A 57,671-nucleotide genomic window follows, 5' to 3' on the forward strand; every position below is an offset into this window, starting at 1 on the left:
AATAATATTATTATACCTCGGCGCAAATGATTTGAAAAGGAATTTTATGCTTTTAGGTTAAGGGTAACCGTGCCGAGTATCGTCAACTCAGCACAGAAGTCCAACAGCACAAAGCGGTTTATAGGTTACTTCATGTAGAAACCGGGAGACAGGCAGTGCGTTTTAGTTAATTAAAAGAGAGACAATTATACAATCTCCGTTACTGCCTGCCACGCTCACCATCAAACACGGATCTGCCTTAACTCAGAACTTTGACAATGCTTTTATGGTACCACCAGAGACGGACCAGCCATCTTCTTTACCATCCTGCTTCCAGCCGCGTGATTCCCAGAGCATTAATACTGCTATTCGTGTTTTTGTATCATAAATACCATCCACGGTTAACGGAATATAAGTTTCTCCGTGTAAAGCTTTGTTTAATTTATTCTGTAACCATTTAATATCTTCTTTAGAAGAAGTTCGTGTGACAGTTCTCTTAGGTTCCGGAAAATCCTCTATATAAGTGATCCCAAAAAAGTTACAGATACCCCTGCAGGTGGCTTCTGCATCCGCCTTCTGAAAATTCATATCAAGCATGGACTTTGCTTCCGTAAGGTTATCCATAAAACCGGATTCTGTAAGTATTGCAGGCATAATCGTATTATGTAAGACTGCTATATTAATACAGGACTGAAGGATATCCGTCTTAACACCCCGGTCATTCCTTTTATGGGCCTTTACTAATTCCTCTTGAACTGATTTGGCCAGTCGTTTGCTGCCAGTCCCTGCATATTGGGAGATAATGGTCTCTATTCCATTTGCACTGCCCCATTTACCCGTAGAGGCATTATAATGTTTGGAGACAAAGATATCCGCTTTAGCAGTATTAGCAGCTCTCCAACGGTTAGTCAGGGGCACATCTGTAATTCCGGGGCTGACATTAATCGTGTTAAACCCGCACCGGTTAAGTGCTTTAATTAAATATTCTGCTGTAGGCTTATTAAATTCTTTTTCATGAATGCTTTCACCTTTCTTTTTGCCAAACCAGTCCTCCGGTATGGGCGGTGTCCTCTTACCTGCTGTTTCCATACCATGTCCGCTGTCTACAGCTACCAAATACGGCATATTAAACCACCTTCTTTTCCCCTCTGTTAATCAGATTTCTCATCGCTTCATAAAGTCCTGTACTGGCAAGTCCGCTTATCATTCCACCCAGAATAATTGTAGCATTGATCTGTGGAAAATTCACGATTATATTGATGCCTGTACCAATTATCAACATAATTACTGGAATGTATTTATTACCAATAAAATCCAGGCTTGTTTTGATTACATAGCCGATACATAAGCAGATTCCTAAAACAACCACGTTAATATAGTCATTTAAAAATGTTAAATCCATATTATATTCCCTTCTTTCGTTTATTGATTCAGCTTGTGAATAATTGTTTCGTTATATTTATTGCAGTCCAATTTCAGTTGCTATAAAACCTATAAAAACAGTTATTAAACCAGCCAATGCAATCCATTTAAACTTATCCCATTTATCAGCCTCTTTATTTTCAAGTTTAGCCAATCTCTGGATCGTTTCATTTAAGTCCGCTCTCATATATTTGGTTTCTACAGCAAGTTCTTTGATAGCCCCAATTAAATTATTGTTTTCTTTCAGTATGGTATCTATTTCATCAATTCTTTTCGTATTGGATTTCGCTCGTTCTTCTACCTTGGTCAAAGAGATCTCCATACTTCTTAGTTTTTCCTCTAATGCCATCTGTAAAATCCCTCCCTAATTAAACAGGAGGGATTACTCCCTCCATGATTATTTTACTCTATGTAAGTCTCTCCGGTGATTTCATGGTATTGTTCCGGTGTAATAACTCCTTTAGCAACCGCTGTTTTAACCATTTTTAAGCTCCATAGTTTTCTGTCGTAATTTTTTTTAATCGTTTCATATGTCATAAGATTATCTCCTTTCTTTCATGGATAATAGATAGGCGTTTGCGAAACCTCCCTCCATGTTTTTTATTCTGTATATGTATCTCCGGTAATCTCTTTATACTGCTTAGGTGTTATCCATCCATTGGAAACAGCTTTTGCAAGTCCTTGTTCTGATAATTTATCCGATGTATACAGCCTTAATAATGTATTATACAATGTTATCCCTCCAAACTTGTTAAAATTAACATGTCTATGGTATCTTGTTGCTCAGCCATTTTCTTTTCTAATTCTTCTGTTTTTAGCTTTGCTAGATTTGCTTCTTCGTCAGCTGTAAGGATTTTACACACTTCTGTTTTGCCGTCCTCCTCATAAAATATATTGTTTATATGTTTACATCCGATGCTTAGCGGATATTGCGTAGTATCAACTGCATATGCATCATCCCCATACTGTACCCTTGCTATTTGATTAGCCGTTTCGTAGTTATCACAAACGATAATATTCTGTATTGTTTCTTCATTGATTAAGCTAAATATTTGATTACACCACATACTATTTTCTTCCTTTCTTTAACCTTGTGCAGCCCAACGGACAATAACAATTCCAGAACCTCCAGAGCCACCATTTCCAGAACCAGCACCGCCACCACCTGAACCAGTGTTTGCGATACCAGGTGATGCATTAGCTATCTTATTTGCACCATTTCCTCCGCCTCCAGCACCACCTATACCAGGCGTACCATCAGCGCATCCTCCTCCGCCGCCACCAGCGTAAAGCGTATTTGAACTCTCAGCAAATGCCCTCGTAGTAGTACCTTGTCCCGTACCACCATTTATAAATGTATGATAAGCAGTATCATATCCAGTTCCACCTTTCCCACCATTGGTGCCGCCAGAACCACCATAATCATAAACATCTTGACTATATCCACCATTACCTGCACCGCCGCCACCAGATCCACCATTACCTCCTGGTCCGGCGTAACTTGGGCCTCTAGCTCCTCCGGATACAGATACATTACCAAATGAGGTAGTTCCGCCATTTGTAGATGCTGTTACTGGATATGCAATCCCACCCGCACCGCCTGCGCCAATGGTTACTGTTATCTGTTGACCTGGTGTAACATTATAATTTTTTAGTGTATTGGTATATCCAGAGCCACCGCCACCACCATTGTTACTTCCACCTCCACCGCCTCCACCTACAACAAAAACGTCAATATTGGTAAGTCCGTCAGGAACAGTCCAAATTTGTGTTGATGTAAAAATTATTTGTCCGGTAGGTATGATACTTTGCCAGACTAATCTTGCTACGCCATTTATCCCTATATAAGCCTTCTTAACTTTTCTGGCTACACCACCAACACCTATATATATCTTCTTAACTTTTCTAGCTGCTCCGTTAATACCAACATAAACTCCCTTAGACATAGCAACACCCCCTATTCATACATATAATACACATTGCCCTCAGCCAATTCAGTTACACCGGGTGTCATATCATAATTACCATAGAGCGGTGTTATCGCTCTCCAACTATTCCATGTAAAACTATTTGAAGTTCTAATATACATTACGTTACCTGCGTTTAGACCAATAGCCAATTGTGCTCCAAATCCATCATTATTATAATGTCTAAAATATTGTATATAAAACCAATTCCAACTTAGCCCGATGGATGATGCTACTGATTCAGTTATTTGCGTGACATACGGATAGCCAAAATTGGGATCATTTATTATCGAACTATCGCGTGGTAGTACACGAACTGTACCCGCTATGCCATTAAGATCTGAGCCTGTAATTAATATTGGTGAAGCGCCAGATAGTTGTGTCCATGCTGACCATGCATCGGTATTTACCTTATTCCTTATGTATGACACGCCAGCATCTACATTATATGCGATTTGCCAGATCCAGTTCGAACTGCCATTATATGTATCACTATAAGGTCCAACGATAACATCACATACACCATAAGAGCAAGGTGCCCCAGTGGTACCTGTAGCAAAGCCATACCTACCTGCTTTATATGTAGTGTCTAGGTTAGACGTAGCAATGGTTGCTGCATATACAAAGTCTGTTGCATGCTTACCATCTACTGTATCTGCATTACCGCCGTTAGCTGGAAGAGAACTTGGCAATCCGGTAATCATAGATGCCGGATGCGTGCTTGGATGAACATAATTATTCGCTTTCTCAGCAATGCCAGCTAGTTTGTTTTTCTCCGTTGCCGTATAATCGTTACTGGATAAACCCTTTCCGGATACTTTCTCCACCTTGTTATCGTTTACTTTCTTAATTTCTGCATCAATGATATCCATATTTCCATTAATATCATCAATATTAACTACATCCGTCTGCTCTGGTTTATTTAAGCTATAGTTTGATGTTTGTAGCATACGTATCACTCTCCTTCATAAATTCTTAATTCTCCCCAGGATTTTTCTCTATTATCACCCCAAGTCATTTTAAGCTGATTCCATACTGTGTAAGTGTATTTAAACCTATAGGTAAGATGAGCAGGTTTGATTTCCTCCAGGGCATTTATGAGACCCGACATATTCTGTGGTATCCCTTTTACACCCACAAACTGCACTACAAATTGATAATCAGCCGGATACTCAATAATATTTACCTCTCCACCGGAAAAGGCCATGGCTACATTTTTTATCATTTCTTTTGTAGTCGTTCCGGAACCTCTAAGCTTCGCCATGAGAATCTCTCTACGGCGCTCGTAGGATTTGCTTTTATCCGTTTGCAGTCCGAATACCTTTTCCCATCGTTCTAGTCCCCAGGTTGCAGTAGTTATGAAACACTGCTCTAAAATATTCTGGACGTTATAGATCGCCCCTCCTACTTCGTAACCCAGTACTGTCTGTAAATCTTTTATTTCCTTTATGTTCTGATAAAAGTCCGGGAGGTAAGGCATGAGGTCAACGAAATGATCTTGTGATCCGGATTCGTCCTTAGGGGTATTGCCATAAATAGCCTGTCCGTATAAATCATTTCCGTACTGCATATCATTCTCCTTTCATCTGGCCCCAAGTAAGCGGGCCAACAAAAGCGTTGGCTGCTATGGCCTGTTTTACTCTGAGGGGTGTCATATATGTGGAGCCGGAAGTACCGGCTTCTGCTTCAGCCTGAGTAGCTACACCGTAATTAGCAACACTTCCTAAACCTACATCGCTTTTTGTAGTACCGTGTGGATTTGTTCCGGATCCCGGATGGACGTATTTGTTTGCCCCGTTCTCCACCCCGTCAAGCTTTGCCTTATCAGCCGCACTCATAAGCCCGTTTGTAGAAGTTGTTACTGGTAAGTAGGTAGTATTATTATCTGCTCCCCATACAGCCGTACCATCTGCACTCCATCTTAATATCTGACCGGAAGCTCCTCCGGATGGGACGTGCTTATTTCCGGAAGTCGTTGGATGAGTGTACACGGTATCCGTAAATTTTGCATTCGCCGGTACATCACTTAGTACCGTATGGCCATTTACCTTTTCCGCTGCATCCACGATTCCATCATTATCTGTATCATAGATGGATTTCAACATGTCCCCTGCTGTTTGTGCCGCCACAAGAAGAACATTGCCCGTTGATGTACCTATGTATAATTTTTGGGTATCTGTACAAAATCCTAATTCCCCGGACTTCAGAGTGCCTATGTTCATTTCAAGTCCATACATGATCTGTATTAATACTTTTCTCGCCATACGTCCTCCTTAAAATGTACCTCCGGAAATTACAGAAACGGTCAGTTTATTATCTGCATCGTATATGATACTTTCACCATCAATGTTAGCCTCAATTCCGGTACTATTTACAACGATACCCTTACCTGCTTTTGCTGATACCGTATCTGCAGCTACCATTATTCCATTACCGGCTCCGACATTTAATGTCACTGTGTCCGCCTGGCCGCCACCGGTTAGACCATTCCCAGCAGTGATTGTCTGTAAGGCACCGCCAGTACGTACCCAGGCACTACCATTCCAGCTATAAACTTTCTGTTCATCATCAACATAACACGTCCACCCGATTTGCGGAGTATAAAAAACCCATGTGGATCCATTCCACTCAGCAATTTTTCCGGTTTGACTGGCCCATGCTCCGGATGCACTGGCCGGAATAATATACCGGTCACTGTTCGCCGGTGAACCTGGGGGAGCTGCCAGATTCTGATCTTTCACCGATGCCTGTGGCTCAATATTATGCTTGGCCAATTCTATTTCATTCTGAATTTTCTGAGCGCTCCATAGGTCTGTAACAGTGGTGCCGGAATCGTTAATTAATCTGTGTTTGGATGCATCGTCAACGTGAGCCTTAATCTCAGCAGCCGTCTTCGTATTCGTGCCATCGGATACTTTATTAACATGTCCGCTTGACAGATCTGCCTTTAAAACTCTTGCATAAGTAGTACCGTCTGCCACATCGTCCAGGCTGCCGGTCATTTCGCTTAATTTCTGTGCATTTATCCGTACCCAGGCTGATCCGGAATCATAATAAAGGTATCCCATGTTATTCCCGGATGTAACATAATAAAGCCGCCCCTGGTTTCCGGCATTTGGCCTGGCCGCCTCGGTACCGCTTAAGGCTCTGCCGACAAAGTAATTATTTGTTCCATCACCGATAAAAACCTCTCTGGTATCGGTGCAAAATCCCATTTCGCCAGATTGTAAACTGACGGCACCAAGGCTGGCTTTTAAACCTTGATAGATTGTAATAAGCTGTTTTCTTGCCATATCTGCTCCTTTCTAAAATGTACCTCCATCTATGTGACCGGTTAATTGATAGGTTTCAAAATCCTCTCTCATAACCTCATTAGCTTCCTGCAGGTGATTAATATCCTCTGCCTCCACGGTATCCCCTGGCGTCTCATAGGTAATATAAATTTTATCAGCATCTGTTACTACCTTAATGTAGGTCTTCCAGGGTGTTTCCGCCGGTACAGAGGGGATCACATTTGTAATCTCATCCCCGGTGAGCCTTGAACCTGTATATACCTTAAGTGTTTCCCTGTTGACATTGTCATGTTCAAGGAAGCCCTCGTACTTACCATTATTTATAAGCTGCTCTTCCTCAATAACATAAACACTGCTATCCTGTTTTTTATTCAACTTTACTGTAAACAATCTACACCTCCGTTAACACTACATTACCGGCTATGGGCGTTTCCGTTTCTTCAATTGATATATTCGTAACGCCGTTATTAACCAGCAAATCCGAATAATCCGATACTCCCTCGGTTGTCAGCAGGATACTTCCAATTTTTGCGTAGCTAACTACATAAGCTTCAAATATGGTTCCTTTCAGATACTCCGTAAAGGATTTGGTAAAGCTATTTATTACCTCATTAAAATGCCTGGTTCCGTCCGGTTTTATATTAGCCGAAACCGTTATTTCCTTACTGACGGGGCTGGTTACGGTAACGGTTGCACCAATAGGACGAACCGTCTCAATATATTTATAAACCGGTTGTTCCAGTCCGGGATCGATTGCCATGTTGCTGTCAACAATAATGACTTTTACCGTCCCGTTCCCATTCCAGAGAGGATATACCTTGGCATCACCGACTCCCGGTACCTCAAGTGCCCATTTCTTGTAATTATCTGCGTTACCGCTGGTACTTGGGGACTGTATCTGGGTATAAAACCTGGCACGCAGATTCTCATCCGTTTCTTCCTCTTCTCCTGTCTTAAGAATGCCATCTAAAGAAGCCGTTACACCCGATATATTATCAAGGCTCTGAAGGGGTCCCGTATATTGGTTGCCGACTTCCCCAGTTTGTTCGCATTGTGCCACGTAACTGTTCCCGGACAAATCATCCGTAATACTATATGTCGTTTCCCCAAGTCCCCACCGGGAACCAACAGGAACTTCCCCGTTTGTTATTATCTTTCTGATAGCTTTTATTGCAGGTTTTCTTGTTATTCCATAATCTGCTACGATCCGGTCCAGGTAAATTCCCACTGCCGTATCCCCTGATACCAGATCAATAAAATTATTCAGGTTAAAATAATTTTGTGCCAGCTGATAAGCACAAGGTGCCAGCGCATCATAGATAACACTGCCCTCCCGCTTGTCCACGTCATTTGTAACACGACTTAACATATCATCTAAAATAGTCTCATATGTCATTTCTTCAAACACTTAGTAATTCACCTCCCTTGTAATAAGCATTTCTCCAAAGATACTGGTGACATTAAAAGTACAATAAAGTTCATCCCCAGTTTCCGTGAAATTAAAATTATTCACACCGATTATCCGTTCATCCTCCAAAAGACATTCTTTAATCCGGCGCATAAGTTCTATTTTTACATAGGTACGGTCTTTACCTATCAAGCTATTCAGTTCTATCCCATAGTTAAAGCTATAAATGGGGTATTCATATTTTTCTGTATTTAAAATTTTATAAATTGCTTGTCTTAATGCTTCTGCATCTGTAACATATCCCTGAATACTATTTTCAGACAACTGATACGTTCTGCTTTGTTCATCTTCCGTTGATAAGGTTAGAGAAGCAGGTATTCTTAATTCCGGTATCACTTTATCACCTCCAGAATGTAATACTGCTGCCCGCCATGGTTCCTGATTAACCGGACTTTATCTCCTGAGCTTACCGTAAGTTTTAAGTTGCCAATAATCAACTCATCCGGTATGGTTAGCTTATCACTGATTTGAATCCCGTCGGATGTAACTGTTCCAAGAATGATGCTGCATAATTTTGCATTATTTAAATAATTATCAACGATTCGTTTAATTTCCTGTATCATTCATTACCTCCAGACTCATAGTATGGTTTGGCAAAAAGTCATGGGAAACACTTTTTACAATTAATCTGTTATTGTAGTTAATATCCTTTATATAACAGTAAAAAGTTGACCCGGCTCTTATTCTCGTATCTCCCAGGCAATCCAGGCTTATGGTTTCTTTCTCACGGTTATAGAGCTTTAAAAGGTTATCCGCTTTTTCCTTGACCTGGGCAGCATTGTATTTTTTATCAATATCTTCATAATATTGTAATGCTCCATACTTTCCAATAGATGTATCATCTTTGATTAAGGTGACATCTGCTTTTTTTGTTTCTTCATCTTTGGAAACCAGCTTTATCATATTATAGAATTCATCATCAATAGATTTATCGAATTTATAGTCATAACATAAGCTGTAATCTCCCAATATTAAATCCGTATCCAATTCTCTGATTTCCCTTAGGGCAATGCTTCCGAATTCATCCCGCAGTACATACCATTTTCCTTTATTTAATAAAGTATCACTGATCGCAGAATAGATAATATCCAGCCAGGTCTTATCCTCCTGCACCCCGGTAGAAAGTATGTATTTTGTATCTGTTATGTGACCTTTTTGCAGTTTAAAATAATTACACATTTTATTCACTATGGTAGCAACCGTATCACCTTTTAATACAAGGGTATCTTTCGCTTTACAATATCTTAACTGGTCATAAGCAGTTACACTGATTTCATTTCCTTTACTGCGGCTTATCTTAAATACAAAACCCTGGAATATATTTGTTTCATTATAGGTAAACCTGACGTTGCTACCGTTTTTAATATCAAGGTCTTTATTAATATAAGAAAATTCCAGCTTGCTGCATCCGTCGTTTAAGTTATCTTCGTAGGATATTTTTGTTACCAGCTCACTGATTTCATAAAATTTATGATCCACATTTACCAAAAATTGCATCATGGTATCACCAGCTTCTGTCCGGGATAGATAAGGGACGGGTTTTTGATCTTATCTTTATTGGCATTAAATATTTTAGTGTATTTAGAACCATCCCCATAATATTTTTTAGCAATTGCCCATAGGCAGTCACCGGATTGAACCACATAAGTTCCTTTGCTTTTGGGGTTTTTGCCGTCTGAAGTTATTTTTTGGGTTTTACCGGTTTTAGGATTCACATCATCCGGTGTTTTCTTACTAAAATCCCGATATTCCAAAAGCTTAAAGGAAATGTACTTATCTCCCTCTTCTCCGGCCTTTTCCGTTATTGTTAAGTCCTCCATCAATACTTTTGTATTTATGCTGTCATTATATACTCTCTCGTTATCAAATACCCTGCCGGCTATAAATCGAACCGGCACCATTTTCTTCCGCCAATCTGAAAATAAGTTTATATAGAATCCGGATGTTAAAAACTTGGGGTTACTATCCCAATTACCCAATAATATCTGATTTTCTTTCTCTTCTGTATTCACTGAAGCTATTCCACTTGATTTTATTTTCTGGTTACCATCATTCATTTCTACATAACTATATTGTTTAAGAGGAAATTCGCATTCAAAACTATACTGCATTAATTCCATATGAGTAGGAACAGCAATCTGTCCAAGCTTTAAAATCTCATATTTTTGGACAGCCTGCGTAGTTGAAACTTCAATTTCCTCCGGATTGGTCGGCAGCCTGTAGGTGGTATTGCCATCATCAAAAAAAACTGCGTACATTAATATACCCCCTCACTTGCCATTGCAATTTCATTTTGTAAAATTTCACGAATTCGTCCCGCTACTTTATTGGCATCTGCATTTTCATGTACATCTCCAAACTGAACAGATATGTTTGGTGCAAGGGAATTCGTTGCAACATTAGCTATATAATCCCGTTCAGCTATTGATCTTAAATAGCCTAGATCATCATCCGGCATTTCAACATTCATCGAACCGTCAGGGCCGGTTCCTTCCACCGGCATAGGGCTGCTTGGGTTGAATGGCTGGGAGGGATCGGCTGGAAATTTTCCTTCAGGAAGTACTCCATTATCTTTGCCGGAATATGGGGTATAAGAGCCATCTGGTAAGGAACCGAAGCCATTTTTAGCTTTATCAAATATGCTTTTTGCTTTATTCGCTCCATTATCTATACCTTCTCCAACGTCTTTATAATCCTTGTTATCAATAAACTTCTTATAATCTGCTTCTGTCTTTAAATTTTTAGTCTGTTCTATTAATTTATTTTTATAATTGGCAATACCATCACTTATATTGATTTCAACTCCGGGAATTCGATTAATTAAGCTTTCAATACTGTGCACCATACCTTCAACTATATTTAATACTGCTATAGCTAGATCTAAAAATGTTTTCCTGATACCTAGTGTTGCATTATTAAATGCATTACCAAAAAAATTAACAAAGTCAGCCACTAAATTCCATATAAAAACAAATATATTATTAAATACCGTACCAAGACCTCCTATAAGGCCTCCTATAAATCCAAAGATATCTTCAAAAGATACCCCCATATTAATAGCCGCCATAACTGCCAACGCGATTAAACCTATAAATATCAATAACGGTAACGATGCAATCATCCAGGCTACCGCCTGTGCAATAACCGGCGGGACCATAGCCCATAATCCTGCTATCATCTGAATTAAGAGTACAGTTCCTATCACTGCCAGTATAGGACCAATAACACTCCATCCATTAGCAATCAAACCAATCAACCATGAAATTCCATCAACCAGCGTATCAATTCCAATGACCAACCCGTTAATAAACTGACCAAATTCCGGATTACTAATGAATTCTGTTATTTTCTCCATAATTCCGGTAAAAGCCTGCAATCCGGCATCTTGAATCCTAGTCCATATATCTTCAAAAGTCATAGGCGCTTCAGCAAAGCTGTTATTTATTTGATCACTGGCTGCAAACATGGAATTTTTTATAACATCAGCCGTAATTCCACCCTGATCAGCCAATGCTTTTAAGTCATTGCCTGTTTTGCCTGTATAACTCGATATTGCATCTACAATTGCAGGGGCTGTCTGTGCCAGAGAAGTCAAGGAATCACCTTTTAACCCATCACCGGCCATGGAATCCGTAAGCTGATCCATGGAAGCAGAACGTTCCTCATTGCTTCCTCCACCGGCTACAAATGACCTTTGTGCCAATTCTGTAAATGCTATGGTTTCATCATTAGTCTTGAATAAATCCCCAGTGGTAGATTCCAGTTTGGTAACTGATCCGGCCATGTCTGCAAAAGAACCTCGGGAGTTTCCCGCTGCTGCAAATATTTTATTTTGCAGTTCATCCGAAGACTGACCTTTATCAGTGATCAACCCAAGCTTTGTTTTTGTTTTGGCCATGTTATCAACAAATTGCATACCTTTTTGCATATTATCCAAGTTAAAAACAGAACCAAAAAGTTTACCTAAGCCACCACCTGCCGACTCAGCACTATCTTTTGAATCGTCCAACTTGCCATTGAGTTGGTCCACCGCATCACTTGCCTTAAAAAAGTTTTCTGTAGCAATTTTGGTATTATCACTTGCTTTTTCCAATTTATCGCCTGTTTTACCTATTGAACTTGCCGCTCCCTGGATCTTATTCACTATTTTCCCTGTTGCTGCTCCTGCAGTTTGTAACTTATCGGTTATTTTTTCAGTTGATGTCCCAACTTTGGTCATTTTATTTACCATATTATTTAAACCATTTGTTGACTTTTGCATTTTAGCAGCTGCCTTATCTGCGATAAGACTGGCCGTTTTCATATTATCAACTGCTTTTTTAGTGTTACCGGTAACCTTAATCAACTTATCAACAGCTTCATCTGTTTTCTTAATTAATTTATCCAAAGTACTGGAATACATATTAATTGATACAAAAACCGCACTTATATCTGCCATTATCTTCTCCTGCCTCCTTTCGTCTTTAATTTATCAGCCTGCCTTTTCTCCTCCTCAACCCGCACCGAGATGCTGGCGTAGATGAATGCTTTTTCTCTTTGGCTCATGGCATCCAGTACGGAGGGTAGGATATGCAGTTTTTGGAGTGCAAAGTGCGCAAGATTAAACTCTGCATCACCCTGCTTTATTCGTTTTTTGCTTCTTCAATATCCTCGTTAACATCCGTATCAAGACCGCTTAAAGACTGTACTGCCTGGGCTAAGGTTGCATATTCTCCTACAAGAAGCATATTTTTAAGAGTTTCCGTTTCGCCAAGTCCGTATTTATCCTGAAGTTTTACATCAGAAAGATTGGGAAATACTACGGCACTGGCTGTCAGAGCTTGTACATATTCGGTACGGTTAAAGGTTTCTGTACCTTTTTTATCTTTTTTGGTATATTTCTTAATGAGCTGCTCATTTTCTTTTTGGGTAATGGGGCGGATAATAAAGGGAACAGCTTTTCCCTCCTCCATAAAACGGTTAGAAATAACGATCTCCTGATTTTCTACTTGAACCGGGTTTAAAAATGCTTTTAATGAACTCATAATAGTTCTCCTTTCAATTTAGTTATTATTAGGTAATTGCAAACGAAACTTTTCTGAATTTGTATATACCATTCAAATGCCTTTGTATGTTACTGGTCTGATAAGGAACTGTTGATGTCTTAAGCTCCCTATCAGACCTATTAATTTAACCTGCATCTAAACAGTATTAAGGCTTCCTTATCTATATCTATAATTTTCCGGTAATTTAAAGCTGCTTAAACCGGTTATATCATCAAAAGTAAAGTCCGTATCAATGGTAATCGGATCATCAGATTGATCGTCCAGAGTAGTAACCGGTATGGTTTTTAACACTACATTACTCAAGGTGACTTCCTGTTTACCAATGGAAGACTGAGGATCTTCATTTTTTACCGTTATGGTAATATTGCTGAAATCCCCTCCCTTAAGATAATTAAAGGCAACCTGTAACATTTCGGAATTCATAAAATACATGGTCATACTTCCGGTTCCCTCAGCTCCCACTACCTTGTGCTGGGTCATACGGTGTCCTAACATTCTTCTGGCCTGTACGGTTAAATCAATCTGTGCCTTTAAAGTGGATATCTCAAATAACTCTCTGTACTTTCCGTCAATGGTAATAAAGGCGGTTCCCTCTTTTGAAGAAATGGTATCCGCTAATTTCAAATAGTTGTCTGACATATTTTATCTGCCTCCTTAGGATAATTTTACTGTAATGTACATTTTTTCTATGCTGTCAACGGGTTTAATATAACAGTCAATCACTACGGCATCCGAATCGATACCCTGAGAAATGGTGACATCTTCTGCCGTAAAATCCTTAATAGCACCCATTCTCTGAAGTTCATTAAAATATTCAACAATCGTTGCCCTTAACTGGGATCTTCCCTCTTCATTGTTACTTAACTGACCGACAAAGTTGGATTCAAATATTTCCGTAATATCATTATTGATGCCGTAAAGGGTTCTGATCACTCTGTTTTTGGTAAATGGCTTACCTTTTGTATCAGATATGGTAGTCAGGGAATTAATATCATAGACGGCTGTAACATTTTGTGCACTGTCCACCTTGAAAATAAATTCACCCGCTGTAATAGCTGCTTCCATTTCCGCTTTTGTTTTACGGGGTACAATATCAATGGCACTCTGATATTTTTTTCCTGTATTGGATTTGTTAATATTGGCCCCTGCTGTAATCCCTGCTACCCATGCTGTAGTTTTTGCCGGAGTCAGCACTTTACCATCGGATAATTTAACTCCCTGGGTAACATTAATTACTCCTTCATAATCTCCTTTATAGTTAGCAAATACACCCTGGATTCCTTTGCCCTCTGTATCAGTCATAACTTTGATCCAGTTTGCAATCAAAGCTTTATTGGTTTCATAACCTGTCCCGTCATAGGGATATACCAATACGTCAAATTCGACGGTTTTAATCGCTGTTAAGGCAGCTTCAACCGTATCTGCATCATGGTCTTTTCCCAGGTTATATACTTTTACGGTTTGTGCACCTTTTAAAGCCTCCCCTGCCAGAAATGTATCCTCAGCCGTTACCCCCTCCGGATATGTATTATCTCCTACGGTAACCGTATATAAGTCACCGGCTGTTCCTACACTCAACTCCTGTAATAAAAGTACAATCCCTCTGTCCCCCGGTGTGATGGATAAGGGCGCATTGGTTAAAAAATTAATATATGCACCCGGTAATATTTTGTTTTGATTGTTCCATATTCCTGCCATAATAATCCTCCTCTATAAATTAGTGTTTAATTCCTGCTTCTGCATCTTGATAGCAGCTTCTTCTTTCCGCACGGTGTATTGGATCTCGAAAGTAAAATGCAGCACGTTATCAATGGTTTCTGCTCTCTTATTTTTTATCCGGTAATTATTAAGATCAAAGCCGGTAAGCAAAGCCTGTCCGATATTCAGGCAATCCCCTTTCACTGTATCAGATAAATTGCTGTAATAAGTAATATCAAAGTTAATCTGGTTCTTAAAGTTACCCTGAAGCAAACTCGTATAATTCAGACTTTTAACATTGATTAATAATGCCGGTTTCGGGTAATCTGCCGGCAGGTCTTCATCATATACAATTATATCCGGATAAAGTTCTGATAACCTGTTTACAATTGCTTCTTTTATCCTATCAATCATTGTTTGCCTGCCCCCTTCTTTCTATTTAAACTATCTTTTAGATCATTAAATCTTAATCTGTTATAAATAAAATAACCCCTCATACGAACGTTTTATTTCCTCCAATTGCTCTTCAATACCTGCTACGGTACCATCCGGAGTGATAGTCAGTTTGGATTTGTCAAACTTACCGATTAATAGATCTGCATACTTTACCTGAGTCAGTTTTGAACGAATCGCAAGCTGAATTAAGATATCCTTTATGATAGCTTCCTGTTCTGCTCGAATGGCTGCATTGGTATTCCATAAGTCTTTCATGATTATCTCAAGTTCTGTATTGGTAAATTTACTGGTATTTAATTCAGCAATTTGAATTTCTAAAATAGCCAGCTTCTTTTCCAACTCTTTCTTAACCGTATTAATTTGATCGAATCTGGACTTTGGAATAAATCCTTTTAACTCTTCCTTTAAAATGTCCATTGCTTTTTGAGCCATCTCTTCCGTAAAACCCAGTTTTATGAATTGTTCTTTATTCATATAAACTCCCATCTGTGCGTCTTGCACACGTATAACTAAGGATGTCAAAACTTTTTTTCAACTTATCCTCACTTTCAAATACATTTTTTACATGGTTTTGTCCAAGTTATTTGTCTTTATAGTTAACGTCAGAAATACCAAAATGACGATTTATATTTATTACATTATCTTAACGTTATACCGTAAGCTTAATGTAACCGATGTTTTTACAGTCTATTGCCCACCCCTTAAATTTCATTGACCGTTTATCCCCTATGCCAGATAATGGCATTATCACTTGTTCTTACCTTTTACGTAAGTATCGAAGTAAAAAAAAATTAGTCTCTGCTTAAATTTCAAATCAAATATCATTATATATTTAAGCTCAACACCAAATTCTTGCACATAATACATGTGTCTTCAATCTTTTTTGCATATCTGTTTTACTTACAAATAATTATAAATCGAATAGTAATTTTGATTTCTTACGTATCGTGTAAGTCAATAATAACACCGTCTTGTAAATTTGTCAATACGTATTACGTAAGTTTTTTAAATTATTTTTTAAAATATTGCATTTCGCGAAAGTTAGTGTTATATTTTACTTATGTAAATGTAGTTATAAGCACTCAAGCTATGAGTCAAACATATTGGTCATGGGGTCTGGATTATGTGTTTACTAGGCTTTCATTCTATAATATTATTTTAAATGAGCAGGTTCATAGGTTATCCGGATAAAACCTAAATAAATAGAAACAGGAGCTGGTGATTATGTCGGTATTACAAGAGCGGATAAAGGAGAGAAGATTAACATTAGGAATGACTTTACTGGAAGTAGCTAACCAATTGGGCGTAAAGGAAGCAACGATGCAACGCTATGAAAGCGGAGAAATAAAAAATGTGAAACATGAAACCATAACAAAATTAGCAGAAGTCTTTCAATGCTCCCCCTCCTATCTTATGGGATGGGAAGAAATCCAGCCTGTACCCACCATTGCAGCTCACAAAGAGGATAACGAAAACTGGACGGCTGAGGAGCTTTCCAAAATAGAAGAATATAAACAGCTGCTACTGGCAGCAAGAAATAATAAACATTAAGTTAAAAGGGGAGATGTAAATGACATACGAAGACTTACAGAAGCAGCACGATAATCTGTTTGTTAAAGAGATGGATTTATATGAAGTTGAGGGACTAAAAGGGTTATATATCGACGGTTGTATTGCAATCGATAAGCATTTATCAGCAAAAGAAAAAAGTTGTGTCCTGGCGGAAGAAATCGGACACCATTTAACCTCAGCCGGCAATATTTTAGATCAAACAATTGAAAATAATAGAAAACAGGAATACCGGGCCCGTTTGGTCTCTTATGATATTCAGGTTGGCCTAGAGGGAATTATTAAGTGTTATGAAGCAGGCTGTACCAGTTTATATACCATGGCCGAATTTCTGGATATTACGGAAGATTATTTAAAAGATGCTTTGGATGCATATAAAAACAAATACGGAACTTTCGTGGAATATAAGAATTATATCATCTATTTTACTCCCTGTCTCGGAGTATTGAAACGGTTGGAATAACGAATATATTCTGAATAAATCATAATATAAATCTGCTTAGGCGGACAGATAAGGAGTTCCTATGAAGATATTAATCGCACAGCCGGTACATGAAAATGGAATCTCACAACTTGAAGCTGAAATAAAAAGAAATCCGGATATTGATTTGCTGCTCTTCCCGGAGGGTTACTTATGCAATGAAGATGAACTGGTCGAAACCCGTACCCTGGCAAAAAAGAATAATAAACAAATCATTACATCATATAGAAAAGCGAATAAAGACCGTGCAGTTATCATTGATCACAAAGGTAATATAATATTAGACAGAGCCAAAACACCCCCCGATGAAAAGATAGAATTAATTACCCCGTTATCGGTTCTCTGTGATAGTATTGAAATCGGCTACCTGCTTTGTATGGAAATTCTTAAAGGAGCCCGGGATCTAAAAAAAGTTAACAAAGTACTAGACTTGATAGTTCATCCTATAGGCGTTGGTATGTTCAGCGAAGAACAATTTGATCTGTGGATAGAGGAAGCCAAAACTATAGCCAGGACCTATAAGACAATTATTATGGGGACAAGCCATGCAGATGGCTCCTATCAGAATTGCGGCATATCCATCCCAATCTCTTATTGTATTGACTCTGACGGTGAACCTGTTTATATTGCAAAATCTGATACCAGGACAAGAATTCTTGATCTTGTCGCAAAAAAGGTACAGATTATCTAGATTTGATTATCCTTCGATACTGTCATTCATTTGCCTTAAGCTAAATAAATTACACTTATATTTTATAACTTATATTATTGTATTGTAGTTTAAGAATATTGAAATAGGTTGATTTATGCCAGTTGTTTTGATAATATGAGAAGAAATAATATTTTATACCATAATATGGTGATTCAATGATTATATAACCGGGTGATATACCATGTAGATTTAACAATTACTAATATATGAATCGAAGGGGACGAAATAATGAATACTTTTATATTTGATTTAGATGGCACATTATTACCCATGCCAAGCCAGGAACTATTTTTAGATGCTTATTTTAAGGCACTGTCAGGGAAATTGATTCCTTACGGCATAGATATTAAAAAACTGGTAAAAGCTGTTTGGACCGGAACAAATGCAATGATTCAGAATGATGGAACCATGACAAATGACCAGCGTTTCTGGAATACTTTCAGTGAATTATTAGGGGAAGAGATAAGACAACTGGAACCTGTATTTGAGGAGTTTTACAAGAATGAGTTTAACAGCGCTAAAATCACTACCGGAACAAACCCGATTGCCAAGGATTGTATTCAGCTCTTAAAAAAGAAAGGATACACTGTTGTACTTGCAACCAATCCAATTTTTCCGCAGATCGCAACTTATTCCCGTATTGGCTGGGCAGGTCTTGACGTAAAAGATTTTGCACACATAACCACGTATGAGAATTCTAAATTCTGCAAGCCGAACTTGAATTATTATAAGGAAATACTTACGATTATTGATAAATCACCGAAAGAATGTATTATGGTAGGCAACGATGTAAAAGAGGATATGTGCGCTGCTAATCTTGGTATGGATACTTTCCTGCTTAAAGATTGTTTAATCTGTACCGATAAGGAGGATATCTCCCAGTTTAAACAGGGCGGTTTTGAGGATTTACTGGAACTGATTAAGGGCGTACCTGCCTTACGGTAACCCATTATAAAAAGAGGAGATTTATATGTTATGTCATTTAGTGATAGATTTGAATGCTTTTCTCTGTGCAAGGTCTAATGAAAGGACGAAACCTGTACAGAGTATTAAATAAATTATCGTCCTCATTGGGTTTTGCACTTTTTAGTTAATCTAATAACTTTAAAGGAGAAAACCAATGAAAGATAAAAACATAAATTCATATACCATTTTTTGGCTCAGTGGTGCCCTATCCCAACTAGGAAGTTCCATGACAGGTTATGCCCTGATCATATGGGCGTATAAACAGACGAATTCTGCTGTTTCGGTATCATTAATGTCATTTTTTTCGTATTTACCATATGTCACCGTAAGTATATTTGCAGGAGCTTTTATAGATAACCATAAGAAAAAATCGATTATGGTAATATCAGATTTCATAGCTGCCATCTGTTCCCTGGTTGTTTTGGTACTTGCAGTTTTGAATCGTCTTGAAATATGGCACATTTACCTTGTAAACAGTGTGATTGGAACTATGAATTCCATTGAATCACCTGCTCAGGCAATTGCGGTTGGAATGATAGTTCCAAAGGAAAAATACGTTAAGGTCAGCGGCATGAATTCTTTTTCAGATTCCCTGCTTACGGTATTTACCCCTGTATTTGCTGCATTTATTTATTCTTTTTTGGGATTAATTGGAATCATATTCATCGATTTGCTTACGTTTCTAATTGCATTTGTCACCTTAATGCTGTTGATACCGTTACCCGAAGAACTGGGAAAATCAAAAGATAAACATTCTAATATTATACTGGATTGTAAAGAGGGTCTGTTATTTCTTATTAATCACAAAGGGATATGGTATATCATTATAAGTATGGCTTTTTTAAACTTTTTCTCACGTCTGACCTATGAAAATATTTTAACTCCTATGATTCTGGCCAGAAGCGGCGGTGATGAAAAAGTACTTGGATTTGTTAACGGGATATTAGGCACCGGCGGAATAATCGGAGGACTTATTATTACTTTTAAGAAATTTCATTGGGATAATATAAAACTGATTTATTATTCAGCTGCCCTTTCCTTTCTTTTCGGTGACTTATTAATGGGTTTAGGGCAGAATGTATTCGTCTGGTGTATTGCAGCCTTTGCAGCTAGTGTACCCATTTCATTCATCAGTGCAGGGCAGAGTCTTATTATGTATCATACCATTCCGAAAGAAATACAGGGACGCGTATTTGCTGCTAAGAACGCAATCCAATATTGCACCATACCGATTGGGATTTTATTGGGAGGTTATCTGGCCGATTATGTATTCGAACCATTTATGCATTCTGATCATAAACTTGTTTTATTATTACATAAATTAGTAGGTTATGGGCAGGGAAGCGGAATGGCGGTTATGTTTTTAATCACCGGTGTTTCCGGTTTTATTACAAGCATACTTATGTACCGTAATAGAGAAATAAGAAAAATATTTATTTAAGGAACTATTAAACAACCCTTTATCTTCTAAAGTAACAAAACTTGATATACCTTGTTATTTTGTTATGGGCAAATACGATTATATGACTTCAAATAAAGCGGCTAAAAATTATTTTGATCTTATTCAGGCTGATAAAAAAGAATTTGTTCCTTTTGAACAATCCGCCCATTATCCCCAGCTTGAAGAGAAAGATAAATTTTATAAGTGGATGTGTGCTACCTTTAAATAATAACGGTTTGACACAGTTAAAGAAAGCCGGAGAAATCATCCTAAGATCATCTCCGGTTTTTCAGGTTTTCCTTGTGTTTATCCAGGCATTGGCCTTGATAATTTTTAATCTATTAATTAAATTTTTATATATATTCGAATATCAATTTATTTTTTCAATCAATTTCATTCAGTTTCCTTTCATCAAGTTTCAATCTACTCTTGATTTTTCTCCAATAATAACTTTACTCGAAAGGATGAAAGGTTATAGGTATAACCCGGATTGTTATGATAGAAATCTATTAGCCAATCCAATCTATCATTTATATCTATTTTTTCTTTCAGTACATAAACCAATGCATCGTCCGATAAATTGCAAAGTGCATCCACATCAAGTTCCTTAAGATAACCTGCCTGATACATCTTTATATTATATCTTGCAATATTACCGTCTACATTAGAAAAGCACAGTACACCAAACAGAAATACGAAAACTAACACCGCATATTTTGCAAAGTTAAAATTTGCCCGAAACTGTTTCATTATAATCAGCACATTCACAATTGCCAGAAGCAGCATAAACCATGATGTATATACTCTTAACTGAGTAAGTCCGTAATTACTAATATACAATATCATCTTACTAAGAGCCGTCGTTAAAAGTAAAATAGTAAATACTGATATAAGTACGTTGTAAACTTTAAGCAGCACAGGTTTATTTTCACCGCTCTGTTTCGAAAGGAAATTAATAAATATAAGTATCATAAGATTAATAACAGCTGTAAAACATAATTCAAAAAAACCTCTTCTCGCATATTCTGCATAACTATAGGCCTCCGGTAAAATTCCTGTGAAAGCGGATATAAAATACCGTATCTGTAAAATAAAAAACAGGATATATAAAATACAGACAGGCGTTACGGCCGAATACATAACCAGGTTTGGGAATATTTTAATGCTTTCCAGTTTATGAGCCGTTTGTTCTTCGGTAAGAACATTTGCTTTGACTTTATTCACATTGGAATAAAGCATTCCAAAGAGATACAAAGCAACCGGTATACCCATGGTAAACTGAACAATTGTTATAAAACTGTACTGAAAGACATTACCAAATACCGCATTTAATACCGCCTCAACTCCGCTGTCAGCACTTATTAATAACAATGCGACCACCATAGTTAAGGGAATCGTCACCACAAGTCCTAATAACACAAGCTTTATAGTATTACCGGCTTTTGATCTGCTTGTTGAGGATACTATCACCTGCAATGTCTTTCCAAAGCTTAAGAAAGGCATTACCATAACAGCTTTTAACATATCAAAGAAGAAAAATCGTTCAATATCCTTATTTTCTTTGCATACGGCATAAACCCAATAGCTTCCCAGCATTAATAAAAATACTATATCTAGAGATTTAATAAAGCTGTTTGCAGTAATGGAAAAAACTAAACTGAATATCATTATTAATCCAAATATTATTTTATGAATATTATAAAACTTATAATTGTTCTTTTTAAGATAATACAAGCAGACAAATGCCGTTCCTATAAAAAATATAGTTGTAAATATCCCGGTAACATTCCATAATACAAAACGCATAAAACAAAAACCGATTGCAAACATTAGATACGCATAAATACATTCCAGTCTGCTAAAAGATACCTTTTCCTTTGTATTTGATATACCCTGTATAATACCACAATCCAGAGCTTTTTGATTTTCTTCCATTTTTCTATCCTTTCCTGCACACGTTTGTGCGCACCTCATATTTGTGCCGAGAATCAGGCTGACACAAATTTCTGATGTTGAAAATAAAACTTCTTTCAACGCTCCAGTCATAATGCCGCTTAGGCGGCATCTCAAATAACAGAGGAAGTAGTCTGGAATGAGCATCCTCCGTGCTCATTTCGGAGTTCTTCCAGTGTGAAGATATTTTTCTTTGCACTTCTTCCTCTATCAGCTTTCTTCCTCTTTCCACTCAAGAATATCTCCCGGCTGACACTTAAGGGCATTACAAATTTTATCCAAAGTATCCAGCTTTATGGCTTTCGCTTTCCCATTTTTTAATATGGAGATATTAGCCATTGTAATTCCCACCTTTTCCGATAATTCCGTTACACTCATTTTTCTTTTTGCTAGCATTACATCGATGTTAATTATTATCGCCATATCATTCACCTCAGATCGTAAGTTCATTCTCTTTTTTCAACTCATATGCTTTTAAGATGAGTCTGGAAAGCGCAGCTGCCAGAACAGTAATTATAATCCCTATAAAAATAACACCAATCATAAGGAACATTACACCTGGGTTCAACCATTTATTTATCCCCAGATAAACCATTCCCAGGAAGCAGATAGCAGATATTACAACTCCTAATTTACTAATTATGACAAAGGATCTTGAATTCTCAAGGGAGAACGAATTATCCTTACCAATCTGTATACAAACTTTCCAGAACTGGTATAGAATTGCATAACTTAAGGCCCCAATTACCCATACATAGATTAGACCTGGCCAGAATAAAAAGGCCACTTCCGGATATTGCTTCCTGCTCTCAACTGCAAGCTCTGGAATAAGCAGTCCAAAGAAAATAAGACCCATAACCGTAATACCAATACAGATTCCTTTTAACCAATTTGTCATCTCCTGCTGTTTCATAACAATATCTCCTTTATTTTACATAAATGAATTCTTTTATTTCTTAAATTTAAATATATTATACAATAGGATAGTTAATTACGCAATATATTTTTATCGTTATACGATATATTTTTATCATCATACCCAAAATTCACTTTTATACTGCAGTCAATAGTAATGCAAGATGCCACTTTGTAAATTCAGATTCAATATTTGTAACTGAAAATTGAATATTTGTAAACGAAACGCCATTTTCTAACCGAAATGCAGTTGATTTTTAGCTTTTATTGAATTACAATTTGAGTTCCTTTTTATTTTAAAAATATTAACAACGGCTTGCTATATCGGATATATCTAGTGTATAATTATATTGTAAATAATTAATCCAATCTAATAATTTTGACTGTATTTAAAAGGGGTTTAAGAATTTTTGAAGAATTCTAGATCGGAAGGAGAATATCAAGATGAAAGTGATGAATATTACTAATGTGAATGGTTTATTTAAGATTATTGATTCATGCTCCGGTAAAGTTGAATTGGTTACAAACGAAGGAGACCGTTTAAATTTAAAGTCAAAGCTGTCGCAATATGTTGCATTGGCCAATGTTTTTACAGAAGGTAAAATCGATGAGATCGAACTTATTGCATACGAACCGGAAGATATTAAAAAATTACTTGCTTTTATGTATAACGGCGAATAAACATTTTTAAGGACATAAAGACTTTTTCCTATAATATGCACAGCCTTTTATCGTAAGTATAAAAAAATTTTTAACACGTTATATATCAGATAACCTAATAACTTTTCAGATTCAGTATAAAATCTAAAACATATATAACTCCCTGCCGAATTGACAGGGAGTCTTTCTTTTATGATCGTGTTTTATTGTTTTATTCTTCTTTTGTCACTTAGGTAAAAGTATTAAATAGAATTAAGATCTTATTCGGTAAAATGTTTCTCTTCTTTTGTTTCCTGGATTATATTATTTCTTTGTTCCAGCTTGCTGTTAATCCATATTTCATCTTCTTTACTGATTTTGGCATTATGAATAGTCAGACCTGCGGTAATAACAATATATATAATTGTAAATATAATGATATTTGAAATTCTGAAACCAAACCAGTTAAGAAAATAAGCCATTGTCAAAAATATACCATAGATCAAACAATATACAATTCCATCCTGAAGGTGTTCATTCTTAAAATCTACCTTGTTAATTAGATAAATTACTGCACGTGTTACAACTAAAAGTGCCACAAACTGTAATACAAAAACATGATATCCCGTCGGATCGTTGTTATTAATAAGATTGTTAATGGACGTAAATACAATTATTAATGTAAATGTCATACATATATTAGGTATATGATACTTTCTTATCTCTTTCATGTGATATCTCCCTATTCTTCTAATTTTTTCTTTAAATTATCAATATAATTTCTTGATACAATAAGTTTTTCGCCATTTTTCATTGTTGCTTCCATTCGGTGATTTAAATAGGACCGAACACTTTTTAATTCATTCAGATTCATCATGCAGTTTTTACTGATACGTACAAAAGAAGTATATAAAAGCATCTGCTCTAAAGAAGATAATGTATCCTTATATTCATATACTTCTTTGCTGCAATAAAGAAAGGTTTTACCATCCACAGAATCTATGAAGATAATATCTTCCAGTGGGATTGTATAACTCCCGGTACCCTTGATTCCCTGCAGTGAAAAGTAGTGCTGCCTTATGATGTTAATCAGCTTTTTTAATCTGTCATCCATAACAGTACAATTAATAATAATTTCATTCTCTTTAATATCCAGACTTTGATTTACTGACAGTTTCAAAAGAACTTTCCTCCTTCCCTTAATCTAAATTAAACTTACCTAAATTATATAAATTTATTTTATACATATCAACCGCGGTGGAATCAAATACCTAAATCGAGGTATCAGATACCACTACATTAACCCTAAGTTTCGTTAAAAATTGAATCTGAAAAAGAGGACTGTTTCCAGCCCTCTTTTAGGCAACACATGTATATCAGGTAATTCAGGCATGTCACAAAATCCTTATACAGCAGAATTAAACGTTTAGAAGACTTTGTTTTAAATATAAATGATCATTTATGCCGCACCTCATTTTCTAAAAAACCGAGAACTTTCCTACAGTATTCCTCATCTTTTGCAACATTTTTAAAATCACAGTCTTTCACGATAAAATGCTCCCAAGAATTACGCAGCCAAACTTCCGCGTCCGGATATGCTTTTTTTAACCTATGCATACTAACGGCAGGCACTTCGGTATCCCCTTTACTCGCAATTAGAAATACAGGTCTTCCATCGGCATTTTTAATCTGCTCCACAGGTTTAATATGGTCTACTTTATTACTGCCATATACCAGTTTTAAAGAGGATTTGAAAAGCGGTTTTTCTATAGACCGAAGAAAAACCGGTACCCCAAGTCCCGCAAGCTCGTCCAGCACAACATCTTCAAAGCTGGAATATGCCGACATAGCGATCAAAGCATCAATATCCTTTATCTGTCCAAATGCATTTACCGCAATCGCACCGCCCATAGAAGCTCCCTGCACCACAATCGGTACATCTTTATACTTTTCTTCGTGCTTAATGTAATCTACAACAGCTTTCACATCATTCACTTCGTCATAACCCAGACATATCCTGTTACCATCGCTTTTTCCATGCCCGCGGACTTCAAGTAATATGGATGAGTAACCCTTTTCCTGCATGAATTTTGCATGTCCGTAAAAATATGTAACAGATGGCTGTACTATACCGCTTAAATAAATAATAACTGCTTTCGGATGGTCGTAATATATTTCCGAAACCCATATATTCAGACCATCCTCATTCTTTAAATACATTTGATTTTCTTTCAGATTATAATCGGCCGCCTGAAAAACATCCTGCAGCGGGAAATCAAACGTTGCATACCCGCGGTAATTAACATGACGGTTCATAAACATAGGCAATGCAGCATATGGGATCATTACTAAAAGTATAAGGAAAACTGCAGCTATGATTGCAATCGTTTTTGCGATAATATGAGTCATATTTTCTTTTCCGGTCCTTGATTTTATTCTGTCGGAATAATCCTGCTTTAATTTTCTGCGAAATAGGATATGAATCGTTATGGCCCCTATCAGCAGCGGAGCATAAATCAGACCATGAAGAAAAGCTCTTAATGTATTAATATCGGCTCCATATTCAACCGTAATATTAATTATCATCGTAATCAATAATAGTAAGAATATTGCGATAGATAGAACCGATATGCACTTCAGCCTGATGTAAGGTTTATTTTTTATATGGTTTAAATCTGCTTTATGAATTTTCATCTTTAACTCCGTTAAACATTTTTATTTTAACCATATTTTACCATTTTCTGTAGTTATATGCAACATTGGTAATTACCTTGTAAGTAAAACCACTTCATTGATTCTATGGAAAAAATGAACTATCTACTTTGTGGCAGCAACACCCAGACATTTTGTTTTTTCCTCATAATTCTTACCTGTTAGATCACTCCAAACATCCTGTACCTGATAACCATATTTCTTCATTAATTGCAGAATATTCTGCTTAGAGTAATAATGGTCTCTTAAATGATAGGTAGTTATAGCGCCCTTGTCATCTAGAATGGTATACTGCCGCAGCAAAATATTCTCGACTTCAAAGTCAAACGTCTGTTCCAGAACAAGATGCGGGTTCGGCTTCCAAAATCCAGATTCGCTCATATACCAATTACGCAAAGGCAGCTGCTCCCAATTGAACCTTGTGAAAACATCAAATACAAAGGTACCACCAGGTTTCAAGGCTTTATATATCTTTTCTAATAACAGATCCCGTCTATTATCAGAAAGCGCACCTAAATCACAATATATCAGGAAAATAGCATCAAACTCATGGGTATAGTCCATTGTAATATAATCCTGACAGATATACCGAATGTCTAAGGAATTTGTGTCCGCATACTTCCTGGCATAATCAATAGAATTATGGGAATAATCCATGCCTGTAACATTTAACCCATACCTTGAGAACCTGGTACAGTAGAGACCGGGGCCACAGCCCAGATCTAATATTTTTGCACCTTTTTTTAAATTCAGGTATTTTGTCTGCCACTCTACAATCTGTTCAATTGTTTTATGATTATAACTTGCCGCATCCCAATTCGGATTTAAATGAGCCTCCAGCATTTGCTGTGCTATATGAGGGTCATCCCAGAATAGTTCCTCATCATCAGTATTTAAGTCCGGCTTTTTCACCGAATTTAGCAACAGATTTATATTTAAATTACCGTTTATAATAATGTTATTATCTTTTTGCATCATAATTAATTCCTCCAATTTTATTAACAAAATAAAAGCATAATAATTTAGCCTAAATTAATAAGAGTCTGACTTGCCAGACACCAGAGGCGAAGCGCTGTCACTTTAGTGACCAATTACCATGTAGTCTCAAGCGTATCCTGCCGGTCGGGCATTTTATTTACCCGGGAAGTTCGGAGAACTTTCCTGGCAAATAAAAAACCGCAGATTTACTCTGCGGCTCAAACTCCTTGATAAAAGCACCTGAGAGTAATCTTAAAATCATCCAAATAAATGAGTACAAAAACTAAACTGTTCATTAAAACAGCTATACCTTTTACTCAAATATTCTGCTAAGTGATTTTAAAATTACTTTTCCGTGTACACTTGTTATAATTCTAAAGCATACCGGATAACATTCCGCCTTCCTCAACTAAATTATTATGCTTATTCTGTTAAGTTCTATCTTACGTAATACCGGCAAATTTGTCAATATCAATGTTTTTAAAACCTTCCATTTAATGATACGGATGGCCAATATGAGAATAACCCCGGCTCCAAGACATTAGCCAAAATGTCCGCACACATAATCCGATGTTTTCTTATTGCCTGGATTGGTAAAGATTTTATCGGTAGTATCAAATTCAATCAGATCACCCATTAAAAAGAAAGCTGTTTTATCTGCTATACGGGAAGCCTGCTGCATATTATGGGTAACGATAACAACGGTATAGACTTTTTTCAATTTGATTAACAAATCCTCAATCTTATAAGAAGAAATAGGATCAAGGGCACTGGTTGCTTCATCCAGTAAAATTACCTCCGGATTAAGGGCAATGGCCCTGGCAATGCAAAGACGCTGCTGTTGTCCGCCCGACAGCGACAGGGCGCTTTTTTTTAAACGGTCTTTCACTTCCTCCCAAAGGGCAGCGGCTCTTAAGCTGCTTTCCACGATTTCATCCAGTTCACCTTTTCTTTTACCATGATATTTCGGTGCATAAGCAATATTGTCATAGATACTTGACGGGAAAGGATTAGGTTTCTGAAATACCATACCAATTTTCTTACGGATCAGCATAGGGTCGATTTTGCTGCCATAAATATTGATATCATCATATATTACTTCCCCTGTAATCCTGCAATTAGGAATGATATCATTCATTCTGTTCAGAAGTCTTAAAAAAGTTGATTTACCACAGCCGGAGGGTCCGATTAATGCAGTAATCTCATTCTTTTCAATATCCATATTTATATTATTGATTGCCTTTTTGTCTCCATAATAGAGATTTAAGTTTCTCGTAGAAATAATGCCCATTATTAAGCGCTCACTTTCTTTTTGAATCGTCCTGCAATTATATTAGCAGTAAGATTAATAATAAACACCAGAATCATTAATACCGCAGCCATTGCATAAGGAACCCAATCTGGCGTACCGCCTTCGGTTGCATATAAATAGAGCTGCACCGTCAAGCCTGCCCCAGGTTCAATAATATGCCTTACATAATTGGCCGGCATGGTGTAATCTACTCCTGCTGTATAAATAAGTGCTGCAGATTCACTAACGATACGTCCTATACTTAATATAATTGCTACAACAATTCCGGGTAAGGCACAGGGAAGCATAATGGTGCGAATTATGTACAGCTTGGAAGCTCCGAGAGCAAATGCCGCTTCCCGGTAAGATGGATTTACCTGCAAAAGCGCTTCTTCTGTGGTACGGATCATAGTGGGCATAACAATCAGGGCACAGGTGAGAGCGCCTGAGAGCATAGAACCGCTGCCGCTGCCAAATTTTAAGGCATTAACGAAAAACGCCAAACCAAATAAACCATATACGATGGACGGAATTCCTGCCAGAATTTCGATACAGAAACGAAATGCTATTATAATTTTTCCTGGTTTTGAGTATTCTGCCAGATAGATTGCAGTTCCTATTCCCACCGGTATTGATACGATAAGTGTAACTACTACAATATATAATGTGTTAATAATCATCGGTGCAATACCATAAGTTTCGTTCAGACGGGAAGGTGCCTGGGATAAAAATTCCCAATTGATATAAGGAAGCCCTTTGGCAATAAGATATACTATAATTGCCGCGACTAAAACAACCACCACAGCTGTTACCGTATAAATCAAAACCCGAACGGCTATGATACCAGGTCTTATTTGTTTATCATACCTTTTTTTATCCATTTATATTACCCGCCTTTTTTATAAAAAAATGAAAAATAGAATTGATGATAAAAACAAACACAAACAGTACTAAACCAATACCAATCAATACTCCTCTGGTTTGTTCTGTTGCATAGGACATTTCGGTAACAATAGCCGTTGTTAAGAAACGGGCCGGTTCCGTCATTTTCGGCATCTGGGGAATGTTACCGGCTACCATGATAACCGCCATGGTTTCGCCGATTGCCCTGCCCACTCCAAGGAGAACCGCTGCCATGATCCCCGATTTCGCTGCCGGCAGTACTACCGTAAATAGAGCATACTCCTTACGGACTCCTAGGGCAAAGGCAGTTTCCAGATAACTTTGGTTTACCGCATTGATACTCGACTCACTTACGCTGATAATGGTAGGCAGTGTCATAATAATTAATACAATAATAGCCGAAAGCATGGATAATCCGGAGGATAGATCATATAGTCTCTGAACAAAGGGGACGATAAAAATCAGTCCCAAAAAGCCATAAATAACCGAGGGAATACCGGCTAACAAGCTGATAACAGCCCGGATAACCGTACCCAGTTTCTTTGGCATCAGCTGTCCGATGGCAAGAGCTACTAAAATTGAAATCGGTACTGCAATCAATACCGTAAAAAAAGTTACATAAAAAGAAGATAATATAAAGGTTGCTATTCCGTATTGGGGAGGTTCGTTCGCAGAATTCCATACAGTTCCAAATAAAAACTCTTTAAGCCCTACCTTTACGATACTGGGGCCTCCGTTTGCAATCATGAACACTCCGATTAAAACTACCGATATGATGGTAATTAATGCAAAGAAAAATACGACCGCCTTAAAAATACTGTTATAAATATATACTTTCTGCTTATTCATATCTTCTCCTTGAGAATAGGATATTGACACTGCCAGGTGGCAGTGTCAATAAAAATTCTATATATTAAGACTTTCATTTACCTTTATCGATCAATACAAATTGATCTTATGTAAGAAACGATCAGCGGGAACTGTTAATAACTTCATGCGTAATTACTTCCGATTATTATTAAGCTAAGAATTATTCTGTTACTGTAATTTTACAGGTTGCAGTTTTTTTACCCTCTTTGGTTGTAACTGTGATAACTGCATTTCCTGCTTTTTTACCGGTAACAACACCCTTTGAAGAGACAGCCGCTACTTTTTTATCAGAAGAACTCCAGATAACACTTTTGTCAGCGGCAGCGGAAGGATTAACGGTTGCTTTTAAAGTCACGGTCTTACCTACTGCTACAGAAGCCTCTGCCTTGCTTAATTTAACGCTGGTTACAGGACTTGCTACGGTTACTATACATTTTTTTATTATGTTAGAACCATCTGTAGTCTTAACTGTAATAGTTGCAGTACCGGCTCCCACGCCTTTGATCATACCGGTGGAAGAAACAGTCGCAACAGCGAGATTTGAGGAGATATAAGTTAATTTCTTATCACTTGCATCTGCAGGCTGGATAGTTGCAGTTAAAGAATAGCTGAAACCGGGATTAATTGTAACGGAGGTACTTCTTAAGGTGATATCTGTAGCTTTTGTTCTAACAAGACCATTTTTAATAAAACCTAATTTATCAATAATCTTCTGTCCGTCAGCGCTTGCAATGAAATCTAAAAATGACTGTGCGGAAGGAGATATTGTTTTATTCTTATTATAAACAAGCAAGAAAGGTCTCTTAATTGCATATGTACCATCTGCTACAGTATACTTAGACGGTTCAACGCCCTCTATTTTCAGAGCCTTTACTTTCGTTTCATCCATATCTCCAAGAGACATATAACCAATCGCTCCGGTATTATTCTGAATGGCTGTCTGAACAGCACCTGTACTTGATAAGGAGCCGTCAAGTTTTAAATCATAACCGCCAGGAAGTGCCTTGCCATAATCTACTTTAAAAAAGTCTTCAAAGCAGCTTCTGGTACCGGAACCGGCTTCACGTCCAAAAGGAGCAATCTTAGTACTTTTTGAATAAGAATCACTGATCTGATTCCAATTAGCAGCAGAATCATCTTTCGTATAGATTTTATATAGATGTGCAGGAGAAATCTCATTAAGTGGGTTCTTTTTATTTACAACAACAGCAAGTCCGTCCATACAAATCTGAATTTGGTTCAGTACTGCTGACTCATCACTTGTTAACGCTCTGCTTGACATACCAAAATCAACCGTGCTATTGGAACTCTCGGCATCAGCAATACCTGATCCGGAACCGGTAACATTCTGTTCAATAATTTTGATACCTGGGTTTTTAGCCATAAACGCCTCTGCAAGGGCCTGAATAAGCGGATTAACCGAGGTTGAACCAGAAAATACAACTGTTTTTGAATCTGCAGCAAATACCGTCGTTGGTACAAAAGAAAAACTGGTAAAAAGCATTGTCACTAATAAAACTAATGATGAAACCTTTTTTGCATAATTTTTCATATAAATTCTCCTATCATAATATTTTTTATGTACTCTTCATAACTACTTCGTAATTATAGTTTATGAATGTAAAAGTAAATACCAAAAAACCAGGTAATTTATATATATTTTGTAATAAATATGTAAATTTATTATAATATTCCATATTTACAAGCAAGGTCTAAAGGGCATATTAACCAAGTATTCGTGACCTTCCACTCGTAAAAAACATTTGGAGTAGGTTCTTTTCTCTGCCTTTATCAGCCTTTATCTTTCCCACGGATGCAGGCTTTTTATATAATTTACGTTTTCTCTCTTTTCATCTGATTTTATCCGTTTCACGTAAGAACTGAGTCAAAAATAGAGTCAAAAAAGAGGACTAAGCTCAGTCCTCTTTTTCTTCTTATCTACTAATTTTTATTGATTTCCTTGTTCCTGTTCCGTTTTAAAAATATCATATTAATAATTTATTTATTAGTATGGCAACAAAAAGCACAATGCCCTGTATTAAAAAAACCAGTAAAATATTGTTATATGCATCGCTATAGGTTGTTGCTATATCCCAGGCAACATGGAAACCGATTAACGGAATCAAGGAACCCACCACTTTATAAAGAATTGCAAAAAATACCCCAAAAAGGAATAGTAATATATAGATAAAAACATTAATTTGCTCTGAACTGATAAAATGCAGAGCCGCAAACATAGCAGATGATACTATAATATATGATAGCAACGACATATCTTTCATTTTTTGAGCGATATAACCTCTGAAAAATAATTCTTCTGAAAACCCAACAATACAATAATATAATATTGTAAAGCTTATAGCCTCTGTATTATGTTGTATATCTCCTGTTAATAAATCATAGAAAAGTGGCACCATACCTATAAGCAAAAATAGAAGCATTATAATCAATATTTTTACTGACCAGTTAAAACCTAATTCTTTAAATGAGGATTGATCTATTATTTTTACACAAAATAGAGTAACCACACAGATACTTGCAAATGGAATAATCCTGGAAATGTCACCCCCATGAATTCCCATTCCCGAGAGAATTAGTAAACATCCATACATGGCTCCAATCATAATAATTTCAATTAATATTAACAATAGTATTTTTTTCATTTTATACCCCTTATATTCTTTATAAATTATAACGAATTTAATGGTAAAAAATCTTCAAAGTATTAATCAGTTATAAATTTCTAACATTGCAAAACCTACATCAGCACTTGACAACTTCCAATTACATGCTATACTAATAAAGTCGCAAATGCCCATAAAAACAAGGTCTTAAGGGCAAAACATAAGAGAAACCAAAAACTCTTTCTCTTATGTTTCATAACCGAGTGTTCGTGACCTTCCACTCGTAAAACAAAACTAAAGGAGAATTTCATATGAAAAACAAAACTCTATTTATCACACAGGCTGCTTTGATTGCGGCTATCTACGTGGTTCTGGTTTATGTGTTTAAACCAATCAGCTTTTCCTATATACAGGTAAGAATTGCTGAAGCATTAACCATTTTACCCTATTTCACACCTGCTGCCATACCGGGTCTAACCATCGGATGTTTATTAGCCAATTTACTTACCGGAGCAGATCTGATGGACATTATTTTTGGTTCCCTGGCTACCTTAATCGGCGCAATTGGTTCCTACCTTTTAAGAAAACAGAAATTCCTTGTTCCCATCCCGCCCATCTTAGCTAATTCAATTATCGTACCGTGGATACTCCGGTATGCTTATGCAATGGTTTTGCCCATTCCCTTTATGATGCTGACCGTTGGAATAGGCGAAATTATATCCTGCGGGTTACTGGGTTTGTTATTATTATTTGTTCTTAATAATTACAGAAACATAATTTTTAAATATAATACTTGATTCAAAAATAGGGCTGATGCAAATATCAATAATCATCTTACTTTAATCGCTAATAAGATAATTTTGAATTTTGCCACAGCCCTGTTTTTTGTGTCTCACTCTGGAATTTACACTAATCTAAATCTTCTGCTAATTATCAGAACTAAAATAATTACTTCTGTTTTATTTCCGTTTTATCTCTCATTCTTTGAAAACATTTAACGATTTCCACAATAGGAATAACCACCATACCAAGTCCCATTGCGGTCAGATATTCAAGCACCGATATACTTTCAAATTGAAAAGCGTTTGCTAACGGTGGAACGAATATTACTGCAGATGTTAATATAAAGGAAGCAATCATGGCACCATATAAATATTTATTATGATGTTTTATTCGGAAGATGGAGTGGCGCCTGCTTCTCATATTCATGGAATGAAACATTTCCGCCATGGAAAGGGTTAAGAAAGCCATTGTGATTCCATCAGGGCTTTCCGCTATTTCAAATACTCCTGACTCAATATAGTGTCCGACAAAATAAGCTATAACCGTTACTGCGGTAATCATAATTCCCTGCCAGATAACGTCAGAACCCAGTCCCCTTGAAAAGATTCCTTCCTTTGCATTTCTTGGAGGACGGTTCATCGTATCGGCTTCTTCTTTTTCCATACCAAGCGCAACTGCCGGGAATGTATCGGTAATCAGATTAATCCATAGTAAATGTACCGGTTTTAATATGGTAAATCCCAGTAATGTAGATATAAAGATAGATAACACCTCGGATAAATTGGAGGATAATAAGAATTGGATTGCTTTACGAATGTTATCGTAGATACGTCGGCCTTCCTCCACCGCATTTACGATGGAAGCAAAATTATCATCGGCCAATACCATATCTGCAACATTTTTCGTAACATCAGTTCCCGTGATACCCATACCGATACCAATATCGGCCGTTTTTATGGAGGGTGCATCATTTACACCGTCACCGGTCATAGCAACTATCATCCCCTTACTCTGCCATGCTTTAACGATTCGTACTTTATGTTCCGGCTGTACACGGGCATAAACGGAATATTTCACAATATCTTTATCCAGTTTTTCCTCGCTTAATTCGTCCAGTTCTGCTCCGGTTAATGCTTCCGACGCTCCCTCTATAATTCCCAGCTGTTTTGCTATGGCAACAGCAGTATCCTTATGATCTCCGGTAATCATAACCGTACGGATACCGGCTGCCTTACATTCGGCTATGGCCGGTTTTACTTCAGGGCGGATTGGATCAATCATTCCGGTTAATCCGACAAATATAAGCTCCTGTTCCAGATATTCCGGTGATGTATCCTCCGGCAGGTTCTCCCACCTGCGGTATGCTCCGGCAAGGACACGCAATGCCTGCTCGGCCAAGGTTTTGTTAGCCTTTAGTATTTCACCTTGCATTTCTTTTGTCATAGGTTTTATATCAGAACCGTCCCAGTAAGAGGTACAACGGGCAATCAGTACGTCCGGTGCACCTTTGGTATATTGTTCGAACCAACCATTTGGAAGCTTATGTATGGTACTCATAAGCTTTCTTCCGGAATCAAAAGGTGCTTCCAGGGCACGTGGTGTTTCAATTTCCGCTTTATTTTTTTGTATTCCAAGCTTATAACCATAATTTACAAGAGCTGCCTCCGTAGGCTCTCCCTCTGCTTCATTGGATTCATTCAGATGTGCATCATTGCACAGTGACATCACACGTCCTAACAGATACTCATCTTTGCCAAAGCTGTCTACTACAGTCATTTTATTTTGTGTTAAAGTACCTGTTTTATCGGAACAAATAACATTGGTACATCCTAACGTTTCAACTGCAGTTAATTTTCGGATTACCGCACTTCTTTTTGACATGTTGGTAACACCAATGGATAATACGATTGTTACTACAGCGGCTAGTCCTTCTGGAATAGCAGCTACGGCTAAAGATACGGCAACCATAAAGGTTTCAAGGATACCCTCCCCTGAAATATCAGGATAAAGACGGAATATATTAAATAAAAAGATCACAACACAGATTCCAAGAACAAGTGAACTCAGCGTTTTACTGAGCTGGTTTAATTTAAGCTGAAGAGGTGTTGTATTTTCTTTTGCCTTTGTAATGGCATCTGCAATCTTACCCATCTCCGTATCCATACCGGCAGCTGTAATTACGGCATTTCCTCTTCCGTATACAACCGTACTGCCCATGTATACCATGTTTTTTCGATCACCAAGGGAGATGTCTTTCTGCCCGCCTAAATTCAGGACGCTAATAATTTTATCGACCGGAACACTCTCACCGGTCAAAGCAGCTTCTTCCACTTTCATGCTGGCTGTATCTAATAGCCTAGCATCTGCAGGGACGGAGTCACCGGCTTCCAGTACGATAACATCACCAACTACCAGCTCTTCGCTTTTTACCTCCTGAATTTTACCGTTACGTATCACCTTTGATGTTGCTGCCGAAATGGCCTGCAGAGCTTCAATTGCTTTCTCTGCCTTGCTCTCCTGATATACACCCAGGACAGAATTAATGATAACCACAACCAGAATGATAATAACATCGGCAAAGGATTCATGGGCGTATACAGCGGTAATACCGGATATCAGCGCGGCTGCAAGCAGGATCAATACCATAGGGTCTTTTAACTGGTTTAAGAAACGAATAAAAAGCGGATCCTTTTCGGCCTCTTTCAATCTATTCCTGCCGTTTTGTGTAAGCCTCATGTCGGCTTCTTTCTCAGTAAGACCACTTTCTTTCGTTTTTAACTTCTGTAAAACTTCTTCTGACGTTTGTAAATATTCTTTCATTAAATCCTCCTAATAAAAAAAGATCAAGTTACTGTACTTGACCTTTTTATTAAAAAAGACCCAGGTACAGTATATTATTCTGTACATGAGTCTCATATTTTAAGATAAGCCAGACTGCGTAAACAGCCAGGGTTGTTGACTTACCACGCTATTACATAAGCGCTAATTACTCCCTCATTCATTTAATATTGGAATAATAGCATGGTGTTTAATAATTGTCAATACAATGTCAGTTTTTTATTAAAATTTAATAACATTAGGGATGATTTACATAACACAATCAAACATCACCCCCTACAAAGTCTTTTGGGAGTAAAACACCCGTCTTAACTGCGAGTTAACTGTTTCGAGTCATCTTATAACTCACAATTATTAACGGTACGCGGAAATGGAATGACATCTCTGATATTACCCATACCGGTTAAATACATAACGCAGCGCTCAAAACCTAATCCGAAGCCGGCATGTCTTGCAGAACCGAATTTTCTAAGATCCAAATAAAATTCATAGTCCTCTTTCTTAAGGCCTAATTTGTCCATTCTGGCAACTAATTTATCATAGTTATCCTCTCTCTGGCTTCCTCCGATAATTTCACCGATACCGGGTACTAACAGATCCATTGCTGCCACCGTTTTATTATCTTCATTTAACTTCATATAAAAAGCTTTAATCTCTTTTGGATAGTCTGTTACAAATACCGGCTTTTTATAAATTTCTTCCGTTAAATATCTCTCATGCTCTGTTTGCAGATCGCAGCCCCAGCTTACTTTATATTCAAAATTATCGTTATTTTTCATAAGAAGTTCAACCGCTTCCGTATAAGTAACATGTCCGAACTCAGAGTTCATAACATGTTCCAGTCTCTCCAAAAGACCCTTATCCACAAATTGATTAAAAAACTTCATTTCCTCCGGCGCATGGTCTAACACATAACGAATTACGAATTTAATCATACCTTCCGCCAAAGCCATATCATCCTTTAAATCAGCGAAAGCAATCTCCGGCTCTATCATCCAGAATTCCGCTGCGTGACGTGTGGTATTGGAATTTTCTGCACGAAAAGTTGGTCCGAAAGTATAAATATTACGAAAAGCCATGGCATAAGTCTCACCGTTTAACTGTCCGCTTACTGTTAGATTCGTTCCCTTGCCAAAGAAATCTTCAGAATAATCCACTTTTCCTTCTTTTGTTCTCGGTAAGTTGTCCATATCAAGTGTGGTGACCTTAAACATCTCTCCGGCTCCCTCAGCGTCACTGCCTGTAATTAACGGGGTGTGTACGTATACGAAGTCCCTGTCCTGAAAATACTTATGAATTGCATAAGCAATCAGGGAACGTACACGGAATACTGCCTGAAACGTATTCGTTCTTGGACGTAAATGTGTAATCGTTCTTAAGAATTCCAGGCTGTGTCTTTTCTTCTGCAACGGATAATCTGTTGTGGAAAAACCTTCTACTAAAACGGACTTTGCCTGTATTTCAAAAGGCTGCTGCGCTTGTGGAGTAGCCACCAGCTCACCCTCAACGATAATTGCCGATCCCACATTTAACTTGGATATTTCAGCAAAATTCTCCATACTGTTTTGGTAAACAATCTGTAATGTTTCAAAATAAGTACCATCATGCAATACAATAAAACCGAAAGCTTTGGAATCCCTGACGCTTCTTACCCAGCCTCCTGCCTTTATATTTTTACCAATATACTTTTCTTTTTCTCGATACAATTCCCGAATTGTAATCAATTCCATATATCTGGCTCCTTTGTAATTTTATTCATTATTGATTAGATTAAAGAACTTAAAAACCTTGTTCCCGATCTTGTTACATTGTTCAGAAATTACAGCCAAGTTTGTAACTTTCTCACTCCTTTTAATTATATCATATCATAGTATGATTACAACCGAAAAGTTTTATGTGTATGAAAGAATCCTTTGACAGTGATATGCAGAAGTGCTAGAATTAATTTTAGACATTGTTAAATAAAAAACAATCTTTATTAGGAGGATAAAGGTATGGTTATCACTATATGTATTGGGAGTTCCTGTCATTTAAAAGGTTCAAGGGAGATTGTTCAGACTCTGGAAAGACTTATTTCTTTACATAAACTAGACGATAAGGTAGAATTAAATGGTTCCTTTTGTATTGGGCAATGTGTAAAGGGTGTATGCGTAAAACTGGAAGAAACCGTGTATTCCTTATCTCCGGATAACATAGAAGCCTTTTTTAATGAAGAAGTACTTGGGAGGTTGACGGAATGAATGTAATCGGCTTTAAAGAAGCTAAGTGCAGAAATTGTTATAAATGTGTCCGTACCTGTGAAGTAAAAGCCATTACGGTAAAAAATGAGCAGGCACAGATTATGAATGATAAATGTATATTATGCGGTCAATGTCTTGAAGCCTGTCCCCAGAATGCCAAAACATTTATAAGCGACCTGGATAAAGTAAAAGGTTATTTAAGAGATCATATACCAACTGTAATATCCATCGCTCCTGCCTATCTTGGTATATTAAAATATAAAACCCCCGGCCAGGTCATCACCGCATTAATGAAACTTGGGTTTTCCATGGTTCGTGAAACGGCAGAGGGTGCAGCATTTGTAACGAAAGAATATGAAAAACTATTGACAGCCGGTATCATGGATAATATAATTACAACTTGTTGTCCGAGTGTAAATGATTTAATAGAAATCTATTACCCCAGCCTTACAAAATATATGGCACCTGTTGATTCTCCCATGATTGCCCACGGCAAGCTGATTCGGAAAGAACTAGGCCATAATGTGAAGATTGTATTCTTAGGTCCCTGTATCGCTAAAAAAAGGGAAGCGGAAAGTGACCCCAGAACCATTGGATTTGTTGATGCAGTGATTAACTTCCCCGAAGTGGAACAATGGTTAAAAGAAGAAAATATTGATATAATGGACCAGGAGGATACCCTGCCCCATAATCCAAATCCCCAGGTTAACCGGTTATATCCTATTAGCAGTGGTGTTTTATCTTCGGTTGTTGCTTCTAAGACAGTACCGGATAATTATCGTAAATTTTACGTTCATGGACTTAAAAATTGTATTGAATTGTTTGAAAGTATGGAACGCGGTGAAGTATCCGGCTGCTTTATAGAAGCAGATATCTGTAACGGAGGCTGTATCAAAGGCTCCGCCGTTGACAGGGAAGCTATATCCCGCTTTAAGGTAAAACTGGACTTAGAAGAGGCCGTCCCTAAAAATCCTTTAAGAGATCCTTCCTTTTATGACCGTGCAAAAGATATTTCTTTTCATAAAGTATTCTTAGACCGTTCCCCCAAAGATCCCCTTCCCTCAGAAGAAGAGATAAACCATATATTAAGCAAAATCGGCAAAACAAAACCGGAAGATGAATTAAACTGCGGTGCCTGCGGTTATGTAAGCTGCAGAGAGAAAGCAATTGCAGTTTACCAGGGTAAAGCCGAGCTTACTATGTGTATTCCTTACATGCACGAGAAAGCCCAGTCAATGGCCAACGTTGTTCTGGATACGACTCCCAATATAATAATATTAGTGGATTCTGAATTAAAGATAGTTGAATTCAGCGGCGCGGCCGAAAACTATTTTCATGTTCCCAGATGCCAGGCGATAGAAATGTACTTATATGAAATTATAAACCATACGGATTTCCTCGAGGTGTTAACCAGTCATAGCCCAATCATGGGTAAAAAAGTGGAATATCCGGAGATCGGACTTGCCACACTGCAGAATATCGTCTATGTGCAGGAGCAGAATGCAGTACTTGGTATCTTTCAGGATATTACCTTGGAAGAAGAGAAAATAAAACAGGCTTATAAAGTAAAGGTTGATACCATAGAAATGGCTCAGAAAGTAATTGATAAGCAGATGCTGGTTGCCCAGCAGATAGCCGGCTTATTGGGGGAAACAACTGCAGAAACAAAAGTAACCCTGACAAAACTAAGAGATACCATTCTTTATGATGGAGTTGAACAGCCAAAGAAGGAAACGATATAATGGCGGAGAGGAGCCGGATATGAATGTAAGTATCGATGCTTCTTACAAAAGTTTAAATAAGCATCATGAAGAACTTTGCGGAGACAAAGTTGAACTTTTGAAAACAGAGAATTCCAATATCATGATTTTAGCCGATGGTATGGGAAGTGGAGTAAAGGCAAATATACTGGCTACCCTGACCTCCAAAATTCTTGGTACCATGTTCTTAAATGGAGCCAGTATTGATGACTGCGTGGAAACTATAGCTAAAACCCTTCCGGTATGCCAGGTGCGCCAGGTGGCATATTCCACTTTCAGTATCCTGCAGATCTTTCATAACGGAGAAGCTTACCTGGTTGAGTTTGACAATCCAAGCTGTGTATTTATCCGGAACGGCAAACTTTTAGAGATACCGTACCAGGAGCGGATTATTGAAAATAAAACAATCCGTGAATACCGGTTCCAGGTAACGATCAACGACTGTTTTATTCTGATGAGTGACGGAGTCATCCATGCCGGTGTGGGACAATTATTAAATTTTGGCTGGACCTGGAAAAGTATGGCCGATTATGCTTTAAATTCTATGAGGGAAACTCTCTCCGCCTCAAGACTTGCTGCCATTCTCACCAAAGCCTGTGATGATTTATATATGCAGGTTCCGGGAGATGATACTACGGTAGCGGTGGCACGTATTATTAATACTAAAGTAGTAAATTTATTAACCGGTCCCCCCTCGGATAAAACAGATGATGCCTATATGATTCATGAGTTTATGAAAGACACCACTAAGAAAATTATCTGCGGCGGAACCAGTGCCAATATTGCTTCCAGGGTAATGGATAAGCCTATAAAAACCTCTTTAAATTATACGGATCCCTCTCTTCCTCCCATTGCATGGATTGATGATATTGATCTTGTAACCGAGGGAGTCTTAACGTTGTCCAGAGCATTGGTTTTAATGAAACATTATATTGAAGATAATGTAGATGAATATTTCTTTGAGGAATTAGATAAAGACAACGGTGGATCTAAAGTAGCTAAGTTAATTATAGAAGATTGCACTGTTCTAAATTTATTTGTCGGCAAGGCAATCAATGAAGCACATCAGAACCCCGGTTTACCCTTTGATCTAAGCATCCGTATGCATCTTGTGGAACAGATTAAAGATACGGCGTTGAAAATGGGTAAACAAGTGACTGTAAAATATTTTTAATAAATACAAATTATAATATTTAAACTGACGGCAAGAGTACCAAAAGGAGTGATAAGATGCTAGGAGTAAATACGAATATTGACACTATAAAACAGGAGGTTCTTTATGAAGTCGCAAAACTTGCATTCAATGGCGAGTTGGATGAAAAAAAAGAAGCTCTTCCCTACGAACTGATACCCGGGCCGCAGGCTAATTTCCGTTGTTGCATCTATAAAGAGCGTGAAATTATCCGTCAAAGAATCCGTCTGGCAGAAGGCAAGTCACCCTCAGCCGGCTCTGATAATAAAAATGTAGTGCAGGTGATTAATTCTGCTTGTGAGGGCTGTCCCATTACACGTTTCGTCGTGACGGACAACTGTCAGAAATGTATGGGAAAACGATGCCAGGAAGCTTGTAATTTCGAAGCTATTACCATGCTTCGTGACCGTGCTTACATAGACCCGAATCTTTGCAAGGAATGCGGTAAATGTTCTCAGGCATGTCCTTATAATGCCATCGCAGACCTGATGCGTCCTTGTAAAAGAAGCTGTCCGGTTGACGCAATCTGTATGGATGAAAATAATATTGTGGTAATCAATGAAGAAAAGTGTATAGACTGCGGTAACTGCATTAAAAACTGTCCTTTCGGTGCAATTTCAGACCGTTCCTTTCTGGTGGATGTCATCGAACTGATAAGACGCCCTGATATACCGGTCTATGCTATGTTAGCCCCCGCTTGGGAAGGACAGTTCGGTGCAGAGATAACTACTGCCGGTATGGCAGAAGCCTTAAAAGGAATAGGTTTTGAGGGAATGTACGAAGTAGCCCTAGGAGCAGATCTGGTAGCTGCCAATGAAGCTTTAGAATGGGCTGAGGCTTATAACGACGGTAAAAAAATGACTACCTCCTGCTGTCCTGCTTTTGTTAAAATGATAAGAAAACATTATCCTAAATTAGAAACTAATATCTCTACTACCGTATCACCTATGACTGCCACCGCCAGGTTAATAAAAACCCTTCACCCCGGTGCCGTATGTGTATTTATAGGACCGTGTATTGCAAAAAAAGGGGAAGTTTTGGATACGGTTGCCTTAAAAGGTGCCGATTATGCCCTGACCTTAGAAGAACTTTATGCCATGTTCCGTGCAAAAGATGTGGAACCCATGGAAACAGAAGAAAATTTACAGCAGGGAAGCATATACGGTAAGAAATTCTGTGTATCCGGCGGTGTTACAACCTCTGTAATTAAGTCCCTAAAAGAAAATGGTAGCGAAACAGAGCTTTCCGTCCGTGTTTGTAACGGTGCTGCCGATTGTAAAAAGGCTTTAATGCTTTTAAAAGCAGGTAAACTTCCTGAAAACTTCATAGAGGGAATGGTGTGTGAAAGCGGTTGTTCCGGCGGACCAGGAAGTATCTTAACCGGACGTCCTGCATCGGCTAACCGTGATAAATTATTTGCAAAGGCAGATAACAGAGAAATTAATAAGAATGTAAAACTATATGAGAATTTGGAATTTTACATGCACAAATAATTTATCTATACTCTGAAATTACATCACCTGACCAGAAATTTAATTGACCAATATACTGTTCTCCTTGAAATATATTGGTGAATGTCAGGTGAATGATTCTTTGAATCATAAAAAACTGCTACTATTTTTCATAACTTTAACAAATCATTCGCACTTAATTATCTAGTTAAAATATTAATTTCCTCATTTTTAGCAATAATCACTTTATCCACTATATTAATAAATAATCCATGTTCAACCACCCCGGTAATATTATTCAGCCATGAATTTAGTTCATGTACCTTTTCAATATATTTCATATTTAAATCAAGTATATAATTTCCACTATCCGTAGTAAAAACTTCACCATTTTTCATCCGGAGGATAGGATTCATATCATTTTTTTCAAAAAGTCTGCTTAAGTGCATATAAGAGTTGGGTATTACTTCTACGGGTACCGGAAATCTTCCTAGCTTTGAAACATACTTGTTGGAATCAATTACCCATATATTATATTTTGAATATGTTGCAACTATCTTTTCTAATAACAAAGCACCACCGCCGCCCTTAATTCCATTTAAGCTTGTATCGACTTCATCTGCACCATCAATAGTTATGTCTATGTAATCAATACAATTTAAATCAACCATAGGAATTCCAAGTTTGACTGCTATATCATTCGTAGCCTGTGATGTTGAAACAGCCTTTATCTTAAGACCATCTCTTACCATACTTCCAATTTTGCAGATTGTATAATAAACTGTACTTCCAGTCCCAAGTCCTATAACCATGCCATCTTTTACATATTCTGCTGCTTTTTCACCGGCTGCTTTCTTATCATTCATCTTGTTTTCCTTCCCGCAGATTTGTATCATTTACAACTTCATTTGCTCCCTTATTATTTGGGATTAATTATGATAGCTTTTGAATCTTTTATGGCACCTGCAATGCCTCTAAGATGTCCCGAACATCCTTGCTTTTCACATGAAGATAATTAACCGGTTCATTCATATGCTCCAGATAGTGAGCATCGGAACTGCTGATAATTTTACATTTTTCCAGATAGGGATTTGTTTTCTTAAGTTCATGCAGTTTTGTTAAATCCTTAAGCTCTACACAGGAAAATTTAGAATCCGGTGGAATAAAACCCAGATTGGACAGCAGGCTGTTGGAACTTTTATCAATATGAGCCGGAATCATGATACCATTATATTTTTTAGTCAGTTCATATACCTGGTCAAAGGAAATATTGGTTGCATTAATAAGCAGATTTGGTTCCGTTCCGATTACCTCATCCGATTCATCAACTATCTCCTGTTTTCCAAAGATAGCTTCCTCATTAGGAAACGGTACGATCTGACTGTAAACATATTCGTCAAAACTCATGGCATCTTTAAGTTCCGGAAACAAACATACTACATGTACTTCTTCGGCCGTACATAATTCCATGCCGGGAATTGCCGTAATTCCATAATCCATTGCAATCTTTAGGAAGGCCGGGCAATTTTTACAGGAATTATGATCCGTAAGTGCGATTACATCCAATTGTTTTATCAAAGCCATACCTACGATATTCCCGGGGGTCATATCAGAATCGCCGCAGGGTGATAAACAGGAATGAATATGAAGATCATAAGTTATCGGAAGCATGAATCATTTCATAAACCATAAGTGACGTATCAAATATGGGTTTATCGGTGCTTAGCACCGTAATATTTTGAACCTTGGCCTTATTCAGTGCAGGAACATCCAGCACTGCCCCCTCGGCTAAGATAATACATGCTATATCCGTAAGTGCCGCGACTGCCAGCGTATTTATATTTCCCATAACCGTTACCCAGGCTGAATCCGCCGGAGCCTTTCCCATTGCTATACTTAGAAGATCACAGCAAAACGGTTTGGTTATTACTTTACCTAAGTTATCGCCGACATTAATCACTTCGAATACACCCTTGTCAATTAATTCCTGTACTGTCATTATCCACCTAACCTTTCTGTAACCAATACCTTTTGCATATCATAATTGTATTCTGCAATTCTTTCAATCTGCTGCTCTATACTGTAATTGCATACTGTATTTGCATAATGCCTTTGCATAAAACAGGCGGATCATCAATCTTATTCCTTTTCTGTATTCCTGCTCTGGCTGTCTAACATTGACATCTCACCCGATATCTTGTGAATATATTCACGAAGAATATGTATACAGTCTTTTTCGTTCGCTACACCACGGACAACATCTTCTGCCAGAGCCTTACAGGTCGGCGCTCCGCAGGAACCGCAGTCCAGCCCCGGAAATCTTTCACATAATTCTTCCACTTTCGCCATCATGGCTATACTTTCCTTAATATTCATTCCTAATTTAAATACCGGCTCATACCTGACTTCTTCCGTCCAATATACATCCGTTACATTATCATTCATTAAATGATTGCAGGCGACGGGCATATACTTTCTGAGGCGTTTTATTTTAACTTTGGCAACAAACGGATTTTCAACTGTAAGTACACCGCCGACGCATCCTCCGCTGCATGCGTTTAATTCAATAAACTCCAGGGAGCTGAATTTCTGGTCTTCCAAATCTTCAAGAACCCGAATTACATTCTCAATACCGTCAGCAGCAAGATAGCTGTCCGTAAGCAGACCTCCTGCCTCACCACCGGCACCTCCCCAGCTGATGCCAATCTTGCCGGATATGGCGATCTCTTCTATGCTCTGACCTGCTTCTACCTCACGCATTAAAGGTAATAGTCTCGGATATACCTCCTTAATTGCCAGAACACCGTCCACCTCACTTTTTTCAATCCCAAGAGGTGTTTTGACCGCACTGACTTTGGCCGGGCAGGGAGATATAAAGATAATACCGATTTTATCGGCAGGCAATCCTGTTTCTTTCATGGCTTTTTCTCTGGCTAAAGATGCGGCCAGGTCTACCGGTGCTTTAACCGGAAGCAGATGTTCGATCAGATTAGGAAAACGTACCCGGATCAAACGAACAACAGATGGACAAGCCGTACTGATTAAGGGCCATTGCTCTTTATGCTGCTTAACATACTTTCTTGAGATTTCAGAAACCAGTTCCGCTGCACCGCTTACTTCATAAACGTCGTCAAAGCCCATACGTTTTAATGCGGTAAGTAAAATATTAACATCATCTAAATTATTAAACTGTCCATAAAGGGAAGGTGCAGGTAAGGCTACGGTATATTCATATTCTTTCAAAATACTTAATGGGTCATAAATTGCCAATTTAGCATGGTGTGGACATATTCTGATGCATTCCCCGCAGTCAATACAAAACTTTTTTGTAATTGCAGCCTTTCCATTCCGTACCCGGATTGCCTGTGTGGGACATCTTTTAATGCAATTGATACAGCCCTTGCACAGATTCTCATCCAGGCGAACAGCAGTAAAAAACTTATCCATTTCTTACTCCTCCCCAGTTGAAAGGTATTGCCTGATTAAGGCAAATAAATTAACGGTTTGCTATATTTTATGTTCATAAAAAACCGAACTTCATATACTTATGGTCTTTTTATGGAATTCTTTTATCAAATAAAATAAACATAAAAGATTAATATCATCTTAACTATAAAAACACTTTCATCGTAACTGTTGTCCCTACTCCTAACTCTGTCTGGATATCCATTTCGTCCGAATATTTCTTCATATTGGGTAGTCCCATTCCGGCTCCGAATCCAAGTGCCCTTACATTATCCGGTGCCGTGGAATAGCCATCCTGCATAGCAAGCTCAATATCCGGAATGCCGGGTCCTTTGTCCTTAAGTATCATAACTATTTCATCTGCCGATATGATAACATTAATCGTGCCGCCATCCGCATGGATTACCATATTAATTTCCCCTTCGTACATGGCAATGGCGACCTTACGAACCGCTTCCGGACTGACTCCCATTTGCTTTAATTTGCTTTTTACATCACTGGAGGCCTCTCCCGCTCTGGTAAAATCATCAGGAGAAACATAATAGGTTAATTCAATTTGATTGCTCAATCGGATGCACCTCCATGCAAACCTTTTTCATAGAGCAATCCACAGGCTGTAAACATTCTGTGCTCTGTGGATAATAATACAATTCCGCTTTCTGCAGCAAGAGTAACCATGGCTTCGTCAGGTTTTTTACCTCGGACAAATACGATACACACGATATCCATCATTTCTGCCGTCCGGATAACCTGTGGATTACATAAACCGGTCAATAACACGGATTGGTCTTTCACAAAAGCAAGAACATCACTCATCATATCGGCACCGCACGCCGTATGAACTTCTTTCCCTAAATATTGTTCTCCGCATAAAATACATGCACCTAATATCGTTTTCACATCATTAACGGTCATAAGAACCTCCCAGTATGCAAATCTAACAGTTATTTTTAATATATGAGATAAATGTAGTATAACATTACCAAGGGTATTTTTCAACTAATTATGATTTTCGAGAATAATATAAAAAAATTATGGGCAAATTAGTAAGTTATGTGAATTTTCGAATATATGTAGATTTTTTATCAATAACGTGCTATACTGATGTTGTTTGTCGACAGAGAGTTATATAATATGTGTTTTTTATTCCTTAGGAATTCGTTCTTTGGATAAAAAAACTCCGATATGGACACACATGATGCGCATCAGGAAGGTGTCACAAAAGTGACAATACTCCCGCGCAAAAGTCTGGCAGATCAGACTTTTATCTGTATAAAATCACTCTGCGGCAGTGAAGTTTATTATAGGAAGTTAACAGTTTAACAGTTCCTTCCTATAATTCAATTTATGGTGGAATAGGCACCCACCATTTAAGTTAACGGCGGACAAAACACCGCACTATGACGGAAGAATAGGCATCTTCCGTTAAGGTATTAACAGGAAGCAATATTAACAGACAAAGATTAGAATCAAGGAGGTTAAAAAATGGGTTCCCAGAAAAAAACAGTCCCTTTTGCCGGAACTAAGGAGCAAGAAGCGGAACTTTTAAAAGTCATTAGCGAACACAAAGATGACAAAGGCGCATTAATGCCGATTTTACAGAAGGCACAGCACATCTATGGTTATCTGCCAGTTGAAGTACAGACTATCATATCTAATGAAATGGATATGCCTTTGGAAAAAATATATGGTGTTGTAACCTTTTATTCACAGTTTTCATTAAATCCCAAGGGAAAATATAAAGTATCCGTTTGTTTAGGTACTGCATGTTATGTTAAAGGCTCAGGCGATATCTACAACAAATTAATGGAACTGCTTAAGATTGAAGGCGGCGAGTGTACACCGGATGGAAAATTCTCTTTAGATGCCTGTCGTTGTATCGGTGCATGCGGATTAGCTCCCGTATTGACCATTAACGAAGATGTTTATGGAAGATTGACAGTAGATGAGCTTCCTGATATCTTAGCTAAATATGAATAACATATATTAATCCTATGATGACAGAACTTTCTCTTAATGTATTGGATGTGGTTCAGAATTCAATTCGTGCAAATGCGGATTTAATACAGATCCGGGTAGAAATAAACAGCGAACTTGACAGATTAATCATTACCATATCTGATAACGGATGTGGAATGAATTCCGATCAGATTGCTAAGGTTGAAGATCCTTTTTATACAACCCGAACAACCAGATCAGTGGGATTGGGGGTACCCTTTTTTCGGTATGCAGCCCTGGTTACCGGCGGTGATTTTTGTATCGACTCAAAACCCGGTATAGGAACTGTAGTTACTGCTGTATTTGTACTATCCCATATTGATCGTATGCCATTAGGCGATATGACTAGTACCATTCATACCTTAATTACATTGAACACTACCATAGATTTCTTATATTTCTATCAAGTAGATGAGAAAAGCTTTACATTAGATACCAGGGAATTTCGTGAAATCCTTGAGGGTGTGCCTTTTGACATCCCGGAGGTATCATCCTATATAAAAGAATATCTAAAGGAAAACCAATTAGAAGTAGACGCTGGAAGAATTTTTTAGTTAAACTGTTATTGATTGTCCTAACCCAATCTATTATTGATATCTGCCCCTTTCGGTATGATATCATTATTCAGTTATAGAAAAGTTTGACAAATTTTTAACAGATTCACATTTTAACAAGGAGGGTATTATATGAAAACTCTAGAAGAGTTAAAAGCAATCAGAGAAAAGATGCAGGGTCAAGTTGGCTTACGTTCTGAGAATGAAAACCAGACCAGAGTTGTTGTGGGAATGGCCACCTGCGGTATTGCAAGCGGTGCTAGACCCGTATTAACTGCTCTTTCCGATGCTGTACAGACTAAGAATTTAACTAACATTGCAGTTACACAAACCGGCTGTATCGGTTTATGCCAATATGAACCTATCGTTGAAGTATTTGAGCCTGGTAAAGATAAAGTTACCTATGTTAAAATGACACCGGAAAAGGCTTTGGAAGTTGTGGAACAACATCTTATCCGCGGCCAGGTTGTCAGCAAATACACCATCAGCTCTGAAGGGAGGATTTAAGACATGTTTCGTTCACACGTTTTAGTTTGCGGTGGAACCGGATGTACTTCTTCAGGAAGTCAAAAAGTAATCGACGCGCTGCAGGCAGAAATTGAAAAAAATGGCTTGACCAAAGAAGTATCTGTCGTTCAGACAGGTTGTCACGGACTTTGTGCCTTAGGCCCTATTATGATAATCTATCCGGGTGCAACATTTTACTCCATGGTTAAAGTGGAAGATATCCCGGAAATAGTTTCAGAGCATTTATTAAAAGGAAGGGTTGTTACCCGTTTGTTATATACAGAAACAGTTACTGATGACGGAATTAAGTCTTTAAATGAAACTGATTTCTACAAAAAACAGCACAGAATTGCATTACGTAACTGTGGTGTAATAAATCCTGAGAATATTGAAGAATATATTGGTACCAGCGGTTATGAAGCTTTAGGTAAAGTATTAACCGAATATACTCCGGACCAGGTTATCCAGACTCTCTTAGACAGTGGTCTTCGTGGACGTGGAGGCGGCGGTTTCCCTACCGGTTTAAAATGGAAACTTGCGAAAGCTAACGACGCTGACCAGAAGTATGTATGCTGTAATGCAGATGAAGGTGACCCAGGTGCATTCATGGACCGTTCCGTATTAGAGGGTGACCCTCACGTTGTATTGGAAGCTATGGCAATTGCCGGTTATGCAATTGGTGCTTCCCAGGGTTATATCTATGTTCGTGCGGAATATCCTATCGCTGTTGAACGTCTGGAAATAGCGATTGCCCAAGCCAGAGAATATGGTTTATTAGGCAACGATATCTTCGGTACCGGATTTAATTTTGATATCGGTTTAAGACTTGGTGCAGGTGCTTTCGTATGTGGTGAAGAAACTGCTCTTATGACCTCTATCGAAGGCAACAGAGGCGAACCTCGTCCAAGACCTCCGTTCCCGGCTCAAAAAGGTTTATTCGGTAAACCAACCATTTTAAATAACGTTGAAACTTATGCCAACATTCCGCAAATAATCTTACATGGTGCAGAATGGTTTGCTTCCATGGGAACCGAGAAATCCAAAGGAACCAAAGTATTTGCACTTGGCGGTAAAATTAAAAATACAGGACTTGTTGAAATTCCTATGGGTACTACCCTTCGTGAAGTTGTTGAACAAATCGGCGGCGGTATTCCTAATGGCAAGAAGTTCAAAGCAGCTCAAACCGGCGGTCCTTCCGGCGGATGTATACCTGCAGAGCATTTTGACATTCCGATTGATTATGATAACTTAATCGGAATCGGTTCCATGATGGGATCCGGTGGTCTTATCGTTATGGATGAAGATAACTGTATGGTTGATATTGCAAAATTCTTCTTAGAATTTACAGTAGATGAATCCTGCGGTAAATGTACCCCATGCCGTATCGGAACAAAACGTATGTATGAAATGTTAGACAAAATCACAAAAGGCCAGGGAACCTTAGAGGACCTTGATAAGTTGGAAGAACTATGCTACCATATTAAAGAGAACTCTCTCTGCGGTTTAGGCCAGACTGCTCCAAACCCTGTATTATCCACACTTCGTTACTTCAGAGATGAATATATTGCCCACGTTGTAGATAAGAAATGTCCTGCAGGTGTATGTAAAGCTTTACTTTCCTATGTAATCGATGCAGATCAATGTAAAGGCTGTACCCTTTGTGCAAGAGTATGTCCAAACGGAGCGATCGAAGGCAAAGTTAAGGAAGCTCATGTCATTCATCAGGATAAATGTATTAAATGTGGCGCTTGTATGGAAAAATGCCGTTTTGGTGCAATTTCCAAAAGGTAATACCAATTGATTAATTCTTTAAGGAGGACAATAATGGAAACCGTAAATATTAAAATAAACGGTGTAGACGTAGCTGCACCAAAGGGTTCTACAATTCTTGAAGCTGCCAGAATAGCACACATCGACATTCCTACTCTTTGTTATTTAAAAGAAATTAATGAGATTGGTGCCTGTCGTATTTGTGTTGTAGAGGTGAAGGGCGCAAGAAGTCTTGTGGCATCCTGCGTATATCCGATTAATGAGGGTATGGAGGTATGGACCAACACACCTAAAGTATTAAATTCCAGAAAGAAAACTTTAGAGTTAATTCTTTCCGATCATGATAGAAAATGCTTATCCTGCGTAAGAAGCGGTAACTGCGAATTACAGAAGTTAAGCAAAGACCTTAAGGTAGAAAATGAATGTTTATATGACGGTGAAACCAATCAATATGATATTGATTACACCGCAGCTCATATGTACCGTGATAACAATAAATGTATCCTTTGCAGACGTTGTTCCGCAGTTTGTGAAAAAGTTCAGGCTGTCGGCGTAATCGGCCCGAATGAACGTGGATTTAAAACAACGATTGCTTCCGCATTTGATATGGGACTTGGTGAAACCAGCTGTGTATCCTGCGGTCAATGTATCGCCGTATGTCCTACCGGAGCTCTTTCCGAAAAAGACAATACAGATGAAGTATTTGCAGCTATTGCAGATCCAACCAAACACGTAGTTGTACAGACAGCTCCATCCGTTCGTGCAGGTCTTGGTGAACCGTTTGGCCTACCTATCGGAACCAATGTAGAGGGCAAGATGGTATCCGCTCTTCGCCGTTTAGGTTTTGACAGAGTATTTGATACCGATTTTGCGGCTGACTTAACAATTATGGAAGAAGCTCATGAGTTCTTAGACAGAGTTCAAAACGGCGGTGTGTTACCTTTAATCACTTCCTGTTCTCCAGGATGGGTTAAATATTGTGAGCACTATTTTCCTGATATGACAGAGAATCTTTCCAGCTGTAAATCTCCTCAACAGATGTTCGGTGCTACTACTAAGACTTATTATGCTGAAAAGATGGGCATCGACCCAAAAGATATCGTTATGGTAAGTATCATGCCTTGTACCGCTAAGAAGTTTGAAGTTGGCCGTGACGATCAGGATGCATCCGGTCTTCCGGATGTAGATATCGCTCTTACCGTAAGAGAACTTGCCAGAATGATTGAACGTGCAGGCATTAACTTCACAGAACTTCCAGACGAAGAATTTGATTCTCCTCTTGGAATGTCTACTGGAGCCGGTGTAATCTTCGGCGCAACCGGCGGTGTTATGGAAGCAGCACTTCGTACTGCAGTGGAAACCTTAACCGGTGAAGAATTAAAGAGCTTAGACTTCAAAGAAGTCAGAGGTATCGAGGGAATTAAGGAAGCTACTTATAACGTAGCCGGTATGGACGTTAAAGTTGCTGTTGCTTCCGGTCTTAAGAATGCAAAAGAACTTCTTAATAAAGTGAAATCCGGTGAAGCAGAATATCACTTCATTGAAATCATGGGATGTCCCGGCGGTTGCGTAAACGGCGGCGGTATGCCTCAGGTACCTGCAAGTGTTCGTAACTTCAACGATATCAGATCTCTTCGTGCGAAAGTTCTTTATGACTTGGATTCATCCATGCCTATGAGAAAATCACATGAAAATCCTGCTATCAAGGAATTATATGATACTTACTTCGGTAAACCGGGCAGCCACAAAGCTCATGAAGTTCTTCATACAAGTTATGTGAAGAGAAGCGTAAACTAATTCAGATTAAATAATAAAAAAAGAAGGGCATATCAATTATTTATATAAATAATTGAATGCTCTTCTTTTCATTGTAATTTGTTTTGCAATTCTTTATTTTTATTTTAGTGATTTATTCGCTGCCTATCTAATTTATTTATTATCTTTTGATTTATTTATCTTTTAATCTATTATTACTAAAATCTCTATTCCATCATAATTTTAAGTAGTGTTAATATAAACCTGTTTGACTCTTCCTGATATAATACTTCTTTCGAGTAGGACGGATCATCTGTAATTACATTATCAACACCCAGACGTTTCATTCTCTCCAGTTCATTTTTGGAATTAACTGTCCATACATGTATTTCTTTACCCGACTTATGTATTTCACTGCTAACACTTTTGGTAACTAGGTTGGATCTTATACTAAAGAAATCAATCATATCATCTTCTAAGTATCCCCGGTATATCTGATAGGTAATATAACCGGTACGAATATCCGGATCCAAAAGTTTTACCCCTCCTAATAACGAAAGATTCGTTGAACTGATAACACATTGCCATTGCATATCATATTCCTGTATCAAAGCAACTACCTTTTCTTCCAGTCTCTCTTGATCTGAATGGTATTTCAGATCAAGATTAAGATTTACTTTACCTTTACAAAGTTCAAAAACTTCTCTTAAGGTGGGGATTCTGGTACCGGTATAGGCTTTATTTTTCCAACTTCCGGCATCCAGGGAAGATACCCTGGCATAATTAACATCCCATATGTTCTTATTTAAACCAGTGGTTCGTTTTAAGTTACTGTCATGAAGTAATACTAATTCTCCGTCTTTTGTCATCCTGACATCAACTTCGATAAAGTCTGCCTGTTCCTCAATCGCTTTTTCAATTGCCGGTAAGGTATTTTCGGGAACATCTCCGGAGAATCCTCTGTGGGATGTAACCTTAATCATATCCAGATTCATATAATCCAAAGGTGAACCATTTTTGATAATATCAAAAAAGAAATAAAAATTAACTAATATAAAGATAGCGATCGTAACCTGAATTACTGTTTTATATGAGCCGACACGTATAACAATATTATCTGCAGAATAATCGATATTTATATTTTCATTTAATTCCAGCTTATATTGAAAAAACAAATGAGTAAATAGTGCAAAATTAGCAGTTGTATTTATCGTAAATATACCTATGATAAAATAGCTGTTCATCTTATCTATCATCGTCAGAAAGGTTGCAAACGCAAGGCTTTTATCCGGTATTCCGCTAATAAATATTGCGGTGATTGCCATTGTAAAAATAAATAACACTAGAACAGCCAGACCCACACCGATATTCCATATTAAGAAATATATCAAGGTACGGAAAGATTTGGTTCTTTTCATATAACCCTGATTAATAGAATCATCTATCACCCGGCCTGCTTCTTTATCAGGTTCCTTTGCCTCGTTTTTATTATTTAATTTATTATTTTCTTCGGCTTTTTCATCGCTATTCCAATCTTTACAATGCCTGGCTTTTTTCCCTGCTTTACTTTGCGGTTTTACAGGAAATTTACCTTCAATTAAGGAATACAAAAATAAAAACAATCTTCTTATCATAAGCCAGATAAGTACAATAATTATTATTACCGCCACAGGTAATGCCAGCGGTTTATCCCATACATTATCAGATAAAAAACGAATGAGCCGAACCCTTTTCATAATAAACATAAAAAGAGGAAGATTGGATAACAGTATAATAAACCACACTGCAGGCAGGAGGGTAAATTTTCTGCGAATAAGCATAAAAAGAAGCTTTTTACATGATAAAAGCAATACTCTGATTTGATATGGCTTTTCATCATTTTCAATTAATGTAAAAAACGTAATGAGATAACAGGCCTCTAATAATAAAAATACCCCGATCACTGCAAATACAAAAATTAATAAAAGTAAAACAAGGGGATTTAATAAAAAATAACCGAAATTATTTATAGTTAAATAACTGTAACCTGTTAAAGATAATGTCAAGCGGTATATGAATGAAATAAATGGTGTCAAAAGCAAGATAGATAACCCAATTATTAAACCCTGTCCGAAAAACAATGAGATGCTATACTGGAATAATAACTTAAGTGTATTCGTAAAAATTCTTCTATTATTAAAAATTCTATTACTTTTTCGTTTTTGATTATGCAGCATATTTTGAGTCCTTTTCTTACCATTCTAATACTTTTCATTATGTAAATCAATATAAATAATATAGAAACGGACGTGGCTGCATAGGATATATCCTGTTAGATTATTGGTATCCTAACAAGTGGGAGGTCTTCTCATAATCCTTTTTCGATACGTAAATATAATATTCTAACGAAAAATCATTATTAATACCAAGGTTACCGGTTCTTACACGACCTTTATTATTTAGATTAATCACTCTGTAATCATATTTGATATGGTTTGCTTTTAATACTTCTCTAACATCTGCCTGCGTTTTTAATGAAAAACCATGATATATTTCCCTTCGATTCCAAAACCACATAATTATTATCCTCCATACAAAATAGCCGATTATATTACCCCTCATAAATCTATATCCTATATATTAAATCTACTTCTCTCTTTCGTCAAGATTAAAAAGGGGCTGTTGCAACAGCCCCTTTTTTGATCATATCTATGTCAAGCAGCCGAAAAATAAGTGCTTTTCAAAAAAGAAAAATATAAGGTATAAGAGTTTCGGTTGCGGATTGTTGTAGATATGTATCTCTTATTCCCTTACATTTTATACTTTATTATATTCAGCCATATAAGTTATGTTCCTGTCAGAAAAAGTTTTTTTTTAGCTTTATTTGTAGGTTGGAGAAAGAACAAAGAGTCTGGTACTCGCCAGACTCTAGCGCTGACGCGCTGTCACGACAGTGACATCTTCCTTAAGTGCGTCATGCGCATCCTGCCTGGAAGGCTTTTTTATTGCATAGGTAAGTTCGGAGAACTGTCCTATGCAATAAAAAAGGCTGAACTCATAGAGGGCAGCCTTTTAGTAATGTTTTTAATTAACCGCTGTTAAGCTTACTTGTTGTTTATTTTAAATACAACATAGGATTGACTGTTTTGTCATCCTTTAAAACCTGGAAATAAAGATTACTGCCTTCTACTGTATAATATTTAGTAGGTTTTGCAACAATTCCTAATTCCTGTCCTTCTTTTACCATATCTCCTACTTTAACCTTTAAACCATCTAGCTGGCCGTAAACAACACTAAAACCATTTCCAAGAGAAGCTGTAACAGTGGTACCTGTTTCATCTTCTTTTGTAATTTTAGTGATAACCCCTTTTGCTGCACTAAGTACCTTAGTACCAATTTCAGCATCAATAATTACGGCAGGATTTACACGAAACTGCTCTAATGTTTCATAATAAACAACCCTGTCTACGCTGTAGTCCATTAAAATATTACCGGTTACCGGCCATAACAGGCCATCATCCGTATCAAAATACAGGGAGTCCGGCGTCATAACCTCTTCCGATTCTTTCTTTGGTTCAGAAGAAGCTGTTTTTTTAGTTGCATCTGCTGCATCTTTCGTAGTTGCTGCATTTGCCGTCTCTTTCGTAGTAGAATCTGACTTTGTGTCCTTTTGTGCATCTGTGGGATTCGCAGCAACACTTTCTGGGTCGTCTTCAGCATCAAATTCTAAAACGCTGCCATCCGTTACCGGTCCAGTGGTATCACTTTTGGTATTTGGATTGGATTGTGCTACCTCAGTCTTACTAGTGCCCTCTTTATTATTAGCAGCAGTTGACGAGGCCGGGTTATTTACGGCCGGTTTATTCTGGGTTTGGTTACTGTTGTCTTTATCAGCTACATCTGAAACAATCGGTTCATTTAAGTCCACCAAATTGTTACCTTGATCTTTGTCTGATGTCTGATTTAAAGCCACCATAGTAATTGCTACAATTGCCAA

63 protein-coding genes (1 of these 63 cut by a window edge) are annotated in these 57,671 nt (G+C 37.7%); 17 read left to right on the forward strand and 46 right to left on the reverse strand.

The genetic code is table 11. The features are described 5' to 3' along the window. Window positions 1–243: 243 nt before the first annotated feature. The 23 genes from RBU59_RS14070 to RBU59_RS14180 form a co-directional block, all read right to left on the reverse strand. Window positions 244–1,104 (reverse strand): N-acetylmuramoyl-L-alanine amidase, encoded by an 861-nt coding sequence (locus tag RBU59_RS14070; RefSeq protein ID WP_308148487.1) that lies wholly within the window; start codon window positions 1,102–1,104, stop codon window positions 244–246. Between the two features lies 1 nt (window position 1,105). After that, window positions 1,106–1,381 (reverse strand): phage holin family protein, encoded by a 276-nt coding sequence (locus RBU59_RS14075; protein WP_308148488.1) that lies wholly within the window; start codon window positions 1,379–1,381, stop codon window positions 1,106–1,108. A gap of 57 nt (window positions 1,382–1,438) precedes the next feature. Continuing rightward, window positions 1,439–1,750, reverse strand: a complete 312-nt coding sequence (locus tag RBU59_RS14080) for a hypothetical protein (protein WP_308148489.1) — start codon at window positions 1,748–1,750, stop codon at window positions 1,439–1,441. Window positions 1,751–1,803: 53 nt separating this feature from the next. Continuing rightward, the gene (locus tag RBU59_RS14085; protein WP_308148490.1) at window positions 1,804–1,938 is read right to left on the reverse strand and encodes an XkdX family protein; all 135 of its coding nucleotides are present in this window, start codon (window positions 1,936–1,938) and stop codon (window positions 1,804–1,806) included. A gap of 63 nt (window positions 1,939–2,001) precedes the next feature. Next, complete coding sequence (locus RBU59_RS14090; RefSeq protein WP_308148491.1) at window positions 2,002–2,133, reverse strand: XkdX family protein; 132 nt, start codon at window positions 2,131–2,133, stop codon at window positions 2,002–2,004. A 2-nt stretch (window positions 2,134–2,135) separates the two neighbouring features. Further along, window positions 2,136–2,468 carry a hypothetical protein gene (locus tag RBU59_RS14095; RefSeq protein WP_308148492.1) on the reverse strand — a complete coding sequence of 111 codons (333 nt, stop codon included), beginning with the start codon at window positions 2,466–2,468 and terminating at the stop codon, window positions 2,136–2,138. An 18-nt stretch (window positions 2,469–2,486) separates the two neighbouring features. Further along, window positions 2,487–3,347, reverse strand: a complete 861-nt coding sequence (locus RBU59_RS14100; protein ID WP_308148493.1) for a glycine-rich domain-containing protein — start codon at window positions 3,345–3,347, stop codon at window positions 2,487–2,489. Window positions 3,348–3,358: 11 nt separating this feature from the next. Further along, a complete protein-coding gene (locus tag RBU59_RS14105) occupies window positions 3,359–4,318 on the reverse strand; it encodes a pyocin knob domain-containing protein (RefSeq protein WP_308148494.1) in 960 nt (319 codons plus the stop codon). Window positions 4,319–4,323: 5 nt separating this feature from the next. Further along, window positions 4,324–4,938, reverse strand: coding sequence for a YmfQ family protein (locus tag RBU59_RS14110; RefSeq protein ID WP_308148495.1), 615 nt, complete (start codon window positions 4,936–4,938; stop codon window positions 4,324–4,326). A gap of 1 nt (window position 4,939) precedes the next feature. Beyond that, window positions 4,940–5,632, reverse strand: a complete 693-nt coding sequence (locus RBU59_RS14115) for a phage tail protein (RefSeq protein ID WP_308148496.1) — start codon at window positions 5,630–5,632, stop codon at window positions 4,940–4,942. Between the two features lie 9 nt (window positions 5,633–5,641). Then, window positions 5,642–6,661: a DUF2793 domain-containing protein gene (locus tag RBU59_RS14120; RefSeq protein WP_308148497.1), complete on the reverse strand. Its 1,020-nt coding sequence runs from the start codon at window positions 6,659–6,661 to the stop codon at window positions 5,642–5,644. Window positions 6,662–6,673: 12 nt separating this feature from the next. Continuing rightward, window positions 6,674–7,051: a phosphoglucomutase gene (locus RBU59_RS14125; RefSeq protein WP_308148498.1), complete on the reverse strand. Its 378-nt coding sequence runs from the start codon at window positions 7,049–7,051 to the stop codon at window positions 6,674–6,676. 1 nt (window position 7,052) lies between these two features. Next, window positions 7,053–8,069 (reverse strand): baseplate J/gp47 family protein, encoded by a 1,017-nt coding sequence (locus tag RBU59_RS14130; protein ID WP_308148499.1) that lies wholly within the window; start codon window positions 8,067–8,069, stop codon window positions 7,053–7,055. After that, entirely contained in the window at window positions 8,070–8,465 is a 396-nt protein-coding gene (locus RBU59_RS14135; protein WP_308148500.1) for a DUF2634 domain-containing protein, read from the reverse strand. Beyond that, complete coding sequence (locus RBU59_RS14140) at window positions 8,462–8,692, reverse strand: DNA helicase (protein ID WP_308148501.1); 231 nt, start codon at window positions 8,690–8,692, stop codon at window positions 8,462–8,464. Before RBU59_RS14140 ends, RBU59_RS14135 begins: the two co-directional genes overlap by 4 nt. After that, entirely contained in the window at window positions 8,676–9,629 is a 954-nt protein-coding gene (locus RBU59_RS14145) for an XkdQ/YqbQ family protein (RefSeq protein WP_308148502.1), read from the reverse strand. The genes RBU59_RS14140 and RBU59_RS14145 overlap by 17 nt, the downstream gene beginning before the upstream one ends. Then, on the reverse strand, window positions 9,626–10,387 hold the full coding sequence (locus tag RBU59_RS14150) for a LysM peptidoglycan-binding domain-containing protein (protein ID WP_308148503.1): 762 nt from the start codon (window positions 10,385–10,387) through the stop codon (window positions 9,626–9,628). Before RBU59_RS14150 ends, RBU59_RS14145 begins: the two co-directional genes overlap by 4 nt. Beyond that, window positions 10,387–12,567 (reverse strand): tape measure protein, encoded by a 2,181-nt coding sequence (locus RBU59_RS14155; protein WP_308148504.1) that lies wholly within the window; start codon window positions 12,565–12,567, stop codon window positions 10,387–10,389. The genes RBU59_RS14150 and RBU59_RS14155 overlap by 1 nt, the downstream gene beginning before the upstream one ends. 184 nt (window positions 12,568–12,751) lie before the next feature. Then, on the reverse strand, window positions 12,752–13,153 hold the full coding sequence (locus RBU59_RS14160; protein ID WP_308148505.1) for a phage tail assembly chaperone: 402 nt from the start codon (window positions 13,151–13,153) through the stop codon (window positions 12,752–12,754). Between the two features lie 177 nt (window positions 13,154–13,330). Further along, a complete protein-coding gene (locus RBU59_RS14165) occupies window positions 13,331–13,813 on the reverse strand; it encodes a phage tail tube protein (protein WP_308148506.1) in 483 nt (160 codons plus the stop codon). 15 nt (window positions 13,814–13,828) lie between these two features. Next, window positions 13,829–14,872, reverse strand: a complete 1,044-nt coding sequence (locus RBU59_RS14170) for a phage tail sheath C-terminal domain-containing protein (protein ID WP_308148507.1) — start codon at window positions 14,870–14,872, stop codon at window positions 13,829–13,831. Between the two features lie 12 nt (window positions 14,873–14,884). Further along, entirely contained in the window at window positions 14,885–15,286 is a 402-nt protein-coding gene (locus tag RBU59_RS14175; protein ID WP_308148508.1) for a phage tail terminator family protein, read from the reverse strand. Window positions 15,287–15,346: 60 nt separating this feature from the next. Next, entirely contained in the window at window positions 15,347–15,802 is a 456-nt protein-coding gene (locus RBU59_RS14180) for a phage scaffolding protein (protein WP_308148509.1), read from the reverse strand. Window positions 15,803–16,552: 750 nt separating this feature from the next. Between RBU59_RS14180 and RBU59_RS14185 the strand changes: the two genes are divergently transcribed. From RBU59_RS14185 to RBU59_RS14210, 6 genes are all read left to right on the forward strand, one after another. Further along, window positions 16,553–16,879, forward strand: a complete 327-nt coding sequence (locus RBU59_RS14185; RefSeq protein WP_308148510.1) for a helix-turn-helix domain-containing protein — start codon at window positions 16,553–16,555, stop codon at window positions 16,877–16,879. A gap of 19 nt (window positions 16,880–16,898) precedes the next feature. Next, complete coding sequence (locus RBU59_RS14190) at window positions 16,899–17,360, forward strand: ImmA/IrrE family metallo-endopeptidase (protein WP_308148511.1); 462 nt, start codon at window positions 16,899–16,901, stop codon at window positions 17,358–17,360. 61 nt (window positions 17,361–17,421) lie between these two features. Then, window positions 17,422–18,069: a hypothetical protein gene (locus RBU59_RS14195; RefSeq protein ID WP_308148512.1), complete on the forward strand. Its 648-nt coding sequence runs from the start codon at window positions 17,422–17,424 to the stop codon at window positions 18,067–18,069. Between the two features lie 249 nt (window positions 18,070–18,318). After that, window positions 18,319–19,035, forward strand: coding sequence for an HAD family hydrolase (locus RBU59_RS14200; protein WP_308148513.1), 717 nt, complete (start codon window positions 18,319–18,321; stop codon window positions 19,033–19,035). Window positions 19,036–19,210: 175 nt separating this feature from the next. Further along, window positions 19,211–20,497, forward strand: coding sequence for an MFS transporter (locus tag RBU59_RS14205; protein WP_308148514.1), 1,287 nt, complete (start codon window positions 19,211–19,213; stop codon window positions 20,495–20,497). A gap of 82 nt (window positions 20,498–20,579) precedes the next feature. After that, window positions 20,580–20,726: a hypothetical protein gene (locus RBU59_RS14210; protein ID WP_308148515.1), complete on the forward strand. Its 147-nt coding sequence runs from the start codon at window positions 20,580–20,582 to the stop codon at window positions 20,724–20,726. Window positions 20,727–20,920: 194 nt separating this feature from the next. Here the strand turns inward: RBU59_RS14210 and RBU59_RS14215 are convergent, their stop codons facing one another. The 3 genes from RBU59_RS14215 to RBU59_RS14225 all read right to left on the reverse strand — a co-directional run bounded on the left by RBU59_RS14215 (window position 20,921) and on the right by RBU59_RS14225 (window position 23,363). Continuing rightward, a complete protein-coding gene (locus tag RBU59_RS14215; RefSeq protein ID WP_308148516.1) occupies window positions 20,921–22,432 on the reverse strand; it encodes a DUF4153 domain-containing protein in 1,512 nt (503 codons plus the stop codon). Window positions 22,433–22,660: 228 nt separating this feature from the next. Next, a complete protein-coding gene (locus RBU59_RS14220) occupies window positions 22,661–22,873 on the reverse strand; it encodes a helix-turn-helix domain-containing protein (RefSeq protein ID WP_308148517.1) in 213 nt (70 codons plus the stop codon). Window positions 22,874–22,883: 10 nt separating this feature from the next. Further along, entirely contained in the window at window positions 22,884–23,363 is a 480-nt protein-coding gene (locus tag RBU59_RS14225) for a DUF2975 domain-containing protein (RefSeq protein WP_308148518.1), read from the reverse strand. Window positions 23,364–23,809: 446 nt separating this feature from the next. Between RBU59_RS14225 and RBU59_RS14230 the strand changes: the two genes are divergently transcribed. After that, the gene (locus tag RBU59_RS14230) at window positions 23,810–24,046 is read left to right on the forward strand and encodes a polya polymerase (RefSeq protein WP_308148519.1); all 237 of its coding nucleotides are present in this window, start codon (window positions 23,810–23,812) and stop codon (window positions 24,044–24,046) included. 239 nt (window positions 24,047–24,285) lie between these two features. Here the strand turns inward: RBU59_RS14230 and RBU59_RS14235 are convergent, their stop codons facing one another. The 9 genes from RBU59_RS14235 to RBU59_RS14275 all read right to left on the reverse strand — a co-directional run bounded on the left by RBU59_RS14235 (window position 24,286) and on the right by RBU59_RS14275 (window position 33,421). Then, on the reverse strand, window positions 24,286–24,735 hold the full coding sequence (locus RBU59_RS14235; protein WP_308148520.1) for a DUF3021 family protein: 450 nt from the start codon (window positions 24,733–24,735) through the stop codon (window positions 24,286–24,288). Between the two features lie 11 nt (window positions 24,736–24,746). Beyond that, a complete protein-coding gene (locus tag RBU59_RS14240) occupies window positions 24,747–25,184 on the reverse strand; it encodes a LytTR family DNA-binding domain-containing protein (protein WP_308148521.1) in 438 nt (145 codons plus the stop codon). Between the two features lie 275 nt (window positions 25,185–25,459). After that, a complete protein-coding gene (locus tag RBU59_RS14245; protein ID WP_308148522.1) occupies window positions 25,460–26,698 on the reverse strand; it encodes an alpha/beta hydrolase in 1,239 nt (412 codons plus the stop codon). Window positions 26,699–26,821: 123 nt separating this feature from the next. Continuing rightward, the gene (locus RBU59_RS14250; RefSeq protein WP_308143185.1) at window positions 26,822–27,694 is read right to left on the reverse strand and encodes a class I SAM-dependent methyltransferase; all 873 of its coding nucleotides are present in this window, start codon (window positions 27,692–27,694) and stop codon (window positions 26,822–26,824) included. Between the two features lie 541 nt (window positions 27,695–28,235). Beyond that, window positions 28,236–28,985 (reverse strand): phosphate ABC transporter ATP-binding protein PstB, encoded by a 750-nt coding sequence (pstB, locus tag RBU59_RS14255; protein WP_308143186.1) that lies wholly within the window; start codon window positions 28,983–28,985, stop codon window positions 28,236–28,238. 2 nt (window positions 28,986–28,987) lie between these two features. Next, a complete protein-coding gene (gene pstA, locus RBU59_RS14260; RefSeq protein WP_308143187.1) occupies window positions 28,988–29,866 on the reverse strand; it encodes a phosphate ABC transporter permease PstA in 879 nt (292 codons plus the stop codon). Continuing rightward, the gene (gene pstC, locus RBU59_RS14265; protein ID WP_308143188.1) at window positions 29,859–30,737 is read right to left on the reverse strand and encodes a phosphate ABC transporter permease subunit PstC; all 879 of its coding nucleotides are present in this window, start codon (window positions 30,735–30,737) and stop codon (window positions 29,859–29,861) included. The genes pstA and pstC overlap by 8 nt, the downstream gene beginning before the upstream one ends. A gap of 181 nt (window positions 30,738–30,918) precedes the next feature. Continuing rightward, window positions 30,919–32,310, reverse strand: a complete 1,392-nt coding sequence (locus RBU59_RS14270; RefSeq protein ID WP_308143189.1) for a substrate-binding domain-containing protein — start codon at window positions 32,308–32,310, stop codon at window positions 30,919–30,921. A 433-nt stretch (window positions 32,311–32,743) separates the two neighbouring features. Continuing rightward, window positions 32,744–33,421: a CPBP family intramembrane glutamic endopeptidase gene (locus RBU59_RS14275; protein WP_308143190.1), complete on the reverse strand. Its 678-nt coding sequence runs from the start codon at window positions 33,419–33,421 to the stop codon at window positions 32,744–32,746. Between the two features lie 272 nt (window positions 33,422–33,693). On the opposite strand from RBU59_RS14275, the gene RBU59_RS14280 reads away from it, so the two are divergent. Then, entirely contained in the window at window positions 33,694–34,179 is a 486-nt protein-coding gene (locus tag RBU59_RS14280) for a QueT transporter family protein (RefSeq protein ID WP_308143191.1), read from the forward strand. A 151-nt stretch (window positions 34,180–34,330) separates the two neighbouring features. Here RBU59_RS14280 and RBU59_RS14285 read toward each other — a convergent pair whose 3' ends face one another. Both RBU59_RS14285 and asnS read right to left on the reverse strand, forming a co-directional pair. After that, window positions 34,331–36,985 carry a cation-translocating P-type ATPase gene (locus tag RBU59_RS14285; RefSeq protein WP_308143192.1) on the reverse strand — a complete coding sequence of 885 codons (2,655 nt, stop codon included), beginning with the start codon at window positions 36,983–36,985 and terminating at the stop codon, window positions 34,331–34,333. A 356-nt stretch (window positions 36,986–37,341) separates the two neighbouring features. Next, window positions 37,342–38,733, reverse strand: a complete 1,392-nt coding sequence (gene asnS, locus RBU59_RS14290) for an asparagine--tRNA ligase (protein ID WP_308143193.1) — start codon at window positions 38,731–38,733, stop codon at window positions 37,342–37,344. Between the two features lie 264 nt (window positions 38,734–38,997). On the opposite strand from asnS, the gene RBU59_RS14295 reads away from it, so the two are divergent. From RBU59_RS14295 to RBU59_RS14310, 4 genes are read left to right on the forward strand one after another with little or no spacing between them, the layout of a single operon-like run. After that, complete coding sequence (locus RBU59_RS14295) at window positions 38,998–39,243, forward strand: (2Fe-2S) ferredoxin domain-containing protein (protein WP_308143194.1); 246 nt, start codon at window positions 38,998–39,000, stop codon at window positions 39,241–39,243. Further along, entirely contained in the window at window positions 39,240–40,985 is a 1,746-nt protein-coding gene (locus RBU59_RS14300) for a [Fe-Fe] hydrogenase large subunit C-terminal domain-containing protein (protein WP_308143195.1), read from the forward strand. The genes RBU59_RS14295 and RBU59_RS14300 overlap by 4 nt, the downstream gene beginning before the upstream one ends. A gap of 19 nt (window positions 40,986–41,004) precedes the next feature. Beyond that, the gene (locus tag RBU59_RS14305) at window positions 41,005–42,177 is read left to right on the forward strand and encodes a SpoIIE family protein phosphatase (RefSeq protein WP_308143196.1); all 1,173 of its coding nucleotides are present in this window, start codon (window positions 41,005–41,007) and stop codon (window positions 42,175–42,177) included. 56 nt (window positions 42,178–42,233) lie between these two features. Next, complete coding sequence (locus RBU59_RS14310; protein WP_308143197.1) at window positions 42,234–43,688, forward strand: 4Fe-4S dicluster domain-containing protein; 1,455 nt, start codon at window positions 42,234–42,236, stop codon at window positions 43,686–43,688. Between the two features lie 158 nt (window positions 43,689–43,846). Here RBU59_RS14310 and rpiA read toward each other — a convergent pair whose 3' ends face one another. The 6 genes from rpiA to RBU59_RS14340 form a co-directional block, all read right to left on the reverse strand. Continuing rightward, a complete protein-coding gene (rpiA, locus tag RBU59_RS14315; RefSeq protein WP_308143198.1) occupies window positions 43,847–44,512 on the reverse strand; it encodes a ribose-5-phosphate isomerase RpiA in 666 nt (221 codons plus the stop codon). An 88-nt stretch (window positions 44,513–44,600) separates the two neighbouring features. Then, a complete protein-coding gene (locus RBU59_RS14320; RefSeq protein ID WP_308143199.1) occupies window positions 44,601–45,317 on the reverse strand; it encodes a PHP domain-containing protein in 717 nt (238 codons plus the stop codon). Continuing rightward, complete coding sequence (locus RBU59_RS14325; protein ID WP_308143200.1) at window positions 45,298–45,645, reverse strand: hypothetical protein; 348 nt, start codon at window positions 45,643–45,645, stop codon at window positions 45,298–45,300. The genes RBU59_RS14320 and RBU59_RS14325 overlap by 20 nt, the downstream gene beginning before the upstream one ends. A gap of 140 nt (window positions 45,646–45,785) precedes the next feature. Continuing rightward, window positions 45,786–47,093, reverse strand: coding sequence for a [Fe-Fe] hydrogenase large subunit C-terminal domain-containing protein (locus RBU59_RS14330; protein ID WP_308143201.1), 1,308 nt, complete (start codon window positions 47,091–47,093; stop codon window positions 45,786–45,788). Between the two features lie 163 nt (window positions 47,094–47,256). Then, entirely contained in the window at window positions 47,257–47,679 is a 423-nt protein-coding gene (locus RBU59_RS14335; protein ID WP_308143202.1) for an ATP-binding protein, read from the reverse strand. Then, on the reverse strand, window positions 47,676–48,026 hold the full coding sequence (locus tag RBU59_RS14340) for a DRTGG domain-containing protein (RefSeq protein ID WP_308143203.1): 351 nt from the start codon (window positions 48,024–48,026) through the stop codon (window positions 47,676–47,678). The genes RBU59_RS14335 and RBU59_RS14340 overlap by 4 nt, the downstream gene beginning before the upstream one ends. Before the next feature lie 570 nt (window positions 48,027–48,596). Between RBU59_RS14340 and RBU59_RS14345 the strand changes: the two genes are divergently transcribed. From RBU59_RS14345 to RBU59_RS14365, 5 genes are all read left to right on the forward strand, one after another. Continuing rightward, a complete protein-coding gene (locus tag RBU59_RS14345; protein WP_308143204.1) occupies window positions 48,597–49,091 on the forward strand; it encodes an NADH-quinone oxidoreductase subunit NuoE family protein in 495 nt (164 codons plus the stop codon). Between the two features lie 14 nt (window positions 49,092–49,105). Continuing rightward, window positions 49,106–49,663, forward strand: a complete 558-nt coding sequence (locus RBU59_RS14350; protein WP_308143205.1) for an ATP-binding protein — start codon at window positions 49,106–49,108, stop codon at window positions 49,661–49,663. Between the two features lie 132 nt (window positions 49,664–49,795). Continuing rightward, window positions 49,796–50,170 carry a (2Fe-2S) ferredoxin domain-containing protein gene (locus RBU59_RS14355; protein ID WP_308143206.1) on the forward strand — a complete coding sequence of 125 codons (375 nt, stop codon included), beginning with the start codon at window positions 49,796–49,798 and terminating at the stop codon, window positions 50,168–50,170. Between the two features lie 3 nt (window positions 50,171–50,173). Continuing rightward, window positions 50,174–51,961: an NADH-quinone oxidoreductase subunit NuoF gene (locus tag RBU59_RS14360; protein ID WP_308143207.1), complete on the forward strand. Its 1,788-nt coding sequence runs from the start codon at window positions 50,174–50,176 to the stop codon at window positions 51,959–51,961. 33 nt (window positions 51,962–51,994) lie between these two features. Continuing rightward, window positions 51,995–53,737, forward strand: a complete 1,743-nt coding sequence (locus RBU59_RS14365; protein WP_308143208.1) for an NADH-dependent [FeFe] hydrogenase, group A6 — start codon at window positions 51,995–51,997, stop codon at window positions 53,735–53,737. Window positions 53,738–53,922: 185 nt separating this feature from the next. Here RBU59_RS14365 and RBU59_RS14370 read toward each other — a convergent pair whose 3' ends face one another. The 3 genes from RBU59_RS14370 to RBU59_RS14380 all read right to left on the reverse strand — a co-directional run. Next, window positions 53,923–55,911, reverse strand: coding sequence for a glycerophosphodiester phosphodiesterase family protein (locus RBU59_RS14370; protein ID WP_308143209.1), 1,989 nt, complete (start codon window positions 55,909–55,911; stop codon window positions 53,923–53,925). A 100-nt stretch (window positions 55,912–56,011) separates the two neighbouring features. Next, window positions 56,012–56,251, reverse strand: coding sequence for a hypothetical protein (locus RBU59_RS14375; protein ID WP_308143210.1), 240 nt, complete (start codon window positions 56,249–56,251; stop codon window positions 56,012–56,014). Between the two features lie 538 nt (window positions 56,252–56,789). Beyond that, window positions 56,790–57,671, reverse strand: the 3' portion of a protein-coding gene (locus RBU59_RS14380) for a M23 family metallopeptidase (protein WP_308143211.1). The gene runs 69 nt beyond the window's last position; only the last 882 of its 951 coding nucleotides appear in the window; its start codon lies off the right edge, out of view — the gene reads right to left on this strand; it ends in the stop codon at window positions 56,790–56,792.

The sequence above is a fragment of the Anaerocolumna sp. MB42-C2 genome, assembly GCF_030913705.1.
Taxonomy (GTDB): domain Bacteria; phylum Bacillota; class Clostridia; order Lachnospirales; family Lachnospiraceae; genus Anaerocolumna.

Excerpts from the sequence above, each read along its gene's own strand:
- RBU59_RS14070 (WP_308148487.1), bottom strand. The coding sequence starts at position 1,104 with ATGCCGTATTTGGTAGCTGTAGACAGCGGACATGGTATGGAAACAGCA.
- RBU59_RS14075 (WP_308148488.1), bottom strand. The coding sequence starts at position 1,381 with ATGGATTTAACATTTTTAAATGACTATATTAACGTGGTTGTTTTAGGA.
- RBU59_RS14080 (WP_308148489.1), bottom strand. The coding sequence starts at position 1,750 with ATGGCATTAGAGGAAAAACTAAGAAGTATGGAGATCTCTTTGACCAAG.
- RBU59_RS14085 (WP_308148490.1), bottom strand. The coding sequence starts at position 1,938 with ATGACATATGAAACGATTAAAAAAAATTACGACAGAAAACTATGGAGC.
- RBU59_RS14095 (WP_308148492.1), bottom strand. The coding sequence starts at position 2,468 with ATGTGGTGTAATCAAATATTTAGCTTAATCAATGAAGAAACAATACAG.
- RBU59_RS14100 (WP_308148493.1), bottom strand. The coding sequence starts at position 3,347 with ATGTCTAAGGGAGTTTATGTTGGTATTAACGGAGCAGCTAGAAAAGTT.
- RBU59_RS14105 (WP_308148494.1), bottom strand. The coding sequence starts at position 4,318 with ATGCTACAAACATCAAACTATAGCTTAAATAAACCAGAGCAGACGGAT.
- RBU59_RS14110 (WP_308148495.1), bottom strand. The coding sequence starts at position 4,938 with ATGCAGTACGGAAATGATTTATACGGACAGGCTATTTATGGCAATACC.
- RBU59_RS14115 (WP_308148496.1), bottom strand. The coding sequence starts at position 5,632 with ATGGCGAGAAAAGTATTAATACAGATCATGTATGGACTTGAAATGAAC.
- RBU59_RS14120 (WP_308148497.1), bottom strand. The coding sequence starts at position 6,661 with ATGGCAAGAAAACAGCTTATTACAATCTATCAAGGTTTAAAAGCCAGC.
- RBU59_RS14140 (WP_308148501.1), bottom strand. The coding sequence starts at position 8,692 with ATGATACAGGAAATTAAACGAATCGTTGATAATTATTTAAATAATGCA.
- RBU59_RS14145 (WP_308148502.1), bottom strand. The coding sequence starts at position 9,629 with ATGATGCAATTTTTGGTAAATGTGGATCATAAATTTTATGAAATCAGT.
- RBU59_RS14150 (WP_308148503.1), bottom strand. The coding sequence starts at position 10,387 with ATGTACGCAGTTTTTTTTGATGATGGCAATACCACCTACAGGCTGCCG.
- RBU59_RS14155 (WP_308148504.1), bottom strand. The coding sequence starts at position 12,567 with ATGGCAGATATAAGTGCGGTTTTTGTATCAATTAATATGTATTCCAGT.
- RBU59_RS14160 (WP_308148505.1), bottom strand. The coding sequence starts at position 13,153 with ATGAGTTCATTAAAAGCATTTTTAAACCCGGTTCAAGTAGAAAATCAG.
- RBU59_RS14165 (WP_308148506.1), bottom strand. The coding sequence starts at position 13,813 with ATGTCAGACAACTATTTGAAATTAGCGGATACCATTTCTTCAAAAGAG.
- RBU59_RS14170 (WP_308148507.1), bottom strand. The coding sequence starts at position 14,872 with ATGGCAGGAATATGGAACAATCAAAACAAAATATTACCGGGTGCATAT.
- RBU59_RS14175 (WP_308148508.1), bottom strand. The coding sequence starts at position 15,286 with ATGATTGATAGGATAAAAGAAGCAATTGTAAACAGGTTATCAGAACTT.
- RBU59_RS14180 (WP_308148509.1), bottom strand. The coding sequence starts at position 15,802 with ATGAATAAAGAACAATTCATAAAACTGGGTTTTACGGAAGAGATGGCT.
- RBU59_RS14185 (WP_308148510.1), top strand. The coding sequence starts at position 16,553 with ATGTCGGTATTACAAGAGCGGATAAAGGAGAGAAGATTAACATTAGGA.
- RBU59_RS14190 (WP_308148511.1), top strand. The coding sequence starts at position 16,899 with ATGACATACGAAGACTTACAGAAGCAGCACGATAATCTGTTTGTTAAA.
- RBU59_RS14195 (WP_308148512.1), top strand. The coding sequence starts at position 17,422 with ATGAAGATATTAATCGCACAGCCGGTACATGAAAATGGAATCTCACAA.
- RBU59_RS14200 (WP_308148513.1), top strand. The coding sequence starts at position 18,319 with ATGAATACTTTTATATTTGATTTAGATGGCACATTATTACCCATGCCA.
- RBU59_RS14205 (WP_308148514.1), top strand. The coding sequence starts at position 19,211 with ATGAAAGATAAAAACATAAATTCATATACCATTTTTTGGCTCAGTGGT.
- RBU59_RS14210 (WP_308148515.1), top strand. The coding sequence starts at position 20,580 with ATGACTTCAAATAAAGCGGCTAAAAATTATTTTGATCTTATTCAGGCT.
- RBU59_RS14215 (WP_308148516.1), bottom strand. The coding sequence starts at position 22,432 with ATGGAAGAAAATCAAAAAGCTCTGGATTGTGGTATTATACAGGGTATA.
- RBU59_RS14220 (WP_308148517.1), bottom strand. The coding sequence starts at position 22,873 with ATGGCGATAATAATTAACATCGATGTAATGCTAGCAAAAAGAAAAATG.
- RBU59_RS14225 (WP_308148518.1), bottom strand. The coding sequence starts at position 23,363 with ATGAAACAGCAGGAGATGACAAATTGGTTAAAAGGAATCTGTATTGGT.
- RBU59_RS14230 (WP_308148519.1), top strand. The coding sequence starts at position 23,810 with ATGAAAGTGATGAATATTACTAATGTGAATGGTTTATTTAAGATTATT.
- RBU59_RS14235 (WP_308148520.1), bottom strand. The coding sequence starts at position 24,735 with ATGAAAGAGATAAGAAAGTATCATATACCTAATATATGTATGACATTT.
- RBU59_RS14245 (WP_308148522.1), bottom strand. The coding sequence starts at position 26,698 with ATGAAAATTCATAAAGCAGATTTAAACCATATAAAAAATAAACCTTAC.
- RBU59_RS14250 (WP_308143185.1), bottom strand. The coding sequence starts at position 27,694 with ATGATGCAAAAAGATAATAACATTATTATAAACGGTAATTTAAATATA.
- pstB (WP_308143186.1), bottom strand. The coding sequence starts at position 28,985 with ATGGGCATTATTTCTACGAGAAACTTAAATCTCTATTATGGAGACAAA.
- pstA (WP_308143187.1), bottom strand. The coding sequence starts at position 29,866 with ATGGATAAAAAAAGGTATGATAAACAAATAAGACCTGGTATCATAGCC.
- pstC (WP_308143188.1), bottom strand. The coding sequence starts at position 30,737 with ATGAATAAGCAGAAAGTATATATTTATAACAGTATTTTTAAGGCGGTC.
- RBU59_RS14270 (WP_308143189.1), bottom strand. The coding sequence starts at position 32,310 with ATGAAAAATTATGCAAAAAAGGTTTCATCATTAGTTTTATTAGTGACA.
- RBU59_RS14275 (WP_308143190.1), bottom strand. The coding sequence starts at position 33,421 with ATGAAAAAAATACTATTGTTAATATTAATTGAAATTATTATGATTGGA.
- RBU59_RS14280 (WP_308143191.1), top strand. The coding sequence starts at position 33,694 with ATGAAAAACAAAACTCTATTTATCACACAGGCTGCTTTGATTGCGGCT.
- RBU59_RS14285 (WP_308143192.1), bottom strand. The coding sequence starts at position 36,985 with ATGAAAGAATATTTACAAACGTCAGAAGAAGTTTTACAGAAGTTAAAA.
- asnS (WP_308143193.1), bottom strand. The coding sequence starts at position 38,733 with ATGGAATTGATTACAATTCGGGAATTGTATCGAGAAAAAGAAAAGTAT.
- RBU59_RS14295 (WP_308143194.1), top strand. The coding sequence starts at position 38,998 with ATGGTTATCACTATATGTATTGGGAGTTCCTGTCATTTAAAAGGTTCA.
- RBU59_RS14300 (WP_308143195.1), top strand. The coding sequence starts at position 39,240 with ATGAATGTAATCGGCTTTAAAGAAGCTAAGTGCAGAAATTGTTATAAA.
- RBU59_RS14305 (WP_308143196.1), top strand. The coding sequence starts at position 41,005 with ATGAATGTAAGTATCGATGCTTCTTACAAAAGTTTAAATAAGCATCAT.
- RBU59_RS14310 (WP_308143197.1), top strand. The coding sequence starts at position 42,234 with ATGCTAGGAGTAAATACGAATATTGACACTATAAAACAGGAGGTTCTT.
- rpiA (WP_308143198.1), bottom strand. The coding sequence starts at position 44,512 with ATGAATGATAAGAAAGCAGCCGGTGAAAAAGCAGCAGAATATGTAAAA.
- RBU59_RS14320 (WP_308143199.1), bottom strand. The coding sequence starts at position 45,317 with ATGCTTCCGATAACTTATGATCTTCATATTCATTCCTGTTTATCACCC.
- RBU59_RS14325 (WP_308143200.1), bottom strand. The coding sequence starts at position 45,645 with ATGACAGTACAGGAATTAATTGACAAGGGTGTATTCGAAGTGATTAAT.
- RBU59_RS14330 (WP_308143201.1), bottom strand. The coding sequence starts at position 47,093 with ATGGATAAGTTTTTTACTGCTGTTCGCCTGGATGAGAATCTGTGCAAG.
- RBU59_RS14340 (WP_308143203.1), bottom strand. The coding sequence starts at position 48,026 with ATGACCGTTAATGATGTGAAAACGATATTAGGTGCATGTATTTTATGC.
- RBU59_RS14345 (WP_308143204.1), top strand. The coding sequence starts at position 48,597 with ATGGGTTCCCAGAAAAAAACAGTCCCTTTTGCCGGAACTAAGGAGCAA.
- RBU59_RS14350 (WP_308143205.1), top strand. The coding sequence starts at position 49,106 with ATGATGACAGAACTTTCTCTTAATGTATTGGATGTGGTTCAGAATTCA.
- RBU59_RS14355 (WP_308143206.1), top strand. The coding sequence starts at position 49,796 with ATGAAAACTCTAGAAGAGTTAAAAGCAATCAGAGAAAAGATGCAGGGT.
- RBU59_RS14360 (WP_308143207.1), top strand. The coding sequence starts at position 50,174 with ATGTTTCGTTCACACGTTTTAGTTTGCGGTGGAACCGGATGTACTTCT.
- RBU59_RS14365 (WP_308143208.1), top strand. The coding sequence starts at position 51,995 with ATGGAAACCGTAAATATTAAAATAAACGGTGTAGACGTAGCTGCACCA.
- RBU59_RS14370 (WP_308143209.1), bottom strand. The coding sequence starts at position 55,911 with ATGCTGCATAATCAAAAACGAAAAAGTAATAGAATTTTTAATAATAGA.
- RBU59_RS14375 (WP_308143210.1), bottom strand. The coding sequence starts at position 56,251 with ATGTGGTTTTGGAATCGAAGGGAAATATATCATGGTTTTTCATTAAAA.